Here is a 57,391-nt window from a genome sequence, read left to right on the forward strand (position 1 = left end):
GCCGTCCGCTACCTGCGCATCCTGGATGAGAGCCAGGCGCTGCGCGATTTGATCGCGCCCGGCATGCGCGTCGTCGTGATCGGCGCCGGCTTCATCGGGCTCGAATTTGCCGCCACCGCCCGGGCCAAAGGCCTCGAGGTCGACGTGGTCGAGCTCGCCTCCCGCGTGATGGCGCGGGCGGTGACCGCGGAGATTTCCGAGTTCTCGCAATCCCGCCACAGCGCGGCCGGCATCCGGATTCATCTCGGGGTGCAGGTCACGGCGATCGAGGCCGATGGCGGCAAGGTTACCGGCGTCAGCCTGAGCAACGGCACGCACATCCCGGCCGATCTCGTCGTGGTCGGCGTCGGCGTGCTGCCGAATGTCGAGCTTGCCGCGGAGGCCGGGCTGCCGGTGGCATCCGGCATCATCGTCGACGAGTATCTGTTGACCGCCGATCCGAATGTTTCCGCGATCGGCGATTGCGCGCTCTACACCAGCAAGCGCTTCGGCGGGTCGCTGCGGCTGGAGTCGGTGCAGAATGCGACCGACCATGCGCGCTGCGTGGCGTCGCGGTTGACCGGCAAGACCGAGGTCTATGACGGCCTGCCGTGGTTCTGGAGCGACCAGGGCCCCGACAAGCTGCAGATGGCCGGCCTCACCACCGGCTACGACCGCGTCGTGGTGCGCGGCGATCGCGCGCAGGGCGCGTTCTCGGCGTTCTGCTATCGCGGCGACAAACTGCTCGGCATCGAGTCGGTCAATCGCGCCGGCGATCACATGTTCGGCCGCCGGCTGCTCGGTGCCGGCGGCTCGATCACGCCGGAGCAGGCGGCGGATGCGAGCTTCGATTTGAAGAGTGCGCTGACGTAGTCGAATCGTTGTCCCGGCGAAGACCGGGACCCATACTTCGCGGCGATCATTGGCGGAGACGAACGCAGTTACTGCGCGGGTGCCCCAAACTGTAGCCGGTGGTTATGGGTCCCGGCCTTCGCCGGGACGACGCGTGGAAAGAACGGCGCTAACCTCCTGCGCCGTCGGCATCGACGGCGCGGCCCCCATCCGTTGCACGCAAATCGAGGCGGCGGCGTTGGCGTAAGCCAGTGCGTCGCCGAGCGGCTTGCCAATGGCGAGCTGTGAGGCGAGGGCGCCGACGAAGCAATCGCCAGCGCCTGTGGTGTCGACGGCCTTGACCTCGCGTCCCGGCACGAGCAGCGGTTGGTCCTCGACCAGCGCCAGCACGCCGCGCTTTCCGAGCGTGACGCAAACGATTTTGCCTTGCCCTAAGGTCCTGGCCGCCTCGGAGAAGCGCTCCGGCGTGTCGCCGTCTCGCAGCTCCGTGCCAGTCAGGTAGCCGAGTTCGGTTTCGTTCAGAACGAGGATGTCGACGAGATCGAGCAGAGCCTTGTCGGCCTTTTTCGCCGGTGCCGGATTGAGGATCGTGGTGGCGCCGGCAGCGCGGGCGCGCCGGAAGAAGGCCACGATCGCCGGCAGCGGGATCTCGAACTGGCTGACCGCGACGTCACCCCTCGCGAGGATGGGGGCCGCGACATCATCGGCATCGACCAGCCCATTGGCGCCTGGCACAACGACGATCGTGTTGTCGGCGTTCGCAAGCGTGATGATCGCCGTGCCCGAATGCGTGCCGTCCGTGTCCTTGACGAAGGCGAGATCGACACCTTGTGCGACGAGGAACGTTCTCAGCTCCTTGCCAAACGCGTCGGTGCCGAGCCGGCCGATCAGCGTGGTCGGTATGCCGAGCTTGGCCGAAGCCACCGCCTGGTTGGCGCCCTTGCCTCCGGGAAAATAGAGCACGGCCTCGCCGGCGACGGTTTCGCCGATCCGCGGATGGCGCTCGGCGGTCGCCACCACGTCCATATTGATGCTGCCGGCGACGAAGACGCGCCCCATGGCCTAGCCCCATTCACCTCTATCAGGCCTCGGCGCGAAACTCCTGCTTGACCGCCGCGATATCCGCCAGCGTCGGCAGGCCTGCCTCGTTGCCGAGCTTCTGGATCTTGAAGGTCGAGGCTGCGCGCGCGAACTTGAAATGCTCATGCCAGCCTTTGCTCGGGTTTGAAAGGTAGGAGTAGATGTAGGCGCCGTGGAAGACGTCGCCGGCGCCGTTGGTGTCGATCACGCGCGCGCGCGGGATCGGGAAAGCCGGCAGCGTGCGCACTGTGCCGGCCTCGTCATACCAGAGCAGGCCGCGCTCGCCCATGGTGACGCCGCCGACCTTGCAGCCGCGGCCCTTGAGATAGTCGAGCATCTGCTCCGGCGTCTTGTCCATCTGCTCGCACAGGCGTTCGGCGACGATCGCAATGTCGATGAATGCGAGCAGCTCGTGGGTGTTGGTGCGCAGGCCGCCGCCGTCGAGCGAGGTCAGGATGCCATCCTCGCGGCACAGCTTCGCATAATGGATCGCGGCGTCCGGCTGGTGGCCGTCGATGTGCAGCGCACGGCAGCCCTTGATGTTCAGCAGCGGAAAGGGGTGGATGTGCTGGTCGTCGCGGCAGCGGACGATGGCGCGCTTGCCGTCGTTCGGCATGATGAAGGACAGCGAGGAGGAGTTGACCTTGCGGGGGTGGAACGAGATGCCGTACCTGTCGGCCATGTCCCAGAACATCCGTCCCAGCCAGTCATTGGCCATGGTGGCGATCAGGTCCGGCGGGACGCCGAGCTTGGCGCAGCAGAATGCTGCGGTCACGGCGTTGCCGCCGAACGACACCGCATAGGCGTCGGCGACGTGCTTTTCGTCGCCGACGGGCATGTGATCCGTGATGAAGGTGACGTCGATATAGGTCTGTCCGATGAAGAGAGCCTGCATTCGCGTTCCGTCGTGGCTTGGTGTGGTCCCGGCCGGCGGTTCCAGACTAGCATTGCTGATCGGCCGATATCGCTGAAAATATTCGCAACCCTGCCTGGTTTACAGGTAGAGATGATGGCTGTGCCGGGCCCTTCTGGCATGCGGCATAACGGCTGGCGGCAGTCCGTGGTTCCGGGCTGGGTTAAGGGAGAAACACAATGACGGCAGATTCGGGGAGGTTGCGGCCATGATTATCGGTCTCGATCACGTCGTCGTCCTGACCAGCGACATCGCTGCTGCCAGCGCGGCCTACGAGACGCTGTTCGCGCGGTCGCCTTCCTGGCGCTACAGCGGCGGCGGCGCGGACCGCACGCTGTTCACGCTCGACAACACCACGCTGGAATTGGTGGCGCCGCAGGGCGACGACGATGCAGCCCAGCGCGTCCGCAGCGCGCTCGCCACCCAGGGCGAGGGGCTTGCGAGCCTGTGCTTCCGCACCAGCGATATCGCGAAGACACACCGCAGGCTCGACCGCTTGACGCTAAAGCCCGAACCCGTCGCGGAGGTCGAGAGCCGCGACGACATCAGTGGCGCCACGCTGTCGTGGAAGCGTACGCGGGCCGCGACCGATGCGACGCGCGGCGTGCGCATGTTCTTCCTGGAACGCGAGCAGGAGCGGCCGCTGTCGGTCCGCACCACGACCGCATCGATCACCGCGATGGATCACGTGGTGGTTTCGACCGCCGATCCGGAACGCGCCGCAGCGCTCTATGGTGCTCGGCTCGGGCTCGACATGGCGCTCGACCGGTCGCATCCGGAGTGGGGCCGGCTGATGTTCTTCCGCTGCGGCGACCTCGTCGTCGAGGTCACGCACCGGCCGGGCAAATCGGAGACGGACGCGCCGGACCGGCTGCGCGGCATCTGCTGGCGCGTCGCCGACATCGACGCCACGCGTGCGCGGCTGATCGCCGCTGGTGTCGACGTCTCCGAGGTTCGTACCGGCCGCAAGCCCGGCACGCGCGTGATGACGGTGCGCAACGGCACCTGCGGCGTGCCGACGCTTCTGGTGCAGCCTTCGCAAGGAAAGCCAGACTAGGCTGCGCTTTATCCGCGCGTCGTCCCGGCGGCGGGTGTCGTAGGCAACTGCAGGCTTTGAATTTCTCGTCATTCCGGGGCTCGCGAAGCGAGAACCCGGAATCCATTCACCCACGGAACACGTTGTCCGATTGATTTCGGGTTCGTGCTGCGCACGCCTTCAGGTGCGCAATTGCGCACCGGGGAATGACGAGGAGGGTGGTTGCGAGAAATATTCCCGCATGGCCGTCACGACAACATTCGTTCTCAAACGTCGTTCGTCATGCTACATTCATCAATTCAGCATCACGGGCGATCGATTTGGCCAAGGCAAAGCGAATTCAGAGATGGCAGCGCGACCCCCAGGGGATGCGGCTGCGGATTCTCGAGGCGGCCAAGCAGGAATTCGCCGCCCATGGCCTCGCCGGGGCGCGGGTCGATCGCATCGCGGCCAATGCCGGCGCCAACAAGCGCATGCTGTACTACCACGTCGGCAACAAGGAGGATCTTTATCTCGAGGTGCTGGAAGGCGCCTATGAGAAGATCCGCGCCGAGGAGCGCACCCTTGATCTCGAGCATCTCGATCCGCCCGAGGCGATCGGGCGTCTGATCGACTTCACGTGGAACTATTTTCTGCGTAACCCCGAGTTCCTGGCACTGCTGAACACCGAAAACCTCGCTAAGGCGAAACACCTGAAGCGTTCGACCAAGGTCAAGTCGATGCACTCGCCCTTTGTCGAGATGATCCGCACCGTGGTGACGCGCGGGGTCGAGAGTGGCGATTTCCGCGTCGCGGTCGATCCGGTGCAGCTTTACATCTCGATCGCCGGGCTGGCGTTCTTCTATCTCTCCAACAGCGCTACGCTGAGCGTGATCTTCGGTCGCGACCTCTTGAAGAAGGACGCCCGCGACGAGCGCCTCGAGCACATGACCGCGCTGGTGCTGGCGGCGCTGACCGGCAAATCCACGGCGGCGTTCGGCGGCGCGATGCCGGTGCTGCGCGCGGCCGAGCACCGCGTGGTGTGAGGCGCACGTTCGCGCTCATCACTGATGCCCGTAGCCCGGATGGAGCGAAGCGCAATCCGGGCTACGAAGTCTCATCCGACAAAAATTCTCGCCTGACGAAAGTCGCGTATTTCGGCGCGATTTTGCCGCGCGCTTGGGGCTGGACAGTATTTATCCAACGGGTTAATTTCTGAACGAACAGAGAGACTGCAAAGGGAGCGTGACGTGGCGGAGGCAAAGAGCCCTTCGGGCCTGTCGAAGGTGCTGAATGCGGCGTGGGTACGTCCGTTCCTGTTTTTGGTTGTCATCGTGGCGGCCTGGGACCTCGCGATCCGCCTGTTCCATATTCCCGCCTACCAAATTCCCTCGCCCGGCGACGTCGTCGCGGTGCTGTGGAGCGACTGGCCGGAGCTGTTGCGGCAGTCCTGGCCGACAACCTATGCAACGATTTGCGGCTTCCTGCTCTCGGCGCTGTTCGGCATTCCCATTGCGATGCTGATCGCGGGTTCGAAGACGGTCGAGAGCTACGTCTATCCGCTGCTGGTGTTCTCCCAGTCCGTGCCGAAGATCGCGATCGCACCGCTGTTCGTGGTGTGGTTCGGCTTCGGCATCATCCCCAAGGTAATCTCCGCGTTCCTGCTCGGCTTCTTCCCCGTGGTGGTCTCGGCGGTGCAGGGCTTCAAGTCGGTCGACCCTGATATGGTCGATCTGGCGCGCGCGATGCAGGGCAGCCGCTTCCAGGTGTTCCGCGCGGTCAACCTGCCGCACGCGATGCCCGCGATCTTTTCCGGCCTGAAAGTCTCGGTGACGCTCGCTGTGGTCGGCGCCGTCGTCGGCGAGTTCGTCGGCTCCAACTCCGGCATCGGCTATGTGATGCAGCGCTCGATCGGCACCTTCGACCTGCCGACGATGTTCGCCGCGCTGGTGATCCTCGCGCTGCTCGGCGTCATCCTGTTCTGGATCGTCGACCGCATCGAGCGGCTGGTGATCCCCTGGCACGTCAGCCAGCGCGACGACATCATCTTCGCTTCCTAGCGCAGCAAACGGACAAGCGGTCCAAGCAAGGACCGCGGACAATAAAGGGAGAACAACCATGAAGCGTTTGATTGCGGTCGCAGGCGCCGCGCTGGCCTGGACCGCGCTTGCGGTGGCCCCTGCATCCGCGGCCGACAAGGTCGTGCTGATGCTGAACTGGTACGTCTATGGCGAGCATGCGCCGTTCTATTACGGCAAGGCCAAGGGCATCTATGCCGCCGAAGGTATCGACCTCGAGATCCAGGAAGGCCGCGGCTCGGCCGCGACCACGCAGGCGGTGGCCGCCAAGACCGCCGATTTCGGCTATGTCGACGTGCCGACGATGATGCGCGCCGCGGTGAAGGGCGCGCCCGTGATCGCCACCGGCGTGCTGCTGCAGACCAGCCCGATGTCGGCGATGAGCCTTGCCGAGAAGAACATCAGGAAGCCGGAGGACATCAAGGGCAAGACGGTCGCGATCACGCCGGCAGATTCGATGACGCAGATCTGGCCGCTGTTCCTGAAGAAGACCGGCCTGAAGGAAAGCGATTTCAACACCGTCGCCGGCGACGGCCAGACCAAGCTCAACGCCGTGATCAACGGCCAGGCTGACCTGCTGCTCGGCTACGTCATGGACCAGTCGATGAAGATCAAGGACGCCACCGGCAAGGACGTCTATCCGATCAAGTTCGCCGACTACGGCATCAACATGGTGTCGTCGGGCATCATCGCGAACTCCGACTATGTGAAGGCCAATGCGGACCTAGTCCGCCGCTTCATGTCGGCGACGACAAAGGCGGTGGAAGCCGCGGAGAAGGACCCGAAGGCGGCTGCGCAGTCGATCCTCGACGCCAACCCGAAGGGCGGCAAGATCGACACGTTGACGCAAGGCTTCGAACTGACGATCCCGCTCTATCGCACGCCGGAGACCAAGACCAAGCGGCCGTTCCAGGTCACCGACCAGAACATGACCGAGTCGGTCAATTTGATGGTCGAGTATGGCGGCCTCGACGCCAAGGCCAAGGCAAATCCGAAGGCATTCTACACCAACGACTATCTGCCAAAGGGCAATTCGTGAGCCATCACCGCCGACTGTCGTCCCGGCGAAGGCCGGGACCCATAACCACCGGCTCCAGTTGTTGCGAGAGGTCTCTCCCCATGTGCCCGAATGAAAGGCCGCGGCATATGGGTCCCGGCCTTCGCCGGGACGACGGGTGGAGGGGGCTGCGATGAATCCTGCGACGAAACCAACCCCCGTCAGCCAGCCCGCCGCGCATCTGCGGCTGGTGTCGGACCGCGCGGCCGGCATCACGCTGTCGGGCGTCTCGAAGACCTACCGGTCGCGCGACGGTGATGTGCCGTCGCTGCGGCCGCTCGATTTCACCATCAATGACGGCGAGTTCTTCGTCGTGGTCGGGCCCTCCGGCTGCGGCAAGTCCACGCTGCTCAAGATGATCTCGGGCCTGCTGCCGCCGACGACGGGCGAAGTGCTGATCGCCGGCGAGCCGGTGACCAGGCCGCACGGCAATGTCGGTATCGTGTTCCAGAATGCGCTGCTGCTGCCGTGGCGCAACATCCTCTCCAACGTGATGCTGCCGATCGACATGAAGCAGCTGCCGCGGGACAAATATCTTGCCCGTGCCAGGGACCTGCTGAAACTGGTCGGCCTCGAGGGTTTCGAGAAGAAGCTGCCCTGGCAGCTCTCCGGCGGCATGCAGCAGCGCGCCTCGATCTGCCGCGCGCTGGTGCACGATCCGAAGATCATGCTGATGGACGAGCCGTTCGGCGCGCTCGACGCCATGACGCGCGAGCGGATGAATGTCGAATTGATGCGGATCCAGCGCGAGACCGGCAAGACGGTCCTGTTGATCACGCACTCGATCCCGGAAGCCGTGTTCCTCGCCGACCGCGTGCTGGTGATGACCGAGCGGCCCGGGGCGATCGCCGCGATCTACGACGTGCCGATGCCGCGGCCGCGCTCGCTCGAGACGATGTCCGATCCTGTCTTCAACGAACTGGTGCAGCGGATCCGGAAGCATTTCTTCACACAGGGGTCGCTGGACTAACACCCGAGCCTTCAATGCCGCTTCGCCTCAAGGTCAACGATATCGCGTTCTTCGAACGGCCGCTGGTGTTCGCCCGGCCGTTCCGCTTCGGCGCGGTGACGATCACCGCGTCGACGCAGATGTTCGTGCAGGTCGAGATCGAGGTGGAAGGCAAGGGGCGCGCCACCGGCGCCGGCGCCGAGATGCTGGCGCCGAAATGGTTCGACAAGCGGCCGCGTCTGACCGAAGCGCAGTCGCTTGACGGGCTTCGCCGCTCGCTTGCGATTGCACGCGAGCTCTACCTGGCGAAGGGCTTTGACACAGCATTCGGCCTCCATGCCGAACGTATCGGCCCGCAGGTTGCAGCCTGCGCTGCCGAAGACATTCCGCCGCTTGCCGCCGGCTTTGGCCCGGCCGAGATCGACAAGGCGATCCTGGATGCGCTGCTGCGCGCCGCCGGCGCGAACTTCTTCGACGGCATGGCCGGCAATATCGCCGGCATCGACGCGCGGCTGACGGCGGATCTCGAGGATGCGGCCATCGCGCGGTTCCTGTCGACGCGCAAGCGGCTTGACCGTGTCGCCGTCAGGCACACGGTCGGAATGGACGACAAGGTTGAAGGCGAGGGCGGCGTCGCCGACCGCAACGAGAACGCCGGTGCGCGCTATTTCAAGCTCAAGCTGAACGGCGATCCCGCGCATGACGCGGCGCGGCTGTCGCGGATCGGCAGCGAGCTTGCAAAGCTGCCTTACGCAACCAGGATCACGCTCGACGCCAACGAGCAATATGCCGACCTTGCCGCGCTGAACGCGCTGGTCGACCGGCTCGACCATGACGCGGCGCTGCAGCCGATCAGGGCAAACCTGCTCTATATCGAGCAGCCAATGCCGCGCGATATCACAAGAGCCTCGCCGCTCGGGAAACTGGCGGCGCACGGCTTCATCATCGACGAAGCCGACGATTCCTATGATGCATTCCCGCAGGCGCGCGCGCTCGGCTATCGAGGCATCTCCTCGAAATCGTGCAAGGGCGTCTACAAATCGATCATCAACGCCACCCGTGCGGCGGTGTGGAGCGCGGATGGCGGCCGGTATTTCGTCAGCGGCGAGGACCTGACCTGCCAGGCCGGGCTCGGCGTGCAGCAGGACCTCGCGCTCGGGGCGTTGATCGGCGTCGCCCATGCCGAGCGCAACGGGCATCATTATGTCGATGGCTTTGCCGACACCCCGGCTGACGAGGCCGACGCCTTCCTCACCGCGCATCCCGATCTCTACACGCGCGAGGGCGGTAAGGTCCGCCTCGCGATCCATGACGGCGATCTGCTGACCGGATCGATCGCCGCCGCGCCGGGCTTTGCCAGTTCGATCCATCCGAACTGGTCGACCATGCAGCCGCTCAAGCGGCCAACATCACGCGTTTCGCAGGAGCAAGCAGTATGACGACCAAACGCCTCGGCCTGATCATGAACGGCGTCACCGGCCGGATGGGGCTCAACCAGCATCTGGTCCGCTCGATCGTCGCGATCCGCGAGCAGGGCGGTGTGCAGCTCGCGAACGGCGACCGCGTCATGCCCGATCCGATCCTGGTCGGCCGCGACGCCGAGAAGGTCGGCGCGTTGGCAAAACGCTACAGCATCGAACGCCACACCACCGATCTCGATCGCGCGCTCGCGGACAAGGGCGACACCGTGTTCTTCGACGCCGCCACCACGCAGGCGCGGCCTTCGCTGCTGACCAAGGCGATCAATGCCGGCAAGCATGTCTATTGCGAGAAGCCGATCGCGACCAATCTCGAGGAGGCCGTTGCGGTCGTGAAGCTCGCCAATGCCAAGGGCGTCAAGCACGGCACCGTGCAGGACAAGCTGTTCCTGCCGGGGCTGAAGAAGCTCGCTTTCCTGCGCGACTCCGGCTTCTTCGGTCGCATGCTCTCGGTGCGCGGCGAGTTCGGCTACTGGGTGTTCGAGGGCGGCTGGCAGGAAGCGCAGCGGCCGTCGTGGAACTACCGCGCCGAGGACGGCGGCGGCATCATCCTCGACATGGTCTGCCACTGGCGCTACGTGCTCGACAATCTGTTCGGCGAGGTCGAGAGCGTGACCTGCCTCGGCACGACTGACATCCCCGAGCGCTATGACGAGACGGGCAAGAAATACCAGGCGACCGCCGACGATTCCGCCTACGCCACCTTCCGCCTGAAGGGCGGCGTCATTGCGCACATCAACATGAGCTGGGTGACGCGCGTCTACCGCGACGACCTCGTCACCTTCCAGGTCGACGGCACCCATGGCTCGGCGGTGGCGGGCCTGACCGACTGCGTGATCCAGGCGCGTCAGGCAACACCGCGCCCAGTGTGGAATCCGGACGAGAAGCGGATGCATGATTTCTATGCCGACTGGCAGAAGCTGCCCGAAAACGTCGTCTACGATAACGGCTTCAAGGAACAGTGGGAGATGTTCATCCGCCATGTCTGCGAGGACGCGCCCTACAAATACACCCTGCTCGAAGGCGCCAAGGGCGTGCAGCTCGCCGAATGCGCGCTGAAGAGCTGGAAGGAGCGGCGCTGGATCGACGTCGCCCCGATATCAGTCTGAGAAGGGACTTTGTCATGAACAAGCCTGTCCGACCGATGTCATCGCTGTCGCTGAAGCTGCCGACCGCTGGCGGCGGCCTGGAGACCTATCGCCTGGCGGCGTCGCGGACCTTTCCGGCGAAGCTCGAGGGTACGCTGAACCGCATGGCATTCTCGGCCGCGCATGTGGTGGCCGATCCGCGCGCCGACGTCGATCCCTGGCTGGCCGCGGCGATCGACTGGGACAGGACGATCGCGTTTCGTGAGCACGTCTGGGACCTCGGCCTCGGCGTCGCCGAAGCCATGGACACCGCGCAGCGCGGCATGGGGCTGGACTGGGCGACCTCGCTCGAACTGATCCAGCGCTCGGTAAAGGCGGCAAAGGCCAGGGGCAGCGCGCTGGTGTTCTCCGGCGCCGGCACCGACCATCTCGCGGTCGAGGACGCCAGGTCGATCGACGATGTGATCCGTGCCTATGAGGAGCAGATCGCTGCGGTGGAGCAGGCCGGCGGCCGCATCATCCTGATGGCCTCGCGCGCATTGGCAAAGCTCGGCAAGAGCGCGGAGGATTACGCCGGGGTCTACGACCGTGTGCTGTCGCAGGTTCGTGAACCCGTGATCATCCATTGGCTCGGCGACATGTTCGATCCGGCGCTATCAGGCTACTGGGGCACGGCCGATCTCGACAAGGCGATGGATACGGCGGTTGCCATCATCAACGCCAATGCGGCCAAGGTCGATGGCGTCAAGGTCTCGCTGCTCGACAAGCAGCGTGAGATCGACATGCGGCGCCGGCTCGATGCCCGCGTGAAGATGTACACCGGCGACGACTTCAACTATGCCGAACTGATCGCCGGCGACGACCAGGGATTTTCCCACGCGCTGCTCGGCATTTTCGATGCGATCGCACCGGCGGCTTCCTACGCGCTGTCGCGGCTCGCCGCCGGCGACGAGGCCGGCTTCCACGATGTGCTGGGACCAACGGTGCCGCTGTCGCGCCACATCTTCAAGGCGCCGACGCGCTTCTACAAGACCGGCATCGTGTTCATGGCCTATCTCAACGGGCACCAGGATCACTTCACCATGGTCGGCGGGCAGGAGAGCGCGCGCTCGACCTTGCATCTTGCCGAGCTGTTTCGGCTCGCCGACAAGGCCGGTCTGCTCGCCAATCCGGAGCTAGCTACGCGCCGGATGACGACGATCCTGACCACGCGCGGCATCGACGCCTGATGCGCGACTTTTCCAATGATCACCGCTGGCTGTCGCTGAACACAGCGACCGTCCGCAAGCAGGGCGATCTCCTCGCCATCGTCGAGGCCTGCGCGCGCCATGGCATCCGTGCCATCGATCCCTGGCGCGACCAGGTCGCAGCCGTCGGCCTCGATCGCGCCGTCCGTGCGGTCAAGGATGCCGGGCTCGATCTGTCGGGCTATTGCCGCGGCGGCATGTTCACGGCAGATGGCGCGCATCGCAGCGAAGCGCGCGACGACAATCGCCGTGCTGTCGACGAGGCGGCAGCACTCGGCGCCTCCTGCATCGTGCTGGTGGTGGGCGGCCTGCCGCAATATTCACGGCCGGGCAGCGCGGCGTCCAAGGATATCGCGTTGGCACGATCGCAGGTGCATGACGGCATCGCGGAAATGCTGGATTATGCGAAGCAGGCCAAGCTGCCGCTCGCGATCGAGCCGCTGCATCCGGCCTATGCCGCCGACCGCGCCTGCGTGAACACCACGAAGCACGCGCTCGATATCTGCGACGCACTCGATCCCGGCAGAACCGGCGCGATCGGTGTCGCGCTCGACGTCTATCACATCTGGTGGGATCCGGAACTGATGAGCCAGATCGCGCGCGCCGGCCAGGATCGCCTGCTCGCGTTCCATGTCTGCGACTGGCTGGTGCCGACCAAGGACATCCTCAACGACCGCGGCATGATGGGCGACGGCGTTATCGACATCAGATCGGTGCGCGCCGCCGTCGAGGCGCAGGGCTTTGCCGGCTATTCGGAGATCGAGATTTTCTCGAATGACTGGTGGGGCCGTCCGCTGGACGAAGTGCTGCGTACCTGCATCGAGCGGCACCGGACGGTGGTCTAGGACGCCGGCAGGTGGGCGCAGTGCTGCATGCGCGCCTCGTGCCTCATTACGACTCTTCGTTGCGGTGCTCGATCTCCAGCGTGACGAGGCGCGCCAGCAGCGTTGCCGGATAGAGCTGGCCGAAGATCGCCTCGAGATTGCACAGGCTCCGCGCGATCGGATGCAGCGGAGCGACGTCGCCATAACCTGTCGTTGTGAGCGTGGCGAAGCTGAAATAGAGGACGCGGCTCGCCAATGTCGGGCTGTCTTCCACCTTCATGCCGGGAAATGCGTCGGGCCTCAGCGTGCCGACAAAGGTGTAGAGCGCCGCGAAGATCACGGCGACCGTGAGATAGAGCAGGACCGCGCCGATCACACGGTGATAGGTGACGCGGCCTGGCGCGAACGTCGCGCGCGCCACCGTCACCGCCATGGTGAGGCCGACGAGCAGCCAGGATGCGGCGAACAGGTTGAGATCGAAAATTGAAGGTGAGCGTAGTCTCAGGATCCCGCCCGTGACGATCATGACGAGCGCGACCAGCATCGTGACGACCGCCAGCGTGCTGCCCGACATCAGGAAGACGCCGCCGACCAGGACCAGCGCGAGCAGGAGCTCAAAAATCTGGAATTCGAACAGGCCCAACGCCTGCAACGGCGCCACCACGAAAATCATGACCAGGAGCAGGACAGTGAGCACCGTCAACAAGGAATCTCCCCAGCGCTCGCGTAGCTCGCCAGTGCTCATCCAGCCGCGCTTCATTCCCGCCCCGTCATTCGGCATTGCTTCGGGATGCCGGTACCGGACATTGCTGCGCGCCGGCCGCAAAGGCAAGATGGGGGACTGGTATTCTGTGGCGCGCCCGGCGATCCGGAGCGCCGGCCGGCCGTCTCAGGGGCTCGCGACCCGCTGCAGCGTGTTGAAGCGGGCTTTCTGCTCGCTGCTCAGCATCGCATAGAACTCGTCCAGTGCAGGCTCGATCAGCTTCGCGGCCTTCTGCATGGCCTCGAGCCGGTGCTGCATCGCCTCCAGCCGGCCGACTGGCGTCAGCGGCACGTCGTTCGGGCAGGCCGCCTGCAGGTCCGCTATGGCTTTTGTGGTCGCATCGCTCAGGCGATCGAGCGCTTCCTTCTGCTTGCCAGCCGGATGAAGCGAGGCCTCGATCCGGTTGATCGGCAGGTGGGCCAGGTCGGATTTCGAATCGCCGCAATTGCCGGTTTGCGCGGTCGCCTCCTGCTGCTGCGGCGAACGCTCCCCGACGTGCGGACCAAGCGCATTGAAGCGGGCCTGTTGCTCGTCGCTGAGCGAGCTGTAGAAATTCTCCAGCGCCGGCCGCACGATCTTGATCGCCTCGAGCGTCGCGCTGATGCGGTTCTGCATCGACCGCAAACGGCCGGTGGGCGTCATGGCATAGCTGTCCGAACAGGAGTCCTTGAAGATATCGGCGGCCTTTGCCGCTGACGTCTTCAATTCGTCGAGCAGGGCGCGCTGCTGCTGGTCCGGCCGTACCGCCCGCGCGATGTCGGCAAGCGGCCAGGCCGTGACGCCCTTGTCCGGTTCGCCGCAGAGCTGCTTGATTGCCTGCGGGCTCGTGTCGGTGCGTTGACGGGACCGATCGCGGCCTGTGGTCGCCGGATAGTCGCCAGGATTGATGCTGGCATAGGCGGAGTAGGGACTGTTGGTGTCCCAGAACACGGTGTCGACGAAGTCGTCATAGGCGTAGGCCCAATAGCCGGGCTCGTAGGCATAGGACCAGAACGTGTAGTCAAAGATGTCCGAATAGGCGTAGGGCCAGAACACCGGCCCAAGCCACGCCACGAAGGCCGCGTGGCTGCCGCGGCGCCAGGCATGCCGGGGCGCCCAGCCGCCTTGGCGCGCCGCAAGCCCTGCTTGGCCTTGCGCACCTGCCTGCTCGCGGAAGCGCGCGGCAAATCGCTCGCGCTGAGCCGCCTGCGTCGCGGCCGTGGTCGCGACCGCAGCGCCAACCGTCGCTGCCGGCGCCAATCTCTGCCGGCGGGTAACGTCGGCCTGCTGCGCACGCTGCTCGCGCTGCAACAGGCGGTTCTGCGCCTGCAGGGCACGGTCATGGACGCGTTGCGCGCGTGCGCCTTGGACCTTTTGCGACTGCAATTGCTGCACGCGCTGCTGCAGGCGATCGATCCGGGTCTGCCGCTCAGTGGTCTGGCGCGAGAGCGCGTCACGCTGCCGCTGCTGCGCCGCCTGCTGGCGTTGCTGGATCATTTGCTGGTGCTGCTGCGCGCGCTGTTGAACGCGCTCCGTCGGCGACGGCCGCTCGCTCAAGCGCGAAGTTGGGCTCGGGCGTGATGGCGCCGCGATATGCGGAGCTTGACGCTGCGGTGCTCCTCGACGGAATTCGGGGCGTGGCGTTGCGACACGCGGCGCGGCGATATGGGGGGCCAGGCGCACAGACGGGGCGGCGAAATGCGGGGCCGGGCGCGGCGCCATCGCCGGTCGCTGCGGGGCGTGGAACGCGGGTGCTGCCGGCCGTGCCATCGCGGGTGGCCGAGCCATTGCAGGCGGTCTCGCCATTGCGGGCGGCCTGGCCATCGCGGGAGGGGCGGCGTGTACCATCGGCGCGGCGGGACGCGCCATTGCGGCCGGTGCAGCCGGCCTTGCCGCCGGTGGACCTTTTCCGTGTGGCTGGGCGGACGCGCCGCCGTTCGCCACGAGCATCGAGCTGCCAATCGAAAAGACAACAAACAAAGCGCGACGGGAAAGCATGAGCGTAGCTCTCCTTTCAACAGTCGCCCGCAGTGCTTCAACGCACTGACGTCGGATTCGTTCGTTGTGGCTACGGCCGGCGTTACGGTCTTCCGGCGCGGGGAACCGTCAGGAGACGTCCTGCGTGAGGGTCGCCGCGATCCGCTCCGTCGCCCAGTCGACCTGATCGCCGGTGATCACCAGCGGCGGAGCGATCCGGATGGTGTGCTCATGGGTGTCCTTGGCGAGAATGCCGCGCGCCTGCAGCGCCAGACAGTAGCGGCGGGCACCGCCGGCTTCCGGATGCAGCTCGATCGCCAGCATCAGCCCGCGCCCGCGCACCTCGCGGATGACGTTGGCGCGGATGTCCTGCAAGCCGGCGAGAAAGCGCGCGCCCTGTTGCGCCGCGTTCTCGATCATTCCCTCGTCGATCAGCACGCGCAGCGCCGCCCGCGCCACCGCGCAGGCCAGCGGATTGCCGCCGAAGGTCGAGCCGTGCTGGCCGGGCCGCAAGGTGCCGAGCACGGCGTTGTTGGAAAGCACCGCCGACACCGGATAGAAGCCGCCCGACAGCGCCTTGCCGAGCAGCGTCACGTCGGCTTCGATCCCTTCGTGCTGCTCGGCGAGCAGCTTGCCGGTGCGGCCGAGCCCGGTCTGAATCTCGTCGAACACGAGCATCACATTGTGCGCGGTGCACAGCTCGCGCACGCGGACGAAATAGCCTGGCGGAGGAATGATGACGCCGGCCTCGCCCTGGATCGGCTCGACCAGGAAGGCCGCGGTGTTCGGCGTGATCGCCTGCTCAAGCGCGGCGGCATCGCCGAACGGGATGATCTTGAAGCCCGGCGCGAACGGGCCGAAATGGTCGCGCGAGCCGGGGTCGGTCGAGAAGCCGACGATCCCGAGCGTGCGTCCGTGGAAATTATTGGCGCAGACGATGATCTCGGCCTGCCCGTCCGGCACGCCCTTGACCTCATAGGCCCATTTGCGCACCGACTTGATCGCGCTCTCCACCGCTTCGGCGCCGCTGTTCATCGGCAGCACCTTGTGCGAGCCGGTCAGTTCCGCGAGCTCGCGGTAGAAGGGAGCGAGCTGGTCGTTGTGGAAGGCACGCGAGGTCAGCGTCAGCCGATGCGCCTGCTCGATCATGGCTGCGAGGATCTTGGGATGGCAGTGGCCCTGGCTCACCGCCGAGTAGGCCGAGAGACAGTCGAGATACCGGTTGCCATCGGTATCCCAGACCCAGACGCCTTCGCCGCGGGACAGCACGACCCCGATCGGCTCATAATTGTAGGTGCCGAACTGCGCTTCGGTTGCGAGGAAATCAGTGACCGATGCATTCATCATGCGTCACTCCCGCTGCAGCGCCCGAGAGATTACATCAAATCGCGCCTGCAGTTGATTTGGGCATCAGTTCCTCCACAGGGAAGTCTGTCGCCGGCCAAATGTGTCGTCTTATGCGCTGATGCTGCAGGGCACGCTGAGGAAGCCGCGGAAGCGCACCCGCCCGCCGCGAACCGGCGCGCCGTCGAGCGCGTAGTTCGGAAAGCGTTTGAGGAACCGCGAGATCGCGATGGCGCCTTCGAGGCGCGCCAGCGCCATGCCGGCGCATTGATGCGCGCCGGTGCCGAAGGCGAGGTGGCGGTTCGGCGCGCGCGCGACGTCGAAAGCTTCGGGGTTGGGGAATTGCGCGGGGTCGCGGTTGGCCGCGCCGATGCACAGCGTGACCAGCGTGCCCGCCGGCAGCTTGATGCCGCCGAGCTCGGTCTCTTCCACGATCATGCGGTTGCCGAGCTGGTTCGAGCTTTCGTAGCGCAGCATCTCCTCGACCGCGGTCTTGATCAGCTCGGGCTGCGCGATCAGCCGTTGTTTCTGATCCGGATTTTGGGTGAGCGTCACCAGCCCGTTGCCGATCAGATTGGTCGTGGTCTCATGGCCGGCGTTGAGCAGGAAGATGCAGTTGTGCAGCAATTCCTTCGCGGTCAGCCGCTCGCCATTATCCTCACCCTGGATCAGCCTTGTCAGCACGTCGCGTTCGGGATTGCCGAGCTTGGCGCGGCGGCGTTCAACCAGCGTTTCGAGATAGGCGAGGAAATCCTTCACCGCATTGTTGCCGCGGTCGAACGTCTCCTTGCCGATCACGGGCTCCAGCGCCCCCAAAATCGCCAGCGACCAGTCGCGTAGCGGCTCGCGTTCGTCGTGCGGCACGTCGAGCAGATTGCCGATCACCTCGACCGGAATTGCCGAGGCGAAGTCGCCGATCAGCTCGAACCGGTCGCGGGTCTCGATCCGGTCGAGCAGGCCGTCGACCAGCGCGATCAGGTCAGGCTCCATGCCGGCGATCGCCCGCGGCGACAATGCGCCCATGATCAGCCGCCGCACGCGGGTATGCGCCGGCGGATCGTTGAAGACGAGGCTGGTCGTGTGATGCTCGTAGAGCAGCGAGTTGCCGTATTTCGGCAGGAACTCCTTCTTCTTGTCGGAGGAGAACGCCTTGGTGTTCTTGTAGGCGGCGATGAGGTCGTCGTAGCGGGTGAGAAAATAGCAGCCGTTCGGCAGCCGCTTGACCGGCACGTGCTCACGCAGCGCGCGATAGGTCGGGTAGGGGTCGGCGTAGAACTCCGGCGTCAGCTTCTCTAGGTCGAAGCCGTCAGCCAGTTCTCGCGCGTGTCCGTTCATGGCGCATCCAGCCCAATTAGTTTCATTTGCAACTATCGTAAGCCGCGGGCGGCGGCCGCGCAACACAATTTGCTAGGCGCCGGGAACAGCGCGCCGGGCGCCGCGTGGTGCGAGCAAATCGCAGAGCCATATGCGGTTTTGCGCTTTGATGAAGCGCGCGCGCCCCTCTACAGTCGCGACCAAACAACAAGACCGGAAACGCCAATGCATGCCCGTGCCGACACTGCGGCCTCCTGGCCCGAGGAGATCTTCTCGATATTGCAGCGCTTCGAGGTGCGTCAGGTGCCCTACGTGCCGGACGCCGGCCATTCGCAGCTGATCGAGCGGGTGCTGGGGTCGTCCTCGATGCGCGGCATCGCGCTGACCACCGAAGAGGAGGGCGTAGCGCTGCTCGCGGGCGCCTGGGCCGGCGGCCAGCGCGGCGTGCTGCTGATGCAGTCGAGCGGGGTCGGCAATTGCATCAACATGCTGTCGCTGGTGCAGATCTTCCGCCTGCCGTTCCTTACGCTGGTGACGATGCGCGGCGAATGGGGCGAGTTCAATCCCTGGCAGGTGCCGATGGGCTCGAACACGCAGGGGATTCTCGAACTGTCCGGGATCAAGGTGCTGCGCGCCTCGCACCCTGAAGAGGTCCGCGAAGTCGTCGAGGCCGGCGCAGCGCAGGCCTATAACGCCTGCACGCCCACCGCCGTCCTGCTGTCGCAGCGCCTGATCGGGGCAAAGGTCTTCACCAAATGAGCAAAGCCAATCTCCTCGACCGCCGTGCCGTCGTTTCCGAACTGCTGAAAGATCGCAAGGGCGCCTTCGCCGTCGGCGGCCTCGGCGCCTCGACCTATGACATCGCCGCCGCCGGCGACCACGACCGCAACTTCTATCTCTGGGGCGGCATGGGCGGCGCCGTGATGATCGGGCTCGGCCTCGCGCTGGCCCAGCCGACGCTGCCGGTCGTCGTGATCACCGGCGACGGCGAGATGCTGATGGGGGTGGGAAGCCTCGCTACCGTCGGCCTGCAGCAGCCCAAAAATCTCTCGATCATTGTGCTGGACAATGAGGCTTATGGCGAGACCGGCGGCCAGGCCAGCCACACCGGCGGGCCTGCCGACCTGGTCGGTGTTGCCAAAGCCTGCGGAATCGGTGATAGCCGGGCGATCAGCACGATGGCTGAGGTCGAGGCTTTTGCCTCGTCTTTGCAAGACGTTACGGCAGGGCCGCGGTTCGCCAGCGCAAAGATCGACGGGGCCAATCTGGAGCGCGTGCTGTCTAGCCGCGACGGCACCTACCTCGTGAACCGGATCAGAGGGTCGATCGGCCACACTCCTATTTAAAGTGGCTTTCGCGGTGCAATAGAACCTTGACTTTTGGTAAAGTGAGTGATTACTCACGACCCAAATGTCTACCTTACGCATGACGAGTGACTTGCGGCGTCAGTTGATCCTGAGCGCCGCAAAGCGGTGTTTCGCCCGCAACGGCTTTGCCGGCACCACGACAAAGAGCGTGGCGGCCGCGGCTGCCATTTCGGAAGGGCTGCTGTTCAAGCATTTCCCGTCCAAGGCGGCGCTCTATGCCGAGATCCTTGCCGAGGAGTGCGAGGCGGATCCCGATCTCGCGCATCTGCTCGGGCAGGAGCCCTCGACTGCGACGCTGGTCGAGCTGGTGCAAGGCATGGTCGGTCACTTCATGCAGCTGCGTGATGCGCCTGATCAGGAAGAGGCGCAGCGGATGCGGCTGATGGTGACGAGCCATCTCGACGACGGCGAGTTTGCGCGCCTGCTCTACGACAAGGTCGGCAAGCTGATCGGTCCGACCTTCGCCGCCTCGCTCGAGCGGGCGATTGCCTCCGGCGAGGCCACGAAGATCGGCGACGAGCCGCTCAACCTGTTCTGGTTTGCGCACCATACCGTGCTGATGGGTGCGCTGACCCAGCTGCCTGCGACACCGTGTCTCCCCTACGGCGATGCCGCCGCGGCCGAGCGCCAGCTTTGCCAATTCATCCTTCGCGGCATCGGACTTACCGAAGCCGCAATTTCAACTCATTTGGGCCGCCAGCCGTCGCCGATCGCAGGACCGTCGGTAACTGCAGAAAGTGCATGACATGAATATTCAGACCGAAAGCCACATCTCGGGGCAACCGATCAAGGAGAAGCAAGCCAAGCGTCCCGTCCGCATGGTGCGCTGGTTCATCATCGTAGGCCTGTTGCTGGCCCTGCTCGTCGGTGCGCTGGTCGGCTTCAACGCCTTCCGCAGCCACATGATCGCGCAGTTCTTTGCCAACAATAAGCCGCCGCCGGCGAACGTGTCGGCCGTCGAGGCGAAGACCGAGGTGATTCCGAACCTGCTGACCGCCGTCGGCGATCTCGTCGCCGTGCACCAGGTCAACGTCACGACCGACGTGCCGGGCCGCATCACCGAGATACTGTTCACCGCCGGCAGCCACGTGAAGGCCGGCACGCCGCTGGTGCAGTTGTTCGACGCACCGGAGCAGGGCGACCTCGCCAACTACAAGGCGCAGGCGACCGTGGGCGAGCTGCAGCTCGACCGCGCCAAGCAGCTCGCGTCGCGCCAGTTCGGTCCGCAATCGACCGTCGACACCGCGCAGGCGGCTTACGACCAGGCCAAGGCGGGCATTGCCAAGACCGAGGCGCTGATCTCGCAGAAGCTGGTGCGCGCACCGTTCGAAGGCGATCTCGGCGTGCGCCAGGTCGAAGTCGGCCAGTATCTGACGGCCGGCACTCAGATCGTGTCGCTGACCGATCTGTCGGTGCTGTACGCCAACCTGACCGTCACCGAGAAGCAGAGCTCGCAGATCAAGGTCGGCCAGGCCGTACGCGTCTCGGTCGACGCCTATCCGGGCCGCACCTTCGAGGGCAAGATCACGACCATCGAGCCGCAGATCGCGACCGACACCCGCAACATCCGGGTTCAGGCCACGATCCAGAATCCGGACAGCATCCTCAAGCCCGGCATGTTCGCGACCACCACGATCGTGCTGCCCGGGAAGCCGCCGGTCGTGACCATTCCGGAAACCGCAGTCGACTACACGCTGTATGGCGACTCGGTGTTCCTGATCACCGAGAAGAAGGGCGACGACGGCAAGACCACCCTGACTGCGGACCGCACCTTCGTGAAGACGGGCAACCGCGTCGAGGGCCGCGTCGAGATCCTCAAGGGTCTGAAGGCGGGGGACAAGGTCGTCGCCGTCGGCCAGATCAAGCTGCAGTCGGGCATGGCGGTTGCGATCTCGACCGATCCGCCGCCGCCGGTTCCCGCCGAACCGCCGCGCTACTGATCTTCATTCATCGAACTCGGAGGGCCATCGGCCCTCCGCCACATCTTGCCGCAAGCCGGCAGAACACGAATCGAGTTGGCGATGGCCTTCACTGATATTTTCATCAAGCGCCCGGTGCTGTCGGTCGTCGTCAGCCTGCTGATCCTGCTGATCGGCCTGCGCGCGGCGATGGTTTTGCCAATCCGGCAATATCCGAATCTTTCGAACACCGTCGTGACGATCACCACGTCATACCCCGGTGCGTCGCCCGAGCTGATCAACGGCTTCATCACCACGCCGATCGAGCAGGCCGTCGCGTCGGCCGAAGGCGTCGACTACATGACGTCGAACTCGGTGCTCGGCACTTCGACGATTCAGGTCTACGTCAAGCTCAATCACGATCCGAACCAGGCGCTGACCGAGGTGCTCGCCAAGGTCAACTCGGTCAAATACCTGATCCCGAAGGAAGCCTTCGACCCCGTCGTGACCAAGGCGACCGGTGACACCATCGCCGTGATGTATCTGGGCTTCTCCAGCGAGGAGCTGACCGGATCGTCGATCTCCGACTATCTGACCCGCGTCGTGCAGCCGGTGCTCTCGACGGTCGACGGCGTCGCGTCGGCCGACATCCTCGGCGGCCAGACCTTCGCGATGCGCGTCTGGCTCGATCCGACCCGCATGGCCGGACGCGGCGTGTCGCCCAACGACGTCGCCGCCGCGATCGCCGCCAACAACTTCCAGGCGGCCGCCGGCCAGACCAAGGGCTTCTTCATCGTCTCCAACGTCTCGGCCAATACCGACCTTCAGAACATCGATCAGTTCAAACGGATGATCGTGAAGGCGAAGGACGGCGGCTTTGTGCGCATCGAGGACATCGCGACGGTGGAGCTCGCCGCGCAGTCGACGGACGCCAGTGTTGCCTTCAACGGCGAGCATGCGATCTTCATCGGCATCAAGGCGACGCCGCAGGGCAACCCGCTGACCCTGGTGAAGGGCGTACGGGCGCTGTTTCCCGACCTCGAGCGCAACCTGCCGCCGTCGATGAAGATGAAGGTGGCCTACGACTCCACCAAGTTCATTCAATCGTCGATCGACGAGGTCGAGAAGACGCTCACCGAAGCGGTCCTGATCGTCGTCGTCGTCATCTTCCTGTTCCTGGCCTCGCTGCGGTCGGTGATCATTCCCGTCGTCACCATCCCGCTGTCGCTGATCGGCGTCTGCATCCTGATGCTGGCTGCCGGCTTCAGCTTCAACCTGCTGACGCTGCTGGCGATGGTGCTGGCGATCGGCCTCGTGGTCGACGACGCGATCGTTGTCGTGGAGAACATCCATCGACATCTCGAGGAGGGCCTGCCACCGGTGCAGGCATCGCTGAAGGGTGCCCGCGAGATTGTCGGTCCCGTCATCTCGATGACGATCACGCTGGCGGCGGTGTACGCGCCGATCGGCTTCCTTGGCGGCGTGACCGGCACGCTGTTCCGCGAATTCGCCTTCACGCTGGCCGGCTCGGTGATCGTGTCGGGCGTGATCGCGCTGACGCTGTCGCCGATGATGTGCTCGGTGTTCCTCAAGAGCGCGGAGGAGGGCCGGTTCGCCAGGCTGGTCAATCGCGTGTTCGGCGCGTTGACGCGCGCCTATGGCCGTCAGCTCGACCGTTCGCTCGACTACCGCCCGATCACGGCGCTGTTCGCCGTGACCATCCTCGGTCTGGTCGGCTTCCTCTATATGCACATCCAGAAGGAGCTGGCGCCGCAGGAGGACCAGGGCATCGTGTTCGCGGTGACCAAGGCGCCGAAATACGCCAACATCGACTACATCGATTTCTACGGCGACAAGATGGACAAGGAGTTCCAGAAGTTTCCCGAGACCGACCTGCGGTTCATCCTGAACGGCATCACCGGTCCGCAGGGCGGCTTCGCGGGCATGCTGCTCAAGCCGTGGGATGAGCGCAAGCGCAGCGCGCAGGCGCTGCAGCCGCTGGTTCAGGCGGAGCTGTCCAAGATCGAGGGCATCAGCGCGTTCGCGTTCAGCCTGCCGCCGCTGCCCGGCGGCCCCGGCGGTCTGCCGGTGCAGATGGTGATCTCGTCGACGGCCGGATTCCAGCAGGTGTTCGACCAGATGAACAAGCTGAAGGATGCGGCGCGCAAGAGCGGCCTGTTCATCGTCACCGACAGCGACCTCGACTTCAACCAGCCGGTGGTCCGGGTGAAGGTCGATCGCTCCAAGGCGAGCGACCTCGGCATCACCATGCAGTCGATCGGCGGCGCCCTGGCGACGTTGCTCGGCGGCAACTATGTCAACCGCTTCAATCTGGAGGGACGCTCCTACCAGGTGATCCCGCAGGTGCCGCGCGCCAGCCGGCTCGCGCCCGAGGCATTCAACGATTACTACGTTCCCACCGCGACCGGGCAGCTGGTGCGGCTGTCGACCGTGGTTTCGGTCGAGACCGGCGTCGATCCGAACGCGCTGACCCACTACAACCAGCTCAACTCGTCGACCTTCCAGGCGGTGCCGATGCCCGGCGTCTCGATGGGCCAGGCGGTGGAGTTCCTGCAGGGTGAAGCCAAGAAGCTGCCGTCCGGCTTCAGCTACGACTTTCTGGCCGACTCCCGGCAATACGTCCACGAAGGCAATCAGCTGCTGGTCACCTTCGCGTTCGCCATCATCATCATCTTCCTGGTGCTGGCGGCGCAGTTCGAGAGCCTGCGCGACCCGTTCGTGATCATGATCTCGGTGCCGATGGCAATCGTCGGCGCCTTGATCCCGCTGTTCTTCGGCGTCGCCACTATGAACATCTACACCCAGGTGGGCCTGCTGACGCTGGTCGGACTGATCACCAAGCACGGCATCCTGATGGTGGAGTTCGCCAACGAGCTGCAGCTCAACGAGGGACTGGACCGCCGAGCGGCGATCGAGATGGCTGCCCGGATCCGCTTGCGTCCGATCCTGATGACGACGGCGGCCATGGTCACCGGCCTGCTGCCGCTGCTCACGGCCTCGGGCGCCGGCGCTGCCAGCCGCTTCTCGATCGGGCTCGTGGTCGTGGCCGGTATGACGATCGGCACGCTGTTCACGCTGTTCGTGCTGCCGATGGTCTACACGGTGATCGCGACCGACCACCAGGCCGCGGCCCATTCCGATCGCGCCAAGCAGATCGCCGACTACGAGCTCGACCGTCGCGGCGGCGCGCTGAAACCGACCTGAGCCCTCCAAGCTCATGCTCGCAGGGAAGGCGGCGCTGGCGAAAGCCACTGCCGCCTTTTCTTTGTCCCGTGATAGCCTTTGCCGAGGGCGGGCAGAAAGTAACTCGCCTCAGGAAATCCGGAGGAAACAGGCATGGCGAGCGAGTTTGCGGCGGGCAATTACCGGTTCATTCCGGCCGTGTTCCAATATTCAAGCGGCGCGCAGGCGAACGCGGGTTTTGAGATCGAGCGGGTGCGCTTCGATCGCCTGCTGCCGCTCGCGGAAGGTTTTGCGCGGATCGCGGCCTACATCAAGGATGCCGGCCGGCCGCTGACCGCGTTCTGCGCCTGCGAGTTGCGTTCGCCGGCCGCCTTCACCGAGGACGGCTTCCGCGCCTTCAACCAGCACTACGTCAAGACGCTCACCGAATGGGGGCTGTTCGACGGCACCATCAATCCGGTGGCGCGCAGCAATGTCTGTCCCGAGATCGATCCGCCGGCCGAGCCGTCGTTCCATGCGTTCTCGATCACGCGGCCGAGCACGACGACGTCGCCCTCCTTCGTGATCGCCGGCGGCGCGGAGGCACGCGGCGGCACCGCCAGCTATCCCGACCGCATCGTTTGCTATCGCGATCTCAGTCCCGGCGCGTGGCGGGAGAAGGTCCGCTTCACCGCCGGCGAGATGGAGCGCCGTCTGGCGGAGTTCAGCTTCGGCTGGCAGGGGACGACGGCGGTGCAGGCCTACACCGTGCACGACATCCATCCCGTGCTCGTCGACGAGCTGGTCCGCCGCGGCGCCACCCGCTCCGGCCTGACCTGGCACTTCTGCCGCCCGCCGGTGGTCGATCTCGAATACGAGATGGATTGCCGCAGGGTGCTAAGGGAAGTGGTGATCTAAAGCATGATCCGGAAAAGTGCGAAGCGGTTTTCCGAAAAGATCATGCTCAAACAAAGAGCTAAGGCGCGATGACGATTCAACCTAATCTCATCGCGCTTTAGCTTTCGTCGTCATTGCGAGAAGCGAAGCGACGAAGCAATCCATAGCTCCGCACGCTCGGTGATGGTGGATTGCTTCGCTTCGCTCGCAATGACGCGAACTTGGTGTCACGCAACTCTCCCCGTCATCCCGCGAAGGCGAAGCCTTTGCGCGGGGATGACGGAGAGGGATGGGCGCGCTCAGTTTGCAGTCACCGCGCCTTCGGGTCCAGCGCGTCGCGCAGGCCGTCGCCGACCAGATTGAACGACAACACGACCAGGAAGATCGCAAGCCCCGGCCAGACCGCCATCCATGGCGCGCTTGTCAGGAAGCGTTGCGCGGCGTTGAGCATGCTGCCCCAGGACGGCGCCGGCGGCTGCTGGCCGAGGCCGAGGAACGACAGCGCGGCCTCGGCGATGATCGCGGCCGCGATCGACAGCGTCGCCTGCACCAAAAGTGCCGGCAGGATGTTGGGCAGGATGTGGACCAGCGCGATCCGCCAGCGCGGATTGCCCATCGCGCGCGCCGCCTCGACATAGTCCTCGACTTTGACGCTCATCACCTGGCCGCGGGTCAGGCGGATGAAGATCGGGGTCGCCGAGACGCCGATCGCGATCATCGCGTTGCCGAGGCTCGGGCCGAGGAACGCCGCGAGCGCGATCGCCAGGATCAGGAACGGGCAGGCCAGCATCGCATCGGTGATGCGGCTGATCAGCGCGTCGATGAAGCCGCCGCGATAGCCGGCGACGAGGCCGAGCGGTACGCCGATCGCAAGCGCGATGCCGACCGAGATGACGCCGGCAAGCAGCGAGGCGCGGGCGCCGAACACGACGCGGGCCAGCACATCGCGGCCGAGCTCGTCGGTGCCGAACCAGTGCTGCGCCGACGGCGCCTTGCGCACCAGCGACCAGCTCGTCGCAATGGGATCATAGGGAACGATCAGCGGCGCGAACACGGCGAGCAGGATGAAGATCGCGATCACGGCGAGGCCGAGCACGGCGCCCTTGCGCCGGATCAGCCGCCGCCAGGCGCGCCGCGCCGGGCTTTCCAGCGTTTCGGCGACGGCAAGCGAAGCGGCAGTGGTGAGTGTCGCGTCCGTCATCTGGTCAGCCCCTCAGCCGCGGGTTGACGAGGATGTAGGCTATGTCGGCGATCAGGTTGAGCGTGATGTAGATCGTCGCCGTGGTCAGCACCACGCCCTGCACGACGGCATAGTCGCGATTGAACACGGCATCGACGATCAGCTTGCCGAAGCCCGGGATCGAGAAGATCTGCTCGGTGAGGACCGCGCCTGACAGCAGCGTGCCGAGCTCGAGTGCGCCGAGCGTGATGATCGGCGTCAGCGCGTTGCGCATCGCATGCTTGAGGATCACCGTCCGCTCGGACAGGCCCTTGGCGCGCGCGGTGCGGACATAGTCGCTCTCCAGCACCTGCAGCATGGCGCTTCGTGTGTGCCGCATCAGGATCGCCGCGATCGCATTGCCGAGCACGAAGGCCGGCATGATTGACGCGGCGATGCTGGCGCGCCAGTTCTCGGTCAGCGGCACGTAGCCGGACGCCGGCAGCCAGCCGAGTTCGATGGAGAACAGGAAGATCAGCATGATGCCGAGCCAGAAGTTCGGCGTCGAGATGCCCCACAGCGCGAACAGATTGGCGCCGTAGTCCCAGGCCGTGCCCTTCTTCACCGCCGAGACGATGCCGGCGGGAATGCCGATCAGGAAGGCTATCACGATCGCCATGCCTGCAAGCTGCAGCGTCACCGGCAGCTTCTGCGCGATCAGCTCCAGCACCGGCATCTTGTTGCGCAAGGACTCGCCGAAGTCACCCGACAGCACGCCCTTGATCCAGTAGACATATTGCACAGGGATCGGCTGATCGAGATGGTACTGCGCGCGGATCTGCGCGATCACCGCAGGATCGCGTTCCTCGCCGGCCATCACCAGCGCCGGATCACCCGGCAGCAGATGCTGCAGCGAGAAGATCAAGACCGAAACGAAGAACAGCGTCGGGACGATCTGAGCCAGCCGCTTGGCAAGGAAGTTCAGCATGGCGATGCTCGTGTCCCGGACACCGGCGTGATCATTTCAGCTTCAGCCCGACCACGCGCACCAGCCCATCGGGCATCTGCTTGTAGCCGTCGAGTTTGGTGGCGTGCGCGATGATGATGCGGCGATGGTAGATGTAGAGGAGCGGCTCGTCCTCCTGTTCCAGCTTGGTCAGCTTGGCGTAGATCGCCTTGCGCTGCGCCATGTCGGTGGTGAGGCGGGCGTCGTCGAGCGCCTTGTCGGCCTCGGGACTGGCCCAGGCGCTGTAGTTCTGCGGCGCATCCTTGTGCAGGAAGACATAGGAGTTGCCGTCCGGATCGATGCGGCCGCTCCACGCCAGCATATAGGCCTGGTATTCCCCGGCCTCGGCCTGCTTCAGCGAGGTCGCGAATTCGGTGACCCGGATTTTCAAGTCGAAGCCGGCCTCCGCCGCCATCGATTGAATGACCTGCGCGGTGGCTTCGGTCTCGGGGCCCTTCGGCACCATGAAATCGACGCTGACCGGCGGCGTCACGCCGGCCTCCTTCAACAGCGCCTTGGCCTTTGCGACATCGCGCGGGCGGATCGGAAAGTCCTTCTGGTAGTAAGGATGATCCGGGCTCAGCCACTGGTTTCCAGGCTTGAACTCGCCGTTGAACACGACCTGGTTGATCGCCTCGCGGTCGATCGACAGATCAAGCGCTTGCCGGACCTTGGCGGACTGGCTGAGGGCACCCTTGGCCTTGTCCTTGCCGATGTTGAGCGTGATGCCCTGATAGCCGAGCTCGATCGCGCTCGAGACCTTCAGCCGCGAATCCGCTCGCACGTCCTTCAGGTCGGTCGCCAGCACGCGTTCGATCAGGTCGAGCCCGCCGGATTTGAGATTGGCAAGCCGCACCGTGGCGTCCACGATCGGCAGATAGACGATGCGGTCGATGAAGACATTGTCCTTGTTCCAGTAGTCGGCAAATTTCTCCAGCACGATGCGGTCCTGCTGCACGCGCTCGACGAATCTGTAGGGACCGGCGCAGACCGGATGCAGGCCGAACTTGTCGCCGGCAGCCTTGGCGGCCTTCGGCGACACCATCATGCCGGCGCGGTCGGTGAGCTGCGCGATCAGGGGCGAGAACGGTGCCTTGAGCACCAGCTTGATGGTTAGGGGATCGACGACATCGATGTGATCGATGCTGGCAAGCTCCGGCTTGCGGAACGAGCCGGGGAAGGTCAGATGCCGCTCCAGCGAGAATTTGGCTGCCTCCGCATCGAGCGGCTCGCCATCCTGGAACTTGACGCCAGGCCTGAGCTTGATCGTGACCTCCTTGCCGTCGGCGGAGGTCTCGTGCGACAGCGCGAGCTGTGGCACGATGTTGAGCTTCTCGTCGATGTCGAACAGCTTGTCGCACAGCGCGGCAAACACGATGCGACCGACATAGGTGCGTGCCATGGTCGGGTCGAGCACGTCGGGGTCCTCGGCAAGACCGATCCGCAGCGTGGTCTGTGCCTGGGCGCCAGCCGCCAGCGATAGCAGCAGGGCGGCAACGGTTGCCGCCAAACCAAACATCCTCATCACACAGCTCCCCATTTTCATGCCTGCGGCACCGTCCCGAAATGACCAACCCCGCCGCGCCCGGTCCCTTCCGCGGCTCCGCTGAAGGCCGCCACCAATTTGTCCAGCGACGGCGAGAAGCCACCGTCAGAGGGGACGATACTCTCGGCGGGCGGCAGGTCCGCGATGCGGTGACAGGCCGTGGCGTGGCCCGTGTCATCCGCCAGCAATAGCGGAACCTCGCTGCGGCAGCGCGCGATCGCATAGGGACAGCGGGTATGGAAGCGGCAGCCGGAGGGCGGATTGAGCGCGCTCGGCAGCTCGCCCTCCAGCACGATGCGGCTGCGCTTCGCACGCGGCTTCGGCACCGGGATCGCCGACAACAGCGCGCGGCTGTAGGGATGGCGCGGGGCCGCGAACAGCGCCTGTGCATCGGCGGTCTCGACGATGGTGCCGAGGTTCATCACGGCGACGCGGTCGGCGATGTGCTTCACGACGGCCAGATCGTGCGAGACGAAGATATAGGCGAGCTTCAGGCCGTCCTGCAGGTCGCGCAGCAAATTCAGGATCTGCGAGCGGATCGAGACGTCGAGCGCCGACACCGGCTCGTCGCAGATGATCAGCTTCGGCTCGACCGCGAGCGCGCGGGCAATCGCGATGCGCTGGCGCTGGCCGCCGGAGAATTCATGCGGATAGCGCCGCGCGAAGCGCGGCTCGAGCCCGACCAGGCGCAACAGCTGCTCGACGCGCTCGCGGCGAGCCGGCGGCGGCACAAGATTGTGCAGCGCCAGCGGCTCGGTCAGGATCTGGCTCACCGTCATGCGCGGGTTGAGCGAGGCGTAGGGGTCCTGGAAGATCAGCTGCGCGTCGCGGCGGAATGCGCGGAGCTGCTCGGCATTGAGCGTGCCAAGGTCGCGGCCCTCGAAGCGGATACGTCCGGCATCCGGCTCGATCAGCCGCAGCACCAGCCGGCTGACGGTGGATTTGCCGCAGCCGGATTCGCCGACCAGCGCCAGCGTCTTGCCGGCCTCGACCGTGAAGCTGACGCCGTCGACCGCCTTCACATGGGCGGTCGGCCGGCCGAACAGCGAGCGTTCGGCGACGAAATGCTTCACCAGCCCTTCGACCTCGAGCAGCGCAGTCATGACACCAGCCGCTCCAGCGGCGCGCGGATGCAGCGCGAGGCGTGGGTCGGGCTCAGCAGCGCGAGCGGCGGCGGCGATTTGGTGCAGGCATCCTCGACGAACGGGCAGCGCGCGGCAAAGCGGCAGCCGGCGGGCGGGTTCGCCATGTTCGGCACCATGCCCTCGATGGTGGCGAGACGGCTGGTGCGGCGGTCGAGCCGCGGGATCGAGCCGAGCAGGCCGACCGTGTAGGGATGCTGCGGATTGGCAAACAGCTCGTCGACCGGCGCGCGCTCGACGATCTCGCCGGCATACATCACCGCGACCTCGTCGCAGACTTCGGCGACGACGCCGAGATCGTGGGTGATCAGGATGATCGCGGCGCCGCTCGCGGCCTTCAGCTCCCGCATCAGATCGAGGATCTGCGCCTGCAAGGTGACGTCGAGCGCGGTGGTCGGCTCGTCGGCGATCAGAAGCTGCGGATCGCAGGCCAGCGCCATCGCGATCATCACGCGCTGGCGCATGCCGCCGGAAAGCTTGTGCGGAAATTCGTCGACGCGTTTCTCGGGCGAGGGAATATGCACGCGGCGCAGCAGCTCGATGCTGCGTTCGCGCGCCGCGCGCCGGGAGCCGCCGCGGTGGCGCAGAATCGTCTCGGTGATCTGGTCGCCGATGGTGAAGCTCGGGTTGAGCGAGGTCATCGGCTCCTGGAAGATCATCGCGAGGCGATTGCCGCGCAGGTCGCGCAGCGTCGCATCAGGCACGTCGAGCAGGTCGAAGCCGTCGAAGCGGATCGTGCCGGAGACGGCGGCGGATTGCTTCGGCAACAGCCCCATGATCGCAAGCGAGGTCACGCTCTTGCCGCAGCCGGACTCGCCGACCAGGCCGAGCGTGGCGCCGTTGGCGACGGAAAGATCGACGCTGTCGACGGCATGCGTCACGCGGCCGTCGTCGCCCTGGAAGGCGACGCGCAGGCCCTCGATCTCGATCAGCGGGCCTGCCGTCATTCGCGACTCGTGGTTGTCGCCGCGATGCCGGCGTCGATCGTGGCGCGATCGCTGGTTCCGGCCGGGTTGTCGCGGGTCGGCATGAAGCTCCGGAACGGAACCCAGTGCTCTCGGCTGACGGCTTCCAGCCGCTCCAGCTCGCGCAAGGGATCGGTGTGGTCGTCGACGCGCAGATCGAGCGCCGGCCATTCCTCTGCGCCGTGGATCAGAAGAGCCGCCGATTGCTTGCCGCGCTTGTCGCCACCGGCCGCTTCGCCGGCGAACATCGCCTTGATCAGCCGTTCCGCGAACGGCAGCTTCTCGTTCGCGGCATAAACGCGCGCGGTCTCGTCGAGCACCGCGGGTCCGGCCAGCATGTTGCCGGCGATCGAGAACCCGTCGCCGGCGATATGGCCGAACCAGTCGATGCAGTCCTTGCCGGAATGCGCTGCGATGCGGCCCCTGGCGTCCATGACATGGACCTGCCGGCTCTCGCGGCCGCTGTCGGGCGCAATCAGCGCCGCGATCACCTCATGCGGGCTGTTGCCGCCGCGCAGCAGCGCGAGGCCGTCGATGCCGTAATAGGGATTGACCAGCGCCTGCGTCGCCACCGCGCCGATCCCGGGTGCGATGTGCGGCACCAGCGCGCCGACCGCGAAGAACCGCGTCGCGACGGCGATGCCAAGCTGGCCGGTGGCGCTGTCGCGGGCGATGATCGACCAGGTCATCTCGCGTCTCTTCTCCCTCTCCCCGCTCTTCGCGGGGAGAGGGCTGGGGTGAGGGGCTTGTTCCGCGAAGATGGTACAAATCGAGTTCGCGGAGACTCCCCCTCACCCGGATCGCATCTTCGATGCGATCCGACCTCTCCCCGCAAGCGGGGCAAGGTGGAGTTTGGGGCTCGCTCCGCGATCCGACCGGACGTCATCATGCTGTGGCGATCACCTTGTGTTAGCGGCCTGCGGCGTAACCCTGCATGCCGCGCGGATTGGCGGCGGCGCGGCGGCGGGCGCCGACCTTCGAGGCCGCGGTGAGGCGGCCTTCCGACCAATCGGGACCAATCTCAACCACATGGCCGCGGCGTTTCAATTCGTCGATGGTCGATTTCGGCACGCGGTTTTCCAGCACCAGCACACCGGGCCGCGACGTGCGAGGCCAGAACGAGATCGGGAAATGCTCGGAGTGCCAGGCCGGGGCGTCGATCGCCTCCTGCAGATTGAGACCGGCGTGGACATGGCGCAGGAAGAACTGCGTGATCCACTGATCCTGCTGGTCGCCGCCCGGCGAGCCCCAGGAGAGATACGGCTCGCCGTCGCACAGCGCCATGGTCGGCGAGAGTGTGGTGCGCGGCCGCTTGCCCGGCGCGAGCGAGGCAGGGTGGTTCTCCTCGAGCCAGAACATCTGGGCGCGGCTGCCGAGGCAGAAGCCGATCTCGGGAATCACCGGCGAGGACTGCAGCCAGCCGCCGGACGGCGTCGCCGAGATCATGTTGCCGGCCTTGTCGATGATGTCGAAATGCACGGTATCGCCGCGCACCTCGCCGAACCGGCCGACGGTCGGCTCGCCCGCGCCCATGGCGCCGACCGCCTCGCGATGCCCTTCGGCGTGTCGCAACTTCACGACGCCGCCGAAGCCCTCGAGCGAGCCGGGGCGGAAGTCGAGCGAAGCCTTGTCTTTCGAGATCAGCTTGCGCCGTTCGTTGTTATAGGCATCGGACAGCAGCGTCTCGATCGGGATGTCGGTGAATTTCGGGTCGCCGTAGAACGTCTCGCGATCGGCATAGGCAAGCTTGGCGGCTTCGATCTGCAGATGGATGAAGTCGGGGCCTGCGGGATCGAGCCCGTCGAGCTCGAAACCCTTCAGCAGCGCGAGTTGCTGCAGCATCACCGGACCCTGGCTCCAGACCCCGGCCTTCTGCACGGTGTAGCGACCGTAATCATAGGTGAGCGGCGCCTCGATGGTCGGCTGCCAACGCGCCATGTCGTCGGCCGACAGCACGCCGCGGTGCGGCGAGCCGGAGACGTCCATCACCTCCTGGGTGCGGCAGAACTTATCGATCGCCTCGGCGACGAAGCCCTTCGACCAGGCCTGCCGCGCGCGCTCGATCTGCGCCACGCGATCGCCGCCGGCGCTCTCTGCCTCATCGAGGATGCGTGCGTAAGTTTCCGCGAGCTTCTTGTTGGTGAAGATGGTGCCGGGCTTCGGCACCTCGCCGTTGGGCAGATAGACGTCGGCCGATGTAGTCCAGTATTTCCGGAACAGTTGCTCGACGGTCTTGATGGTGGCCGATGCACGCTCGACCAGCGGATAGCCGTCGCGTGCGTAGGCGATCGCGGGCTCCAGCACGTCGCGCAGCTTCATGGTGCCGTAGTCGCGCAGCAGCAGCATCCAGGATTCGAATGTGCCGGGCACGCAGGCCGCAAGCAGGCCGGTGCCGGGCACCATCTCGAGACCCTCGCTGCGATAATGCGCGATGGTTGCCTTCGCCGGCGCCGGGCCCTGGCCGCAGATCACCTCGCTTTTGGCGCGCTTGACGTCGTGCACGATGATCGGAACGTCGCCGCCGGGGCCGTTCAGATGCGGCTCGACCACCTGTAGCGTGAAGGCGGTGGCCACTCCGGCGTCAAAGGCGTTGCCGCCTTTCTCCAGCGTTGCCATGCCGACCGCGGTGGCGATCCAGTGCGTCGAGGTGACGACGCCGAAAGTGCCTTCGATCTCGGGCCGGGTTGTGAACGGATCGGGGTTGATGTTGCTCATGGCGATTGACCGTTCGTCGGTTTGTTGTTGGGCCTCTTTGGCGGGCGCACTTGATCACAGGCCGGCTGGTATGCCAACCGCTTGGTGGACATGGCCGCTCCCATCCGCGTGATCATGCCGGAACGGCGGCGGGACTGTTGACGGCATGGCAGGCGACGCCGTCGATCAGTTCCGGTGTCTTCTGGCGGCAGAGATCGAAGGCGAGGGGACAGCGCGGGTTGAAGGAGCAGCCTGACGGCGGATCGATCGGATTCGGAATCTCGCCCTTCACCGGGATGCGCTGGCGGCCGGACATCGCAAGGTCCGGAACCGCGCCGAGCAGCATCTTCGTGTAGGGCATCCGCGGGTTCTCAAACAATTCTCTGCCCTCGGCGATCTCGACGATGCGGCCGAGATACATCACGCCGATCCGGCTCGCCATGTGGCGGACCACTGCGAGATTGTGGCTGATGAAGAGATAGGTGAGGCCGAACTTGTCCTGCAGATCGCGCATCAGGTTGAGGATCTGCGCCTGCACGGAGACGTCGAGCGCCGAGGTCGGCTCGTCGCAGACGATGAACTCGGCCTCCGATGCCAGCGCGCGGGCGATCGCGATGCGCTGGCGCTGGCCGCCGGAAAATTCATGCGGGAATTTTTGACCGTCGTCGGGGTGCAGGCCGACCAGCGAGAGCAATTCGCCGACTCGAGCCTTGACGTCGCGCTCGCCCTGGATCAGGTCGAAGGCGCGGATCGGCTCGGCGACGATGGCGGCGACCCGGTAGCGCGGATTGAGGCTCGCATAGGGATCCTGGAAAACCATCTGGATGCGCCGGCGCAAGCGGCGGCGCGCCTGGCCCTGCCGCGGGTCGGTCATCGAGACGCCGTCGATGACGACCTCGCCCGAGCTCGGCGGCAGCAGGCCGACCACCATCCGCGCGACCGTGGTCTTGCCGGAACCGGATTCGCCGACCAGCGCGAAGGTCTCGCCGCGCTTGATGTCGAAAGAGACGCCGTCGACGGCTTTCAGGAATTCGAGATGGCCGCCCTCGATCACGCGGTTGAGCCACGGTTTGGAGACGTCGAAGACGCGGCGCAGGTTCCTGACCTCGATCAACGTCCCGCTCATGCCGCCGTCTCCTTCGCCGGCTCAAACAGGTGGCAGGCGACGGATTGCGTGCCCTGCCGGATCGGCTCGGGGCGTTCGACGTGGCAGCGATCGAAGGCAAACGCGCAGCGCGGATTGAACGGGCAGCCCGGCGGAATCGCCGACAGCCGCGGCATCGAGCCGGGGATCTGCACCAGGCGCTTGTCCTCGCCGGCGAGGGTCGGGATCGCGCCCATCAGGCCCTTGGCATAGGGATGCAGCGGGTTGCGCACCACCTCCTGCACCGGGCCGATCTCGGCGATGCGGCCGGAATACATCACCGCAACGCGGTCACAGGTTTCGGCGATCACGCCCATGTCGTGGGTCACCAGCATCACGGCGGTGCCGTGGTCGCGGCCGAGCCGCTTGATCAGCGCGATGATCTGCGCCTGCACGGAGACGTCGAGCGCGGTGGTCGGCTCGTCGGCGATGATCAGTTCGGGCTCGGCGCAGATCGCAAGCGCGATCACGACGCGCTGGCGCATGCCGCCGGAGAATTCGTGCGGGTAGCCGTCTATGCGCTTTTCCGGCGCGGGAATGCCGACCTCGGCCAACAGATCGATAGCGCGCCTGCGCGCGGCGCTCTCGCTCAGATTGCTGTGGGTGCGAATGGTCTCGATGATCTGGTCGCCGATCCGGTAGAGCGGATTGAGGCTGGTCAGCGGATCCTGGAAGATCATGCCGATCCGCTTGCCCCTGATGCGGCGGATCTCCTCCGGCGGAAGATGGTCGATCCGCGTGCCCGAGAGTTCGATCTCGCCGCCGGAAATGCGGCCGGGCGGATCGATCAGTCCGATCACAGCAAGGCCGGTGACCGATTTGCCGGCGCCGGACTCGCCGACCACGCCGAGTACCTCGCCCTTGGCGATGTCGAACGACACGCCGTTGATGGCGCGCAAGGTCGCACGGCGGGTGACGAATTCCACCACGAGATTGCGCACGGAAAGAACAGGCTTGGTCATCGGAGCTTCGGATTGAGTGCGTCGCGCAGCCAGTCGCCGAGCAGGTTGATGGAGAGGATCAGGCCGGCCAGCGCAATGCCGGGGAAGGCGACGATCCACCATTCGCCGGCGAACAGATAGTTGTTGCCGATCCGGATCAGGGTGCCGAGCGAGGGCATGGTGTCGGGCATGCCGGCGCCAAGGAACGACAACGTCGCCTCGGTGATGATCGCGAGCGCGAGGTTGATGGTGGCAATGACGAGGATCGGGCCCATCGTGTTCGGCAGCACGTGCCGCAGCATGATCTTCGGCGCCGGCAGGCCGATCAGCTGCGCCGCGGCCACGTAATCCTTGTTCTTCTCGACCATCACCGAACCGCGCACGGTGCGGGCATATTGCACCCAGAAACTGAGGCCGATCGCGATGATGAGGACGCCGAGCGTGCTCATCTCGTCGAGCCGGTTGCCGAGCAGCGATTTGGCGACGCCGTTGACCAGCAGTGCGATCAGGATCGCGGGGAAGGTGAGCTGCACGTCGGCGATCCGCATGATCACGGTGTCGACCACACCGCCGAAATAGCCCGCGATCAGCCCGAGGGCGATGCCGAGCGCGCCGGCGAAGACCACGCCGGCCAGGCCGACTGCAAGGGAGATGCGCAGGCCGTAGAGGATCGCCGAGAGCACATCGCGGCCCTGCTCGTCGGTGCCGAGCAGGAACGGGCTTTGGCCGTCGGCGGTCCACAGCGGCGCGATCCGCGAGTTGATCAGCTGCAGCTGCGCCGGATCGAACGGGTTCTGCACCGCGAGCCACGACGCGAAGATTGCGAGCAGAAAGAACAGCAGCGTGATCACGGCGGCGACCATCGTCAGCCTGGAGCGACGGAACGAATAGAAGACGTCGCTGTCGAGCGCGCGCCTGAACCAGCCGGCAGGGGCCTGGTGGTCCTGGGAGGGATGGGGGACGACGGCATCGGACATCGGTCAGCCTCTCATGCCGCGCGGCCGACGGTCGAGCGCAAGCGCGGATCGACCACGGTGTAGAGGATGTCGACCACGAGATTGATGGTGACGAAGATCAGCGAGACCATCAACAGATACGCGGCCATGATCGGGATATCGACATTCTGCACGGCCTGCACGAACAGAAGTCCCATGCCCGGCCATTGGAACACGGTTTCGGTGATGATCGAGAAAGCAATAACCGAGCCAAACTGCAGGCCGGCCACCGTGATGACCGGAACCAGGGTGTTCTTCAGCGCATGGCCGAAATGGATCGCGCGCGTGGTCAGCCCGCGGGCGCGGGCGAAGCGGATATAGTCGGTCCGCAACACTTCCAGCATTTCGGCGCGCACCAGCCGCATGATCAGGGTCATCTGGAACAGCCCGAGCGTGATCGCCGGCATGATCAGCGCCTTCAGGCCCGAGACGGTCAGCAGTCCGGTGGTCCACCAGCCGAGCTTCACCACCTCGCCGCGGCCGAAGGAGGGCAGCCAGCCCAGCGTCACCGCGAACAGATAGATCAGCAGGATGCCGATCAGGAAGGTCGGCAGCGAAATGCCGATCAGCGATACCGCCTGGAATAATTTGGCGAGCACGGTGTCGCGGCGCAGCGCCGAATAGACCCCCATCAGGATGCCGGTCACCATCGCGAACAGCGTGGCGCAGATCGAAAGCTCCAGCGTCGCCGGCAGCCGCTCCGCCAGCAGCGAGGAGACCGGCAGGCGGAACTGGTAGGACACGCCGAACTTGAACTGCAGCGCATTGATGAAGTAGCGGCCGAACTGCACCAGCACCGGATCGTCAAGGCCGAGCGAGTGCCGGATTTCAGCGCGCTGCGCGGCCGACGTGTCGATCGAGACGATCTGGTTCACCGGGTCGCCGGCGAAACGGAACATCGCGAACGCAATCACGCCCACGGCGAGCATCACGCCGATCGCCTGCAGGAAGCGGCGAAGAGTGAAAGCCAGCATCTCTACCTTTCACTGCTTTTGACATTCGGCGCGCGGCTTTGCGCGGCCGGAAAGCGCGAGGTCCCGGAAGCCTGCGCTTCCGGGACCCAATTCGCCAAAACCACTATTCACCCTGTTTGGTCGCCCAGTAGAGCAGCACCTGGTTGTCCGCGCGCTGGGTCAATTTGACCTTTTTCGACACGCCCCACACCAGCGGTTGCTGATGCAGCGGAATGTAGCCGTAATCCTTGATGACGATCTCGTAGGCCTGCTTGATCAACTGGTCGCGCTTGGCGGTGTCGCCCTCGATCAGCACCTTGTCGGTGAGCGCGTCGACTTCCTTGTTGCAATAGCCGCCGAGATTGGCCTCGCCCCTTGTGGCATCCTTCGGATCGTCGCGGCAGCCGAGGATGTCGTGCAGCACGTTGTGCGAGTCGGACGTCGCGGGCGTCCAGCCCAGCATGAAGAACGAGGTCTGGTAGCCGCCGGGCTTCAGCACCTTGGCGAAATACTGCGCCTTCGGCTGCGCCAGCAGGTTCACCTTGACGCCGATGCGGGCCAGCATGCCGACCACCGCCTGGCAGATCGCGGCGTCGTTGACATAGCGGTCGTTCGGGCAGTCCATCGTGACTTCGAAGCCGTTCGGATAGCCGGCGTCGGCCAGCAGCTTCTTGGCACCATCGGGATCGAGCTTCGGCCGGGTGAATTCCTTCGACAGCGGATAGAGCTCGGGTGCGATCATCAGCGTCGAGGGGGTCGACATGCCGCGCATGACGCGGGTCTTGATCAGATCGACGTCGATCGTCTTGTAGAAAGCTTCGCGGACGCGGATGTCCTTGAACGGATTCTTGCCCTTGATGTTGGAATACAGCAGCTCGTCGCGCGCCGTATCCATGCCGATGAAGATGGTGCGAATTTCCGGCGCGGTCATGACGGTCGCGACGCCGCTGGAATTGACGCGCTGGATGTCCTGGAGCGGAACCGGTTCGATGACGTCGACTTCGCCGGAGAGCAGCGCGGCAACGCGGGTGGCGTCGGAGCCGATCGGGGTGAAGATGATCTCCTTGAGATTATGCTCGGGCTTGCGCCAATAGCCTGGAAACGCCTTGAACACGGTCTTCACGCCGGGCTGGTGGCTCTCGATCGTGAAGGGGCCTGTGCCGTTCTCGTGCAGCGCCGCGTAACTCGGCGTGGTTGCGGAGGCCGGCGTCGGTGCGACCGAGTTGTTCTCCTCGCACCACTTCTTGTCCATGATGTACCAGCTATCCCATTGCGAGATCAGGATGGGATTGGGCGAGTCCAGCGTTACGTCGACGGTGTAGTCGTCGACCTTGCTGAACTTGGCGTCGGCCGGGACGTTGCTGAGGAAGTTGGAGCCCTTGGCGCGGACGCGCTCGGCCGAGAACAGCACGTCGTCGGCGGTGAAGGGATCGCCATTGTGGAATTTCACGCCCTTGCGCAGATGGAAGCGCCATTTGGTCGGGCTCAGCGTCTCCCAGCTTTCCGCCAGGGCGGGAATGATCTTGAGGTCCTTGTCGCGCGCGGTGAGGCCTTCGTAGACGTGGGCGTGGTGCGCGATCGTCGTGGTTTCCTTCAGCGTGTAGGGATCCAGCGACTTCAGCTCGCCCTGGTTGGCATACTTCAACGTCTGGGCCGATGCCGGCAAAGCAAAGGCGACGAGTGCGGCGATAGTCGCCGCAAACAAGCTCCAACGTACCGACATGTAATCCCGCGTCCCCGTTTTTGTCCGCCGGCTGCTTTGTCCGGCTGGTATTATTGATCCATGTTGCCAGAGTTTACCGGCCGCGCAAGCGCGATTTGCCAAAGGGTTAACCCGTCCGCGCGGGTGCAGCGCAATGAACCGGATTGGAGAGTAGGCTGTTGGCGCGAACGCGTGACATTCGACTTTCGGAGTGCCGCTTGTCGGTCACGGGAATGATCACCGGCGCGCCCTGCTTATGCCGGCCGCTCCAACCAGTTTGGGAGCAAGGGCTCCAAACGGTTTGGAGCAGGGGCTCCAAGCGGATTGGAGCAACCGCTCCAAACGGTTTGGTTGACCATAACGGATGATTGAGGCCGACTGCCCCCCGGGGCAGGTACGGCTCGCTTGCGCAACTCGCCCCGTCCCGGCGATACTATGGCGGGCCAAGGCGCATTTGAGGAGGCGGATATGAAGGTCAACGTCGAGATAGATTGTACGCCCCTCGAAGCGCGGCAATTCTTCGGCCTGCCGGATGTGGCGCCGATGCAGGCCGCGGTGATGGACAAGCTGCAGCAGCAGATGACGTCGAACATCGAGAAGATTTCGCCGGAATCGCTGATGCAGAGCTGGTTCACCTTCGATCCCAAGCTCGCCGAGCGCTTCCAGGACATGTTCGTGGCGATGGCCGGCTTCGGCGGCTCGAGCAAGAAGAAATAGTGACTGACATGGACAGGAGCGTTGATGGGACCGAACGCCGGTTGCGCCCGCCGAGCCTGTTCCTGATGTTGGCGGAGGCGCGCGGCGTGCTCGAACTCAATTCGAGCCTGCTGCTGTCGCCCCTCCTGATGCAGGCGCCGAAGGGCGATGGTCATCCGGTGCTGGCGCTGCCGGGCTTCCTCGCCAGCGACCTTTCGATGGCGCCGATGCGGCGCTATCTGAAGGAGCTCGGCTACGACGCCTATGCCTGGAACATGGGCCGCAATTTCGGTGGGATTTCCAGCAGGCGGGCTGCGCTGCGCGATCTGCTGAAGCGGGTCCATGAGGCGACGGGGCGCAAGGTCTCGATCATCGGCTGGAGCCTCGGCGGCGTCTATGCGCGCGACCTGGCGTTGCAGATGCCGGAGCTGGTGCGCTCCATCATCACGCTGGGCAGTCCGTTCGCCGACGACATCCGCGCCACCAATGCGACGCGGCTCTATGAGCTGCTGTCCGGCGAAGGTGTCGACGACATCCCGGAGATCCGCACCGCGATCGCCGGCGACATGCCGGTGCCGACGACCTCGATCTATTCCCGCACCGATGGCATCGTGAACTGGCGGACCTCGCGCGTGCGGCCGTCGGCCACCGCCGAGAACATCGAGGTGCATTTCGCCAGCCATATCGGCCTCGGCGTCAATCCCGCGGCGCTGTGGGCGATTGCGGACCGGCTGGCCCAGCCGGAAGGGGAATTCCGGCATTTTGACCGCTCGGGCCCCTTTGCCATTGCCTACGGGCCGCCAGAACAGGCACTATCCTGACCAAACGACGAGAAGCGCCGCCCAAGGCGCCCGCGTAAGTAGGCTCTCGGGAGGAGATCATGAGCGACGCCAAGAAGCTGTCCTCGCTGGACGCATCGTTTCTCTATCTGGAAACGCCGGAAATGCCGATGCATGTCGGCAGCATGGCGATCTTCCGGCTGCCCGACGGCTACAAGGGCGACTTCTTCGAGGAGTTCAAGGCGATGATCGCCTCGCGGCTGCACATCGCACCGATCCTCAAGGCACGCCTGCAGAAGGCGCCGCTCGACATCGATCATCCTTCCTGGGTCGAGGACGACCAGTTCGACATCGACCGTCACATCTTCCGCGCCAGCCTGCCGGCGCCGCGCGATCGCGCCACGCTGGAGCGTATCGTCGGCTGGATGCACGCCAAGCTGTTGAACCGCGCCCGCCCGCTCTGGGAGTTCTACGTCTTCGAGGGCATGAAGGACAACGAGATCGGGCTCTATTCCAAGATGCACCATGCCTGCATCGACGGTGGCGCCGGTGCGGCGCTGACCAGCATGATCTACGACCTGACGCCGGTGCCGCGCGAGATCGAGCCGCCGAGCGCGAAGAAGGTCGCGCAGGAGCCGCGCGACATCGCGGCCAATCTGATCGATGCCTATCAGCAACTCTGGACCCAGCCGTTCGAGGCGGCCGCCGCCGCGCAGAAGAGCCTGGAGCTGCCGCGTTCCGGCAAGAGCGACCTCGGCTCGATCCTGTTCGACAACGCCATGTTCCAGATCGAGAGCGCGGTGAAGTTCGCCGGCTCCATGCCGACGGTCATCAAAAGCCTGTCCGACGTCGTCGCCAAGGTCGCCGATCCGAGATCGCGCGAGAGCCTGCAGGCGATGTCCTCGCCGCCGACCATCCTCAACAAGGCGATCTCGTCGGAGCGCAGCTTTGCCGGCACCTCGATCTCGCTGTCGCGTGCCAAGGCCCTCGCGAAGGCGTCCGGCGGCAAGCTCAACGACGTTGTGCTGGCGCTCGCCTCCGGCGTGGTGCGGCGCTATCTGATCAGCCAGGGCGCGCTGCCGAACAAGTCGCTGACGGCAGGTGTTCCGATCTCGCTGCGCGAGGAGGGCAATGCCGAATCCAACAACCAGGTGTTCGGCATGATCTGCTCGATCGCGACCGACATCGAAAACCCCAGGAAGCGGCTGGAAACCATCATCGCGCAGTCGACCAAGTCCAAGGAGATGTCGCATCCGCTGCGCGCCTTGGTGCCGCAGGTCACCAACATCTCGCTGCTGGGCGCGCCGATCCTGGTGCAGATCCTGGCGCTGCTCTACAGCCGCTCCGACCTCTCCAACGTGCTGCCGCCGGCCACCAACATCACGGTCTCGAACGTGCCGGGGCCGCGGCAGACGTTGTATGCGGCGGGCGCCGAGCTGCTGCACATCTTCCCGGTTTCGATCTCGACCCACGGCGTGGCGCTCAACATCACCGTGCAGAGCTACCGCGATCAGCTCGATTTCGGCTTCATCGTGGGTGCCAACATCATTCCCCACGTGCAGGTGATGTGCGACATGCTGCCGCTCGAGTTCGATGTACTCGAGGCGGCGTTCGCTCCCCCGCCTGCGGACATCAAGGGCGCAGCCGAATAAGGATGCCTGTCGATGATTGAAATGCCACCGCTGCAGTTCGCCGAGACGAACGGCATCCGCATGGGGTTTTATGAAGCAGGCCCCAAGACCGACACGCCGCCGGTGGTGCTGTGCCACGGCTGGCCCGAACTGGCGTTCTCCTGGCGCCACCAGATCAAGGCGCTGGGCGAGGCCGGCATCCGGGTGATTGTGCCGGATCAACGCGGCTATGGCGCGACCGACCGGCCGGAGCCGGTCGAGGCCTACGACATGGAGCACCTGACCGGCGATCTCGTCGGCCTGCTCGACCATCTCAAGATCGACAAGGCGATCTTCGTCGGTCACGACTGGGGCGGCTTTGTCGTCTGGCAGATGCCGCTCAGGCATCCTGCGCGGGTCGCCGGCGTCGTCGGCGTCAACACGCCGCATTGGGACCGCGCGCCGATGGATCCGATCGCGCTGTTCCGCCAGCGCTTCGGCGATCACATGTACATCGTCCAGTTCCAGGATCCGGCGCGCGAGCCCGACCGCATCTTCGGCGGCCGCGTCGAGCAGACCTTCGACGCCTTCATGCGCAAGCCGGTGCCGCGTCCGGCGGATGCGCCACCCGAACAGCCGATCGCCGGCGTCGGCGCCTCGGCGCGGCTCAACCTGGCGTTTCCGCAGATGATCGCGAATTACGACGCCAAGCATGATCCGCGCACGCCGATCTTGTCGGCCGACGAGAAGAAGGTGTTCGTGGACACCTTCACCAAGACCGGCTTCACCGGCGGCATCAACTGGTATCGCAATTTCACCCGCAACTGGGAGCGCTCGGCCGGACTGGACCATCACGTCCGGGTGCCGTCGCTGATGATCATGGCCGAGAACGACGCGGTGCTGCCGCCCTCGGCCGCCGACGGAATGGAGCGGTTGGTGCCGGACCTCGAGAAGTATCTGGTCAAGGACAGCGGCCATTGGACGCAGCAGGAAAAGCCTGACGAAGTTAGCGCGAAGCTGATCGAATGGCGCAGAAAGCGATTTGGCTGACGACGACGTCGTCATTCCGGGGCGATGCGCAGCATCGAACCCCAATGCGCAATTGCGCATTGTGGAATCTCGAGATTCCGGGTCTGGTCCTTCGGACCATCCCGGAATGACTGAGGTTAGAGGGGGCACTTCGAAGATGGCGTCCGGCAACAGACTGAGTCCGATTCCGCATCCGCCGACGAAGCCGGTGGTCGGCAATATGCTGTCGCTGGACTCGACCGCGCCGGTGCAGCATCTCGTCAAGCTCTCCAGGGAGCTGGGACCGATCTTCTGGCTCGACATGATGGGCGCGCCGCTCGTCATCGTGTCCGGCCACGATCTCGTTGACGAGCTCTCCGATGAAAAACGCTTCGACAAGGCCGTGCGCGGCTCGCTGCGCCGGGTGCGCGCGGTCGGCGGCGACGGCCTGTTCACCGCGGACACCAAGGAGCCGAACTGGAGCAAGGCGCACAACATCCTGATGCAGCCGTTCGGCAACCGCGCCATGCAGTCGTACCACTCGAGCATGGTCGATATTGCCGAGCAGCTGGTCAAGAAATGGGAGCGCCTCAACGCGGACGAGGAGATCGAGGTCGTCCACGACATGACGGCGCTCACCCTCGACACCATCGGCCTCTGCGGCTTCGACTACCGCTTCAACTCGTTCTACCGCCGCGACTACCACCCGTTCGTGGAATCGCTGGTGCGCTCGCTCGAAACCATCATGATGACCCGCGGCCTGCCGCTCGAGGGTCTGTGGATGCAGAAGCGGCGCAAGACGCTGGCCGACGACGTCGCCTTCATGAACAAGATGGTCGACGAGATCATCGCCGAGCGGCGCGGCAACACCGCAGCGACCGACGACAAGAAGGACATGCTGGCGGCGATGATGACCGGCGTCGACCGCGCCACCGGCGAGCAGCTCGACGACGTCAACATCCGCTACCAGATCAACACCTTCCTGATCGCCGGCCACGAGACCACCAGCGGCCTGCTGTCGTGCACGATCTATGCGCTGCTGAAGCACCCGGAGGTGTTGAAGAAGGCCTATGAGGAGGTCGATCGCGTCCTCGGGCCCGACGTCAACGCGCGGCCGACCTATCAGCAGGTGACGCAGCTCACCTACATCACCCAATGCCTGAAGGAGGCGCTGCGGCTGTGGCCGCCGGCGCCGGCCTACGGCATCGCGCCGCTGAACGATGAGACGATCGGCGGCAAGTACAAGCTGAAGAAGAACACCTTCATCACCATCCTGGTGATGGCGCTGCATCGTGATCCCAGCGTCTGGGGTCCGAACCCCGACGTGTTCGATCCCGAGAATTTCAGCCGCGAGGCTGAGGCCAAGCGCCCGATCAATGCCTGGAAGCCGTTCGGCAACGGCCAGCGCGCCTGCATCGGCCGCGGCTTTGCCATGCACGAGGCGGCGCTGGCGATCGGGATGATCCTGCAACGCTTCAAGCTGATCGACGTGCATCGCTACCAGATGCATCTGAAGGAGACGCTGACCGTCAAGCCGGATGGCTTCAGGATCAAGGTGCGGCCGCGCGACGACAAGGACCGCGGCGCGTTCGCCGGCAGCACCGGCGCGGTTGCGACCGCGCCGAAGGCGCCGCGCGCGCCGACCACGCGTCCCGGCCACAACACGCCGATGCTGGTGCTCTACGGCTCCAATCTCGGCTCCGCCGAGGAACTGGCAACCCGCATGGCGGATCTGTCCGAGATCAATGGCTTCGCGACGCGGCTGGGTCCGCTGGACGATTATGTCGGCAAGCTGCCGGAGGAGGGCGGCGTGCTGATCATTTGCGCCTCCTATAATGGCGCGGCGCCCGACAACGCGACGCAGTTCGTCAAATGGCTCGATAGCGACCTGCCGAAGGATGCCTTCGCCAACGTCCGCTACGCGGTGTTCGGTTGCGGCAACAGCGATTGGGCGGCGACCTACCAGTCGGTGCCGCGCTTCATTGACGAGCAGCTCACCAAGCATGGCGCGCGCGCCGTCTATCCGCGCGGCGAGGGCGACGCGCGCAGCGATCTCGACGGCCAGTTCCAGAAATGGTTCCCGGAGGCGGCCAAGGTCGCGACCAAGGAATTCGGCATCGACTGGAATTTCACCCGCACCGCCGAGGACGAGCCGCTCTACGCGATCGAGCCGGTGGCGCAGGGTGCGGTCAACACCATCGTGACGCAAGGCGGCGCGGTGCCGATGAAGGTGCTCGCCAATAACGAGCTGCAGACCAAGGCAGGCGCTCATCCGTCGGAGCGTTCGACCCGGCATATCGAGGTCGAGCTGCCGGCCAGTCTGAAATACCGCGTCGGCGATCATCTCAGCGTGGTGCCGCGCAACGATCCGACGTTGGTCGATTCCGTTGCGCGCCGCTTCGGCTTCCTGCCGGCCGACCAGATCCGTCTGCAGGTCTCGGAAGGCCGCCGCGCCCAATTGCCGGTCGGCAACGCCGTGTCGGTCGGACGGCTGCTCACCGAGTTCGTCGAGCTGCAGCAGGTCGCGACCCGCAAGCAGATCCAGATCATGGCCGAGCACACCCGCTGCCCGGTGACCAAGCCGAAGCTGATGGCCTATGTCGGCGACGACGAGGCGTCGGCCGTGCGTTATCGCTCCGAGGTGCTGGCCAAGCGCAAATCGGTGTTCGACCTGCTCGAGGAACATCCGGCCTGCGAGCTGCCGTTCCACCTCTATCTTGAAATGCTGTCGCTGCTGGCGCCGCGCTATTATTCGATCTCGTCGTCTCCGGCCGGCGAGGCGCAGCGCTGCAGTGTCACCGTGGGCGTGGTGGAGGCGCCGGCAAGTTCCGGGCGCGGCATCTACAAGGGGGTCTGCTCGAACTACCTGGCGCGCCGCCGCGCCGGCGATACCGTCCACGCCACCATCAAGGAGACCAAGGCCGGCTTCCGCCTGCCCGATGACAATGCCGTGCCGATCATCATGATCGGGCCGGGGACCGGGCTCGCACCGTTCCGGGGCTTCCTGCAGGAGCGTGCCGCGCGCAAGGCGCAGGGCGCGACGCTGGGGCTGGCGATGCTGTTCTTCGGCTGCCGGCATCCCGAGCAGGACTTCATCTATGCGGATGAACTGAAGGCGTTCGCAGCCGACGGCATCAGTGAACTCCACACCGCCTTCTCGCGCGCCGATGGCCCGAAGACCTATGTGCAGCACCTCGTCGCCGCGCAGAAGGACCGTGTGTGGGAGCTGATCCAGCAGGGTGCGATCGTCTATGTCTGCGGCGACGGCGGCAGGATGGAGCCCGACGTCAAGGCGACCCTGATGTCGATCTATCGCGAGCGCACCGGTGTCGACACTGACGCCGCCGCGCGCTGGATCGAGGAAATGGGCACCAGGAACCGCTACGTGCTCGACGTCTGGGCAGGTGGCTAGCCCGTGCCTTCGTAGCCCGGATGAAGCGAAGCGTAATCCGGGACAGCGTCAGATGCGGACCGACCGGCTCCCGGATTTCGCGGAGCCTGTCATCGGGCGCGCGTTCGCGCGACCCGTTGGCTCCATCCGGGCTACGCATGGGTGATTTGGGAGCACCGGCCATGATACAAGCCGCCGCATGATTCCATGGGAAAAGATCGACACCGCGCGCATTCCCGGTACCGAAGGTGAATTGCGTCTGATGCGGCGAGGCCGCGAATTCTCGATCATGCTCGGCACCAACGAGCTGATGAACAGCCGCTTGTCGGGCTCGGAAGAGGCGTTGGCGACGCTTGCCGCGAAGAAGATCGAGAAGGTCGCACGGCCGCATTTTCTGATCGGCGGGCTCGGCATGGGCTTTACGCTGCGGGCCGCGCTCGCCGTGCTCGGGCCCGAGGCGAGAATCGTGGTGGCCGAACTGGTGCCGGCGGTCGTTGCCTGGGCGCGAGGTCCGATGGCGGAGATCTTCGGCGACAGCCTGAACGATCCGCGCGTGAGCATCCGGGAGGAGGATGTTGCCAGCGTGATCGAACGCCAACCGCTCAGCTTCGATGCCATCCTGCTCGACGTCGATAACGGGCCTGAAGGTCTCACCCGCAAGGCCAATGACGCGCTGTATGATGTCTCCGGGCTCAAGATCGCACACACGGCTTTGCGGCGCGGCGGCGTGCTCGCCGTCTGGTCGTCCGGTCCGAATGCCAGGTTCCCGAAATCCTTGTCCCGGGCCGGGTTCGCGGTCAACGAAATTGCCGTCCGCGCCACCGGCCGAGGCCGCGGTGTCCGCCATGTGATCTGGATCGCGGTCAAGGACTAAAGCGCGATGAGATTGGGTTGAATCGTCATCGCGCTTTAGCTCTTTGTTTGAGCATGATTTTTCGGAAAACCGCTTCACACTTTTCCGAATCATGCTCTAGCCGGCATCCCGGCGCGCTCGCCAGCCTGATCATGCCAGTGGCCGAGCACAAGCCATCACGATGCCTCAGAACATCGTGTTGTTGTTGGCGGGATTCTCCGGAACGGGCTGCGCCACGTCCCAGTGCTCGACGATCTTGCCGTCCTCGAGCTTGAAGATGTCGACGATCGCATTGCCGCGGGTGCCGGGCTCGCGCACGGCGTGGACGTGCAGGATCACGTAGTCGCCGTCGACGAATGAGCGCTTGATCTCGCTGTGCGAGTTCGGAAACTTCTCGCGCAGGAAGCCGATGAACTTGCGGAAGCCTTCCGGGCCGTCGGCCGCGCCGGGATTGTGCTGCACATAGCGGTTGCCGACATAGGCGAGCGCCGCGTCAGCGTCCTTCTGGTTCAGCCCCTTCTCGTAGAAGGCGAGCACCGCCTTGCGGTTGGCCTCCTGGTGCGCTTCGTTGGCGGCCGCGATTGCCGATGAAGACGCGAGCGCGAGGAGGAGAGCGGCGACGGCTGTCTGTGGCCGGAGAGGGGTCTTCATCTGGTTGCTCCCGGTGGCTGAACGCTGGATAGCGCTCTCTACAGCGTCCATGCCGCGCCCGGAAGAACGCACTCCTGGCTCACATGGTTACCGGAAGATACCGGAGCCCCGTTCCGATTGAATCGGGACGGGCTCTCGATTCTGGCTTTGAGGCGTTTTCTTCACGCGAACCGGTATCCACTTCGCTCGAAAACGCTCAGGCCTTACGCCGCCTTCGCCGCCGCGCCATGCGCGTGCTTGTCGATGGCGTCGATGATCTGCGGCCACATCGGAATCGGCAGGGCGTGGCCCATGCCCTCGATCATCACGAGCTTCGCGCCCGGGATCGAGACCGCGGTGTCCTTGCCGCCTTCGGGATGCACCAGCGGATCGATGGTGCCGTGGATCACCAGCGTCGGCGCCTTGACGCCGCGCAGGCGCTCCTTGCGGCTGCCGGAGGCGAGGATGGCGCGGAGCTGGCGGCCGACGCCCTCGGGATTGAGGCCGCGCTCATAGGTGCGCCGCGCGCGTTCGGGATCGAGCGCCTCGTCCTCGGGAAACGAGCCGTTGCGCAACACCTTCCAGGTCTGCCCGAAGCGGACGAAATACTCTTCCTTGCTCTTCGGTGGCGGCGCCATCAGCACCGCGGTCGCCTCGCGGGTCGGCCCCGGGATCTTTGGATTGCCCGTGGTCGACATGATCGAGGTCAGCGAGCGCACGCGCTCGGGAAAGGTGATCGCAACCTCCTGCGCGATCATGCCGCCCATCGAGGCACCGACCAGATGCGCAGTGCGGATGCCGAGCGCATCCATCAGCCCGATCGTGTCCCTCGCCATGTCGGCCAGCTTGTAGGGTGCTGCGACCGGGATCTTCAGGAAGCGGAGCTTGAGCAGTTCGAGCGCGGTCAGCCGCTTGCCGCCGCTCAGGCGGGAGGATTTGCCGATATCCCTGTTGTCGAATCGGATGACGTGAAAACCGCGGGCGGCGAGCTGGCGGCAGAACTCGTCGTCCCAATGGATCATCTGGGCGCCGAGGCCCATGATCAGGAGCAGCGGCTCGGCATTCGCATCGCCAAAAATCTCGTAGCAGATGTCGATGCCATTGGCGCGGATGATCTGCGGCGGCTGATGGGCGAGCGTGGTCACGGGCGTCCCCTGCTGGTGTCGCGGTCAGGAACCTCTATGCCACGGATTGACGCAGCGCAGAAGAGCCTCGGCGTCGCTGGTCGCGCCGCGCAGTTGACCGATCAGCAGCAACAGTGTCGTATGGCAGAAACAAATGGAAGCGCGGCAAGCGCTCGAAATTGGTGTGGAGGAGCGCCGCATGGCCGACAAGGGCAACGACCCTGCCGTGATCTGGCAGACGATGATTGGCGAGATGGAGAAGGGGTTCAACTCCTTCGGCAACCAGCTCATGAGCTCGCCGGAATTTTCCAAGGTGATGAACCAGGCCGGCGGCGCCGCGGCCGGCGCACAGAAGCAGCTCGGCGAGCTGATGGAGAAATATCTGCTGGCGATGAACCTGCCGAGCCGCGCCCAACTCGTCGGTATGGCCGAGCGCCTGCAGTCGATGGAGAACCAGCTCAACGAGATCAAGACGCTGCTGCAGCAGGTGCACCACAATTCGCTGGCGCCGGACGACAGCCACGGCGCAACGCCGCGGCCACCGCGCACCAAGCAGCCGCCGGCGGAGGGAGGCAGCAAATGAATGCTCCCACCCCCTTTGATTTCGCCTCGATCTCCGAGCGGGTCCAGTCCGAGGTGCAGCGCGCGATCCAGCGCAGCATCAAGGGCGTCGAGTATTTCTCGAGCTCCGGCCCGTCGCTCGGCTCGACGCCGAAAGACGTGCTGTATTCGCGCGGTACCATGAACCTCTATCACTACCGGCCGCAGGCCAGCGAAGTCTATCGCGTGCCGGTGCTGATCGTGATGGCGACCACCAACCGCGGCTACATCCTCGACCTGGTGCCGGGGCAGAGCTTCATCGAGTTTCTGCTCAAGCGCGGCTTCGACGTCTACATGCTGGACTGGACCGCGCCGAAGCCGGAGGAAAAATCGCTGCGCATGGAGGATTACGTCCTCGACTTCATTCCGGAATCGGTCCGCCGCGTGCAGCAGGATTCCGGCGAAAAGGACGTCTCGGTGATCGGCTATTGCTTCGGCGGCGTGCTGTCGCTGCTCTACGGCTCGATCTTCAACGACGGGCCGATGAAGAACCTGATCTGCTTCACCACGCCGATCGATTTCCGTGAGATGAAGCTGTTCTCGAATTTCGCCGACCGCCGCTATTTCGACGTCGACCGGCTGATCGACAGCACCGGCAACATGCCGCCCGAACTGATCCTGCAATCGTTCGACATGTTGCGGCCGGCCGCGCGTGTCGTCGGCCAGATCCAACTCTGGGACAACATCTGGAACGACGAGTTCGTCAAGTCGTACCGGATGTTCGATCGCTGGGCGACCGACACGCTGCCGCTCGCGGGCGAATATTTCCGCGCCATCACCAAGGACCTGATGTGGGACAACAAGCTCTACAACGACACCATGACGGTCGGCGGCCGCGAGGCGAGGCTTGCCGACATCAAGGTGCCGATCCTGCACGCGGTCGCCGAGCACGACCACATCGTGCCGTATGATGCGGCAAAACATCTCATCACCAAGATCGGCTCCGAGGACAAGGAGGAGGTGATGCTCAAAGGCGGTCACGTCTCGCTGGTCGCCGGCGCCAACGCAATCAAGCGGCTGTGGCCGAAACTGGACTCCTGGCTGGGCAAAAGATCGACCTAAGAAGGGTCGACTTGAGAGAGATCGACATGACCGAACAACGTTCCTATCCGCGCCGCGTCAAAACCGAAGCGGGCGACATCGAGTTTCGCCTGATGATTCGGGACCACGAGGCCGCGGTGCTGGCCTTCGCGCAAAAGCTGCCGACGCATGATCTCTTGTTCTTGCCGCGCAACATCAGCCAGCCGAAGGTGCTGTCGGCCTGGATCAACGAGATCGAGCGCGGCGACATCACCAGCTTGCTCGCGATCAAGGACGGCAAGGTGGTCGGCTGCGGCACCCTGGTGCGCGATCCGCATTCCTGGTCGCCGCATGTCGGCGAGATCCGGATGGTGGTGTCGCTCGACGTGCGCGGGCAGGGCGTCGGCCGGGCATTGTCGCAGGAGACCTTCGCCATCGCGCTCGGTGCCGGGCTGGAGAAGTTCTCGGTGCAGATGACCGTCGACCAGCAGGCGGCGATCGCGCTGTTCGAAAGCCTCGGCTTCAAGGCGGAGGCCCTGCTGCGCGACCATGTCCGCGACGTCGAGGGCAAGACCCACGACATCGTCGTGCTGGGGCACAACGTGGCGCAGGTCCGGGCCCAAATGGAGGCGTACGGGGTGTCCGACGCGGTTGGTGGTGGTGGTGGCTAGATACCTCTAACTGCCGGTTCCGCAGGCAATCTGCGGGATCTTGGGCACGGAAAAGGGGAAGGAGACCAAGACCCCGGCAATATGGCGCGAGATCAAAGCGATTGACGGCCTGGTGACATGGTCATCTCGAAAGACCTGATGAACGGCAAACGCACCCATCACGTGCCGCTCTCGCCGGCCGCTGTGTCGTTACTCAGCAAGCGCGGCGCTGCCGACGCGCCACTGTTCAGCGTAATCAACCAGAATGCCATGCTCGAAGCGTTGCAGAGCGACGAGGGCTTCCGCTTTTCGTTCTCCGATTGGGTGATCGACGCGACTAGCTACGGTGCGGATCTCGCCGACATGAGCATTGCGCATCTGACGCGCGGCAAGGTCCGAGCGGCCTATCAGCGGTCGCCACAACTGGAGAAGCGGCGCGAGACAATGGCTGCATGGTCAGATTTCGTCCTTTCCCCACGGACACTGACGGGCGCACGGAAGTCGGCCTAGCCTTTCTTCTCAATCGTCACGAGGAGGGATACACGGTATAGCTTAATCAGCGGCGCATTGCTAACATAGATTGATTGGGCTCAGGGGGCTATTTTGGACATTGAAAGGTTGCGGCGGATCGCCGCCAAAAAAGAACGCTATCAAACACAACTGTCCCGCCTTCTCGCCGCAAAGAAGCAAAGCTCTTGTATTGAGGCGGCCGTTTCAAGTGCAATGGGCACGCTGGAGAGCGGCACTCGCTCCTTCGTCATCTACGGTGAACCGCAAAGCGGGAAGACCGAAATGATGATCTGCCTCACGGCCAAGCTGCTCGACGAGGGCCACCGAATAATCATCCATCTCCTGAACGACAGCGTTCAGCTTTTGCAACAAAATCTAGATCGGTTTCAACGATCTAATCTTTCGCCGTCAGCGAAGAACTTTTCTGACGTGATCGATCCGGACTACTCTCTGAAATCGGGATATCACGTCATCTTTTGTAAGAAGAACGCCAGCGACCTTGCTAAGCTAAACTTGAAGACTGAAAAGATTAGGAACAAGGTCGTCATTGACGATGAAGCGGACTTCGCCACCCCCAACGCCTTAATCAACAAAGGCGACGTAACAAAGATCAACCACTTGATACAACGGCTGATCGGCGATGACGGAATTTATATCGGTGTAACCGCGACACCCGCGCGTTTGGACCTAAATAACACCTTCGACAACGACAACGAAAAGTGGGTGAACTTTCCACCTCACGATGCCTACACAGGTCAGGACTCATTCTTTCCGCTTGCGGGTGAAGCGCAATTCTCTCTTCGGACTCTGCCCGATACCGACGACAGTCCGAAATACCTCAGAGAAGCAATCTTCCGCTTTCTTGTCCGCGTCGCTTCGCTAAACCTCAATAATAGCGCCGACGACAATTACTCGATGCTAATTCACACAAGCGGCAAAAAGCTCGACCATAAGTCAGACAAGAAGCCGATTGATGATGTGATGAATGCGCTGTCTGATGTGCATTCGAAGAAATTTGAAGACTACACTCATCAAATCGGAAAAATCGCTGCCACTCTTTATGGTGACATGCAAGCGGAGCGCATTCTTGCCTACATCGCAAAGAACAGCGATCAAACCACCACGATCATAATGAACAGCGAGCGTGACAAGAACGTAGACTTTAAGTCTGCCACTTCGCCTGCCGCCATTTTCACTTTTGTAATTGGTGGCAATATCGTCTCACGCGGCGTTACGTTCGATAATCTGCTGTCGATGTTCTTCACTCGTGACTCTAAGCACAAAATTCAGCAAGACACCTACATACAGAGAGCACGCATGTTCGGGTCTCGAAGAAAGACCCTGCCCCACTTCGAGCTCACCATCCCGAAGCAACTGTATCTCGACTGGCATCGGTGCTTTGTTTTTCACCGCCTTGCGCTGGAAGCCATCAAAACCAAGAAGGGCTCTCCGGTCTGGCTTGCGGACCAACGCATCTCTGCGGTCGCTTCGACAAGTATTGATAAAGCCAATGTTCTGCTCGACCGAGGCGAGATGTCGTTCCCAATATTCGATTATTCGACTGACCTCGAAACTATAATGCAATCAAACGATCCTCTGACGGGCCTGCAAAATCTCCAAGAACGCGTCGGCGCCGACTCACTGCCGAACTATCTTCTCGAGTACGTCAAACATTTCTTGCCGCTCGGCTCGGGATCGGTGGCTCTGCATCCATCGTCATCCGTCGAAGGCATGAAGGATGCCGACTGGGACAAAATAGAAAGAAGCAAAGGTCTGTTCGGTCAAGTCACACGCAACAATCCGGATGCCGTTCACCACTTCAAGATGTTTTTCAATTCGAAGAAGCGAGCACGGCTTATCTACAAGTTCACCGGCAACATCACCTTCATCAAGAATGTAAAGAATGCTTGACGAGTACGAATTTTATCAGGGCGCTGTCCTGCGACAACTAGTCGTGGCAAGCGACCTATCGCTTTCCTTTCGGCCCTTTGAGAGAGAAGGCAGAATTGCCGCCTTTGTCATGAACGGCAGGATAGGAATTTACGTGAAGCATTCGTCAAAGAGGATGTCTCCTTGGCGCTTCACATTCACAATTGAACAAGCTGCGGACCTGCTGGACCTCGAAGCGAGGTATCCCGGCTCATTCTTGGTATTTGTTTGTGAGAGTGATGGAGCCGTCGCGCTTTCATTTGCTGATTTACACACCTTGGTGGACTTCACGCAGAGCGACAATGCTTGGATATCGATCTCGCGTCCTCCCCGCGCACAATATCAAATCGCTGGAAATCGGGGCGAACTTGATCGGAAAGTGCCGCGCGGAGTTGGCGTCATCCTGGAAGAAACAATGGCGCGAGTACGAGATAGATATGCCGCGTCCCGCTAGCCGCACGCTTATTGATGCCTTGGGAAGGCATCCAGTTCATCCCTTTCCGGCTAGGATGGCTCCTGAAATCGTCTGCTCTATCGTTAGAAAGACGAAGCGACCGCTAAAGATCTTGGACCCGATGATGGGCTCCGGGACAGTAGTAGCGCTTGCGCAGTCGCGTCATCATCACGCTGTCGGAATTGACATCGATCCGCTTGCCAGTCTGATCGCGACGGTGTGGACAAAGCCCGTTAGCGCGAAGCGAGTACAGGCTGCGGTCACCCGTGTCATGCAAAGGGCGAAAGAAAAGGCTGGCAACACTCCGGCAAGCAAATCTTTTCCGACAAACGACCGCGAAACAATGCAGTTTATCCGCTACTGGTTTGACTGCCGCGCTCGTCGGCAGTTGTTGGGACTTGCCTCAGCAATCAAGCGAGAGAAGCATGAGGCCGTTCGAAACCTGCTCTGGTGCGCATTTTCTCGTCTAATAATTGCAAAGCAGGGGGCGTCGCGGGCATTGGATTTGGTCCATAGTCGGCCGCATCGATTTTTTCAGAAGGCACCCGTGTTGCCATTCGAGAAGTTCGCAGCAGCCGCAGATCAGGTGCTTGCCAATGTTGCCAAACGGCGCAGTCCTAAAACTAACGTTCGCATGGGCGATGCTCGAAGAACTCGCCTTCCCAGCGCCTCGATTGATCTAGTCTTGACGTCGCCCCCATATCTGAACGCCATCGACTACATGCGGTGCTCAAAGTTCACCTTGGTTTGGATGGGCTACTCGATCGAAGAGATTAGAGCACTTCGCTCCATAAGTGTTGGCAGCGAAGTCGGCCTTTCCGATGATAGCGAGGTCAGCCATTACTTGGAGGAACTTCGTCTGGCGGCACTACCTAAACGTCAACGCGCGTTAGTGGCTGCCTACGTTCAAGATATGTACGCTGCCGTTAAGGAGGTCGAGCGGGTCCTAGTTCCGGGCGGACGTGCGATATATGTCGTGGGCGAAAATACAGTTCGAGGAGTGTATATTCGCAACTCTAAGATCGTGCGGCTCGTGGCCGAGAGTTGCAAACTAAAGTTCGAGAAATCGTTTCGTCGTCGTCTACCGCCAAACAAGCGCTACCTACCTCCTCCGACGAGTGGCAGTCAAAGCTTTGACTCAAGAATGCGGTCAGAGATCGTGCTTCAGTTTAGAAAGCGATCGCAATAGCGGAAGCGGTTCTCCGGCGTTGTGAGCGTCGACATCCGTCTGATCCATGTGGCTGGTTCGAAGGTGGCGGCAGGGGTATTGTTCGGGCACCTTTTCATCGCATGATCTACGTCATGGACGCCGGGGGTTGTTCACAGGTTCGTGATGTCGCGCCGCAACATTTATGTTGCGACGCACCATGGGATGTGTCATAACACCGTTGCCCCGGGCCAAACCGGACGGGGTGAGCCCATAGCTCAAACCTGAGGATGGAGAGACCCCCAATGACCACCGAAACCAATTCCGTGCTGAACAGCGTCAAGGAAGCCTTCGCGCCCGTCACCGAGGCGTTCACCAAGCTTCAGAACCTGGAAGTTCCGGAAGCCGCCCGTGAGTTCGTGAAGAAGCAGGCCGAGGCCGCCAAGACCCGCGCTGCCGATGCCTATGCCGGCTCGGAGAAGGTGACCAACGTGATCGAGTCCGCTGTTGCCGGTTCGGTGACCGAAGCCGCCAAGATCAGCCGCAACATCCAGCAGGCGATCTACCAGGACGCCGAGGCGTTCTTCGCAGGTATCGACAAGCTCGCGTCCGCCAAGTCGCTGAGCGAAGCCGCCCAGATCCAGTCGGAGCTGGCCCGTGCGCGTGGCGAACTGTTCGTCTCGCGGGCGAAGGCCACCACCGAGTATCTCGGCAAGCTCGTCACCGACGGTGCGAAGACCGCGCAGGACAACTTCGCCAAGGTCTACGGCAAGACCGCCTGATCGCGGCCGCGCTGACCAACTGCCCTTTTCGAAGGCCCGCCATTTTGCGGGCCTTCTTTTTTGGCGGTGTCCTTCATAACTCAAGTATCCATCGTCATTCCGGACGACGCGAAGCGGCGATCCGAAATCTCGAGATTCCGGGTTCATGCTTCGCACGCCCCGGAATGACGGCGGTGGGGCCATGCTATGCTTCGTTCGTCACCCCTGCGAAACCCCATGACCCTTCCCGCCGCCCTCATTGCAACGCCAGTCGACGTCGAACGCGCGGCCGAGCTGCGGCGCGTCAAGTGGCTGGCGACCGGCGTGCTGGCGGCAACCTTCATCATCTTCATCGCAGCGAAGGCGCTGCTGCCGGTGCATCCGGTGTTCGGTTTCATCGCCGCGTTTGCCGAGGCCGCAACCATCGGTGGCCTCGCCGACTGGTATGCCGTCGTCGCCTTGTTCAAGCGGCCGCTCGGCCTGCCGATCCCGCACACCGCGATTATTCAGAGCAATCAGGCGCGCATCGCCGAGAAGCTCGGCGAGTTCATCGAGAACAATTTTCTGGAATCCGGGCCGGTCGAGGCCAAGCTGCGCGAGATCGATTTCGGTTCGTTCATCGCCGACTGGCTGCGCGACCGCAAACGTTCCGAGGATCTCGCCCGCTTCGTGCTGCGGATGCTGCCCGAGGCATTCGCGG

52 protein-coding genes (2 of these 52 running past the window's edge) are annotated in these 57,391 nt (G+C 64.2%); 32 read left to right on the forward strand and 20 right to left on the reverse strand.

What is annotated here, in order from left to right:
- Positions 1–852: the 3' portion of an NAD(P)/FAD-dependent oxidoreductase gene (locus tag QA639_RS14680; protein WP_283090116.1), read on the forward strand. It extends 366 nt beyond the left edge of the window; the window shows 852 of its 1,218 coding nt (coding positions 367–1,218); its start codon lies beyond the left edge, outside the window; its stop codon occupies positions 850–852.
- Between the two features lie 102 nt (positions 853–954).
- On the opposite strand, the gene rbsK is transcribed toward QA639_RS14680, so the two are convergent.
- Positions 955–1,890 carry a ribokinase gene (gene rbsK / locus QA639_RS14685; RefSeq protein ID WP_283090117.1) on the reverse strand — a complete coding sequence of 312 codons (936 nt, stop codon included), beginning with the start codon at positions 1,888–1,890 and terminating at the stop codon, positions 955–957.
- 22 nt (positions 1,891–1,912) lie between these two features.
- Positions 1,913–2,806 carry a sugar kinase gene (locus tag QA639_RS14690; protein WP_028331857.1) on the reverse strand — a complete coding sequence of 298 codons (894 nt, stop codon included), beginning with the start codon at positions 2,804–2,806 and terminating at the stop codon, positions 1,913–1,915.
- Between the two features lie 226 nt (positions 2,807–3,032).
- Here QA639_RS14690 and QA639_RS14695 point away from each other — a divergent pair, with 226 nt between their 5' ends.
- The 9 genes from QA639_RS14695 (at position 3,033) to QA639_RS14735 (ending at position 12,581) form a co-directional block, all read left to right on the forward strand.
- Positions 3,033–3,881, forward strand: a complete 849-nt coding sequence (locus QA639_RS14695) for a VOC family protein (protein ID WP_028331856.1) — start codon at positions 3,033–3,035, stop codon at positions 3,879–3,881.
- 347 nt (positions 3,882–4,228) lie between these two features.
- Entirely contained in the window at positions 4,229–4,885 is a 657-nt protein-coding gene (locus QA639_RS14700) for a TetR/AcrR family transcriptional regulator (protein WP_038377107.1), read from the forward strand.
- A gap of 204 nt (positions 4,886–5,089) precedes the next feature.
- Complete coding sequence (locus tag QA639_RS14705; protein ID WP_028331854.1) at positions 5,090–5,899, forward strand: ABC transporter permease; 810 nt, start codon at positions 5,090–5,092, stop codon at positions 5,897–5,899.
- Between the two features lie 58 nt (positions 5,900–5,957).
- Entirely contained in the window at positions 5,958–6,956 is a 999-nt protein-coding gene (locus tag QA639_RS14710; protein ID WP_050384735.1) for an ABC transporter substrate-binding protein, read from the forward strand.
- Between the two features lie 151 nt (positions 6,957–7,107).
- Positions 7,108–7,944 carry an ABC transporter ATP-binding protein gene (locus QA639_RS14715; RefSeq protein ID WP_283090118.1) on the forward strand — a complete coding sequence of 279 codons (837 nt, stop codon included), beginning with the start codon at positions 7,108–7,110 and terminating at the stop codon, positions 7,942–7,944.
- 14 nt (positions 7,945–7,958) lie between these two features.
- Complete coding sequence (locus QA639_RS14720) at positions 7,959–9,362, forward strand: hypothetical protein (protein ID WP_283090119.1); 1,404 nt, start codon at positions 7,959–7,961, stop codon at positions 9,360–9,362.
- The gene (locus QA639_RS14725) at positions 9,359–10,510 is read left to right on the forward strand and encodes a Gfo/Idh/MocA family protein (RefSeq protein ID WP_157348263.1); all 1,152 of its coding nucleotides are present in this window, start codon (positions 9,359–9,361) and stop codon (positions 10,508–10,510) included. The genes QA639_RS14720 and QA639_RS14725 overlap by 4 nt, the downstream gene beginning before the upstream one ends.
- Positions 10,511–10,524: 14 nt before the next feature.
- Complete coding sequence (locus QA639_RS14730; protein WP_157348262.1) at positions 10,525–11,718, forward strand: dihydrodipicolinate synthase family protein; 1,194 nt, start codon at positions 10,525–10,527, stop codon at positions 11,716–11,718.
- On the forward strand, positions 11,718–12,581 hold the full coding sequence (locus QA639_RS14735) for a sugar phosphate isomerase/epimerase family protein (protein WP_050386008.1): 864 nt from the start codon (positions 11,718–11,720) through the stop codon (positions 12,579–12,581). Before QA639_RS14730 ends, QA639_RS14735 begins: the two co-directional genes overlap by 1 nt.
- A gap of 46 nt (positions 12,582–12,627) precedes the next feature.
- On the opposite strand, the gene QA639_RS14740 is transcribed toward QA639_RS14735, so the two are convergent.
- Positions 12,628–13,257 (reverse strand): potassium channel family protein, encoded by a 630-nt coding sequence (locus QA639_RS14740; RefSeq protein ID WP_283090584.1) that lies wholly within the window; start codon positions 13,255–13,257, stop codon positions 12,628–12,630.
- 192 nt (positions 13,258–13,449) lie between these two features.
- Complete coding sequence (locus tag QA639_RS14745) at positions 13,450–14,376, reverse strand: Spy/CpxP family protein refolding chaperone (protein WP_244482387.1); 927 nt, start codon at positions 14,374–14,376, stop codon at positions 13,450–13,452.
- Between the two features lie 72 nt (positions 14,377–14,448).
- Here QA639_RS14745 and QA639_RS14750 point away from each other — a divergent pair, with 72 nt between their 5' ends.
- On the forward strand, positions 14,449–14,883 hold the full coding sequence (locus tag QA639_RS14750; protein ID WP_244978810.1) for a hypothetical protein: 435 nt from the start codon (positions 14,449–14,451) through the stop codon (positions 14,881–14,883).
- A 525-nt stretch (positions 14,884–15,408) separates the two neighbouring features.
- Here the strand turns inward: QA639_RS14750 and rocD are convergent.
- Positions 15,409–16,623: an ornithine--oxo-acid transaminase gene (gene rocD / locus QA639_RS14755; RefSeq protein ID WP_050386060.1), complete on the reverse strand. Its 1,215-nt coding sequence runs from the start codon at positions 16,621–16,623 to the stop codon at positions 15,409–15,411.
- A gap of 111 nt (positions 16,624–16,734) precedes the next feature.
- Positions 16,735–17,958, reverse strand: a complete 1,224-nt coding sequence (locus tag QA639_RS14760) for a cytochrome P450 (protein WP_157348260.1) — start codon at positions 17,956–17,958, stop codon at positions 16,735–16,737.
- A 204-nt stretch (positions 17,959–18,162) separates the two neighbouring features.
- On the opposite strand from QA639_RS14760, the gene QA639_RS14765 reads away from it, so the two are divergent.
- The 6 genes from QA639_RS14765 (at position 18,163) to cnbZ (ending at position 25,303) form a co-directional block, all read left to right on the forward strand.
- A complete protein-coding gene (locus QA639_RS14765; protein ID WP_028331843.1) occupies positions 18,163–18,696 on the forward strand; it encodes a thiamine pyrophosphate-binding protein in 534 nt (177 codons plus the stop codon).
- Positions 18,693–19,283 carry a thiamine pyrophosphate-dependent enzyme gene (locus QA639_RS14770; RefSeq protein ID WP_157348259.1) on the forward strand — a complete coding sequence of 197 codons (591 nt, stop codon included), beginning with the start codon at positions 18,693–18,695 and terminating at the stop codon, positions 19,281–19,283. The genes QA639_RS14765 and QA639_RS14770 overlap by 4 nt, the downstream gene beginning before the upstream one ends.
- Positions 19,284–19,347: 64 nt before the next feature.
- The gene (locus QA639_RS14775; RefSeq protein ID WP_028331841.1) at positions 19,348–20,049 is read left to right on the forward strand and encodes a TetR/AcrR family transcriptional regulator; all 702 of its coding nucleotides are present in this window, start codon (positions 19,348–19,350) and stop codon (positions 20,047–20,049) included.
- 1 nt (position 20,050) lies between these two features.
- Positions 20,051–21,244, forward strand: a complete 1,194-nt coding sequence (locus QA639_RS14780; protein ID WP_016842923.1) for an efflux RND transporter periplasmic adaptor subunit — start codon at positions 20,051–20,053, stop codon at positions 21,242–21,244.
- Between the two features lie 81 nt (positions 21,245–21,325).
- On the forward strand, positions 21,326–24,427 hold the full coding sequence (locus tag QA639_RS14785; protein ID WP_028331840.1) for a multidrug efflux RND transporter permease subunit: 3,102 nt from the start codon (positions 21,326–21,328) through the stop codon (positions 24,425–24,427).
- 132 nt (positions 24,428–24,559) lie between these two features.
- Complete coding sequence (gene cnbZ / locus QA639_RS14790) at positions 24,560–25,303, forward strand: 2-amino-5-chloromuconate deaminase CnbZ (protein ID WP_157348257.1); 744 nt, start codon at positions 24,560–24,562, stop codon at positions 25,301–25,303.
- A gap of 289 nt (positions 25,304–25,592) precedes the next feature.
- Here the strand turns inward: cnbZ and QA639_RS14795 are convergent, their stop codons facing one another.
- The 12 genes from QA639_RS14795 to QA639_RS14850 all read right to left on the reverse strand — a co-directional run bounded on the left by QA639_RS14795 (position 25,593) and on the right by QA639_RS14850 (position 39,550).
- Positions 25,593–26,483 carry an ABC transporter permease gene (locus tag QA639_RS14795; protein ID WP_028331838.1) on the reverse strand — a complete coding sequence of 297 codons (891 nt, stop codon included), beginning with the start codon at positions 26,481–26,483 and terminating at the stop codon, positions 25,593–25,595.
- A 4-nt stretch (positions 26,484–26,487) separates the two neighbouring features.
- The gene (locus QA639_RS14800) at positions 26,488–27,429 is read right to left on the reverse strand and encodes an ABC transporter permease (protein WP_028331837.1); all 942 of its coding nucleotides are present in this window, start codon (positions 27,427–27,429) and stop codon (positions 26,488–26,490) included.
- Between the two features lie 31 nt (positions 27,430–27,460).
- Positions 27,461–28,972 carry an ABC transporter substrate-binding protein gene (locus tag QA639_RS14805; protein WP_283090120.1) on the reverse strand — a complete coding sequence of 504 codons (1,512 nt, stop codon included), beginning with the start codon at positions 28,970–28,972 and terminating at the stop codon, positions 27,461–27,463.
- Between the two features lie 17 nt (positions 28,973–28,989).
- Positions 28,990–30,096 carry an ABC transporter ATP-binding protein gene (locus tag QA639_RS14810; RefSeq protein WP_283090121.1) on the reverse strand — a complete coding sequence of 369 codons (1,107 nt, stop codon included), beginning with the start codon at positions 30,094–30,096 and terminating at the stop codon, positions 28,990–28,992.
- Positions 30,093–31,082 (reverse strand): ABC transporter ATP-binding protein, encoded by a 990-nt coding sequence (locus QA639_RS14815; RefSeq protein ID WP_283090122.1) that lies wholly within the window; start codon positions 31,080–31,082, stop codon positions 30,093–30,095. Before QA639_RS14815 ends, QA639_RS14810 begins: the two co-directional genes overlap by 4 nt.
- Entirely contained in the window at positions 31,079–31,789 is a 711-nt protein-coding gene (locus QA639_RS14820; protein WP_028331833.1) for a DUF1028 domain-containing protein, read from the reverse strand. The genes QA639_RS14815 and QA639_RS14820 overlap by 4 nt, the downstream gene beginning before the upstream one ends.
- Positions 31,790–32,009: 220 nt before the next feature.
- A complete protein-coding gene (locus tag QA639_RS14825) occupies positions 32,010–33,815 on the reverse strand; it encodes a gamma-glutamyltransferase family protein (RefSeq protein WP_028331832.1) in 1,806 nt (601 codons plus the stop codon).
- 112 nt (positions 33,816–33,927) lie between these two features.
- Positions 33,928–34,920 carry an ABC transporter ATP-binding protein gene (locus QA639_RS14830; protein WP_028331831.1) on the reverse strand — a complete coding sequence of 331 codons (993 nt, stop codon included), beginning with the start codon at positions 34,918–34,920 and terminating at the stop codon, positions 33,928–33,930.
- Complete coding sequence (locus QA639_RS14835) at positions 34,917–35,900, reverse strand: ABC transporter ATP-binding protein (RefSeq protein WP_028331830.1); 984 nt, start codon at positions 35,898–35,900, stop codon at positions 34,917–34,919. The genes QA639_RS14830 and QA639_RS14835 overlap by 4 nt, the downstream gene beginning before the upstream one ends.
- Positions 35,897–36,856 (reverse strand): ABC transporter permease, encoded by a 960-nt coding sequence (locus QA639_RS14840; RefSeq protein ID WP_028331829.1) that lies wholly within the window; start codon positions 36,854–36,856, stop codon positions 35,897–35,899. The genes QA639_RS14835 and QA639_RS14840 overlap by 4 nt, the downstream gene beginning before the upstream one ends.
- An 11-nt stretch (positions 36,857–36,867) precedes the next feature.
- Positions 36,868–37,848, reverse strand: a complete 981-nt coding sequence (locus QA639_RS14845) for an ABC transporter permease (RefSeq protein ID WP_283090123.1) — start codon at positions 37,846–37,848, stop codon at positions 36,868–36,870.
- Positions 37,849–37,951: 103 nt separating this feature from the next.
- Positions 37,952–39,550, reverse strand: coding sequence for an ABC transporter substrate-binding protein (locus QA639_RS14850; protein WP_157348253.1), 1,599 nt, complete (start codon positions 39,548–39,550; stop codon positions 37,952–37,954).
- Positions 39,551–39,997: 447 nt separating this feature from the next.
- On the opposite strand from QA639_RS14850, the gene QA639_RS14855 reads away from it, so the two are divergent.
- The 6 genes from QA639_RS14855 (at position 39,998) to QA639_RS14880 (ending at position 47,887) form a co-directional block, all read left to right on the forward strand.
- Positions 39,998–40,246 carry a DUF6489 family protein gene (locus tag QA639_RS14855; RefSeq protein WP_028331826.1) on the forward strand — a complete coding sequence of 83 codons (249 nt, stop codon included), beginning with the start codon at positions 39,998–40,000 and terminating at the stop codon, positions 40,244–40,246.
- Between the two features lie 8 nt (positions 40,247–40,254).
- A complete protein-coding gene (locus QA639_RS14860) occupies positions 40,255–41,046 on the forward strand; it encodes an alpha/beta hydrolase (protein WP_157348252.1) in 792 nt (263 codons plus the stop codon).
- A gap of 59 nt (positions 41,047–41,105) precedes the next feature.
- A complete protein-coding gene (locus tag QA639_RS14865) occupies positions 41,106–42,656 on the forward strand; it encodes a WS/DGAT/MGAT family O-acyltransferase (RefSeq protein WP_050386016.1) in 1,551 nt (516 codons plus the stop codon).
- A 12-nt stretch (positions 42,657–42,668) separates the two neighbouring features.
- On the forward strand, positions 42,669–43,664 hold the full coding sequence (locus QA639_RS14870; protein WP_157348250.1) for an alpha/beta fold hydrolase: 996 nt from the start codon (positions 42,669–42,671) through the stop codon (positions 43,662–43,664).
- A gap of 136 nt (positions 43,665–43,800) precedes the next feature.
- Complete coding sequence (locus QA639_RS14875) at positions 43,801–47,034, forward strand: bifunctional cytochrome P450/NADPH--P450 reductase (protein WP_283090585.1); 3,234 nt, start codon at positions 43,801–43,803, stop codon at positions 47,032–47,034.
- A 178-nt stretch (positions 47,035–47,212) separates the two neighbouring features.
- A complete protein-coding gene (locus QA639_RS14880) occupies positions 47,213–47,887 on the forward strand; it encodes a spermidine synthase (protein WP_028331821.1) in 675 nt (224 codons plus the stop codon).
- A 165-nt stretch (positions 47,888–48,052) separates the two neighbouring features.
- Here QA639_RS14880 and QA639_RS14885 read toward each other — a convergent pair whose 3' ends face one another.
- Together QA639_RS14885 and QA639_RS14890 are read right to left on the reverse strand one after the other, a co-directional pair.
- On the reverse strand, positions 48,053–48,517 hold the full coding sequence (locus QA639_RS14885; RefSeq protein WP_283090124.1) for a nuclear transport factor 2 family protein: 465 nt from the start codon (positions 48,515–48,517) through the stop codon (positions 48,053–48,055).
- Positions 48,518–48,720: 203 nt separating this feature from the next.
- On the reverse strand, positions 48,721–49,641 hold the full coding sequence (locus QA639_RS14890) for an alpha/beta fold hydrolase (protein WP_283090125.1): 921 nt from the start codon (positions 49,639–49,641) through the stop codon (positions 48,721–48,723).
- Between the two features lie 178 nt (positions 49,642–49,819).
- Here QA639_RS14890 and QA639_RS14895 point away from each other — a divergent pair, with 178 nt between their 5' ends.
- From QA639_RS14895 to QA639_RS14935, 9 genes are all read left to right on the forward strand, one after another.
- Positions 49,820–50,203: a hypothetical protein gene (locus QA639_RS14895; protein WP_283090126.1), complete on the forward strand. Its 384-nt coding sequence runs from the start codon at positions 49,820–49,822 to the stop codon at positions 50,201–50,203.
- A complete protein-coding gene (locus QA639_RS14900; RefSeq protein ID WP_283090127.1) occupies positions 50,200–51,282 on the forward strand; it encodes a PHA/PHB synthase family protein in 1,083 nt (360 codons plus the stop codon). The genes QA639_RS14895 and QA639_RS14900 overlap by 4 nt, the downstream gene beginning before the upstream one ends.
- 26 nt (positions 51,283–51,308) lie before the next feature.
- Positions 51,309–51,911, forward strand: coding sequence for a GNAT family N-acetyltransferase (locus tag QA639_RS14905; protein ID WP_283090128.1), 603 nt, complete (start codon positions 51,309–51,311; stop codon positions 51,909–51,911).
- Between the two features lie 117 nt (positions 51,912–52,028).
- Positions 52,029–52,400, forward strand: a complete 372-nt coding sequence (locus QA639_RS14910) for a site-specific integrase (RefSeq protein ID WP_283090130.1) — start codon at positions 52,029–52,031, stop codon at positions 52,398–52,400.
- Between the two features lie 93 nt (positions 52,401–52,493).
- Positions 52,494–54,311, forward strand: coding sequence for a Z1 domain-containing protein (locus tag QA639_RS14915; protein WP_283090131.1), 1,818 nt, complete (start codon positions 52,494–52,496; stop codon positions 54,309–54,311).
- Positions 54,304–54,783 (forward strand): hypothetical protein, encoded by a 480-nt coding sequence (locus QA639_RS14920; protein ID WP_283090132.1) that lies wholly within the window; start codon positions 54,304–54,306, stop codon positions 54,781–54,783. The genes QA639_RS14915 and QA639_RS14920 overlap by 8 nt, the downstream gene beginning before the upstream one ends.
- Positions 54,767–55,972 carry a class I SAM-dependent methyltransferase gene (locus QA639_RS14925; RefSeq protein ID WP_283090133.1) on the forward strand — a complete coding sequence of 402 codons (1,206 nt, stop codon included), beginning with the start codon at positions 54,767–54,769 and terminating at the stop codon, positions 55,970–55,972. The genes QA639_RS14920 and QA639_RS14925 overlap by 17 nt, the downstream gene beginning before the upstream one ends.
- Before the next feature lie 263 nt (positions 55,973–56,235).
- Positions 56,236–56,712: a phasin gene (locus tag QA639_RS14930; protein ID WP_028331816.1), complete on the forward strand. Its 477-nt coding sequence runs from the start codon at positions 56,236–56,238 to the stop codon at positions 56,710–56,712.
- Positions 56,713–56,928: 216 nt separating this feature from the next.
- Positions 56,929–57,391 carry the 5' end (the start) of a DUF445 domain-containing protein gene (locus tag QA639_RS14935; protein WP_028331815.1) on the forward strand. Its footprint extends 821 nt past the window's final position, so the window shows 463 of its 1,284 coding nt (coding positions 1–463); its start codon is at positions 56,929–56,931; its stop codon lies beyond the right edge, outside the window.

The sequence above is a fragment of the Bradyrhizobium pachyrhizi genome (assembly GCF_029714545.1).
Classification (GTDB): domain Bacteria; phylum Pseudomonadota; class Alphaproteobacteria; order Rhizobiales; family Xanthobacteraceae; genus Bradyrhizobium; species Bradyrhizobium pachyrhizi.

What these genes read in the sequence shown, in the direction of transcription:
- QA639_RS14830 (WP_028331831.1), bottom strand. Translation starts at nt 34,920, where the DNA reads ATGAGCGGGACGTTGATCGAGGTCAGGAACCTGCGCCGCGTCTTCGAC.
- QA639_RS14855 (WP_028331826.1), top strand. Translation starts at nt 39,998, where the DNA reads ATGAAGGTCAACGTCGAGATAGATTGTACGCCCCTCGAAGCGCGGCAA.
- QA639_RS14695 (WP_028331856.1), top strand. Translation starts at nt 3,033, where the DNA reads ATGATTATCGGTCTCGATCACGTCGTCGTCCTGACCAGCGACATCGCT.
- QA639_RS14905 (WP_283090128.1), top strand. Translation starts at nt 51,309, where the DNA reads ATGACCGAACAACGTTCCTATCCGCGCCGCGTCAAAACCGAAGCGGGC.
- QA639_RS14800 (WP_028331837.1), bottom strand. Translation starts at nt 27,429, where the DNA reads ATGCTGAACTTCCTTGCCAAGCGGCTGGCTCAGATCGTCCCGACGCTG.
- QA639_RS14810 (WP_283090121.1), bottom strand. Translation starts at nt 30,096, where the DNA reads ATGACTGCGCTGCTCGAGGTCGAAGGGCTGGTGAAGCATTTCGTCGCC.
- QA639_RS14870 (WP_157348250.1), top strand. Translation starts at nt 42,669, where the DNA reads ATGATTGAAATGCCACCGCTGCAGTTCGCCGAGACGAACGGCATCCGC.
- QA639_RS14835 (WP_028331830.1), bottom strand. Translation starts at nt 35,900, where the DNA reads ATGACCAAGCCTGTTCTTTCCGTGCGCAATCTCGTGGTGGAATTCGTC.
- QA639_RS14795 (WP_028331838.1), bottom strand. Translation starts at nt 26,483, where the DNA reads ATGACGGACGCGACACTCACCACTGCCGCTTCGCTTGCCGTCGCCGAA.
- QA639_RS14715 (WP_283090118.1), top strand. Translation starts at nt 7,108, where the DNA reads ATGAATCCTGCGACGAAACCAACCCCCGTCAGCCAGCCCGCCGCGCAT.
- QA639_RS14850 (WP_157348253.1), bottom strand. Translation starts at nt 39,550, where the DNA reads ATGTCGGTACGTTGGAGCTTGTTTGCGGCGACTATCGCCGCACTCGTC.
- QA639_RS14925 (WP_283090133.1), top strand. Translation starts at nt 54,767, where the DNA reads ATGCCGCGTCCCGCTAGCCGCACGCTTATTGATGCCTTGGGAAGGCAT.
- QA639_RS14775 (WP_028331841.1), top strand. Translation starts at nt 19,348, where the DNA reads ATGTCTACCTTACGCATGACGAGTGACTTGCGGCGTCAGTTGATCCTG.
- QA639_RS14700 (WP_038377107.1), top strand. Translation starts at nt 4,229, where the DNA reads ATGCGGCTGCGGATTCTCGAGGCGGCCAAGCAGGAATTCGCCGCCCAT.
- QA639_RS14805 (WP_283090120.1), bottom strand. Translation starts at nt 28,972, where the DNA reads ATGAGGATGTTTGGTTTGGCGGCAACCGTTGCCGCCCTGCTGCTATCG.
- QA639_RS14735 (WP_050386008.1), top strand. Translation starts at nt 11,718, where the DNA reads ATGCGCGACTTTTCCAATGATCACCGCTGGCTGTCGCTGAACACAGCG.
- QA639_RS14725 (WP_157348263.1), top strand. Translation starts at nt 9,359, where the DNA reads ATGACGACCAAACGCCTCGGCCTGATCATGAACGGCGTCACCGGCCGG.
- QA639_RS14690 (WP_028331857.1), bottom strand. Translation starts at nt 2,806, where the DNA reads ATGCAGGCTCTCTTCATCGGACAGACCTATATCGACGTCACCTTCATC.
- QA639_RS14875 (WP_283090585.1), top strand. Translation starts at nt 43,801, where the DNA reads ATGGCGTCCGGCAACAGACTGAGTCCGATTCCGCATCCGCCGACGAAG.
- QA639_RS14710 (WP_050384735.1), top strand. Translation starts at nt 5,958, where the DNA reads ATGAAGCGTTTGATTGCGGTCGCAGGCGCCGCGCTGGCCTGGACCGCG.
- QA639_RS14860 (WP_157348252.1), top strand. Translation starts at nt 40,255, where the DNA reads ATGGACAGGAGCGTTGATGGGACCGAACGCCGGTTGCGCCCGCCGAGC.
- QA639_RS14765 (WP_028331843.1), top strand. Translation starts at nt 18,163, where the DNA reads ATGCATGCCCGTGCCGACACTGCGGCCTCCTGGCCCGAGGAGATCTTC.
- QA639_RS14785 (WP_028331840.1), top strand. Translation starts at nt 21,326, where the DNA reads ATGGCCTTCACTGATATTTTCATCAAGCGCCCGGTGCTGTCGGTCGTC.
- QA639_RS14910 (WP_283090130.1), top strand. Translation starts at nt 52,029, where the DNA reads ATGGTCATCTCGAAAGACCTGATGAACGGCAAACGCACCCATCACGTG.
- QA639_RS14885 (WP_283090124.1), bottom strand. Translation starts at nt 48,517, where the DNA reads ATGAAGACCCCTCTCCGGCCACAGACAGCCGTCGCCGCTCTCCTCCTC.
- cnbZ (WP_157348257.1), top strand. Translation starts at nt 24,560, where the DNA reads ATGGCGAGCGAGTTTGCGGCGGGCAATTACCGGTTCATTCCGGCCGTG.
- QA639_RS14895 (WP_283090126.1), top strand. Translation starts at nt 49,820, where the DNA reads ATGGCCGACAAGGGCAACGACCCTGCCGTGATCTGGCAGACGATGATT.
- QA639_RS14815 (WP_283090122.1), bottom strand. Translation starts at nt 31,082, where the DNA reads ATGACGGCAGGCCCGCTGATCGAGATCGAGGGCCTGCGCGTCGCCTTC.
- QA639_RS14780 (WP_016842923.1), top strand. Translation starts at nt 20,051, where the DNA reads ATGAATATTCAGACCGAAAGCCACATCTCGGGGCAACCGATCAAGGAG.
- QA639_RS14760 (WP_157348260.1), bottom strand. Translation starts at nt 17,958, where the DNA reads ATGAACGGACACGCGCGAGAACTGGCTGACGGCTTCGACCTAGAGAAG.
- QA639_RS14880 (WP_028331821.1), top strand. Translation starts at nt 47,213, where the DNA reads ATGATTCCATGGGAAAAGATCGACACCGCGCGCATTCCCGGTACCGAA.
- rocD (WP_050386060.1), bottom strand. Translation starts at nt 16,623, where the DNA reads ATGAATGCATCGGTCACTGATTTCCTCGCAACCGAAGCGCAGTTCGGC.
- QA639_RS14845 (WP_283090123.1), bottom strand. Translation starts at nt 37,848, where the DNA reads ATGCTGGCTTTCACTCTTCGCCGCTTCCTGCAGGCGATCGGCGTGATG.
- QA639_RS14820 (WP_028331833.1), bottom strand. Translation starts at nt 31,789, where the DNA reads ATGACCTGGTCGATCATCGCCCGCGACAGCGCCACCGGCCAGCTTGGC.
- QA639_RS14730 (WP_157348262.1), top strand. Translation starts at nt 10,525, where the DNA reads ATGAACAAGCCTGTCCGACCGATGTCATCGCTGTCGCTGAAGCTGCCG.
- QA639_RS14930 (WP_028331816.1), top strand. Translation starts at nt 56,236, where the DNA reads ATGACCACCGAAACCAATTCCGTGCTGAACAGCGTCAAGGAAGCCTTC.
- QA639_RS14770 (WP_157348259.1), top strand. Translation starts at nt 18,693, where the DNA reads ATGAGCAAAGCCAATCTCCTCGACCGCCGTGCCGTCGTTTCCGAACTG.
- rbsK (WP_283090117.1), bottom strand. Translation starts at nt 1,890, where the DNA reads ATGGGGCGCGTCTTCGTCGCCGGCAGCATCAATATGGACGTGGTGGCG.
- QA639_RS14840 (WP_028331829.1), bottom strand. Translation starts at nt 36,856, where the DNA reads ATGTCCGATGCCGTCGTCCCCCATCCCTCCCAGGACCACCAGGCCCCT.
- QA639_RS14865 (WP_050386016.1), top strand. Translation starts at nt 41,106, where the DNA reads ATGAGCGACGCCAAGAAGCTGTCCTCGCTGGACGCATCGTTTCTCTAT.
- QA639_RS14900 (WP_283090127.1), top strand. Translation starts at nt 50,200, where the DNA reads ATGAATGCTCCCACCCCCTTTGATTTCGCCTCGATCTCCGAGCGGGTC.
- QA639_RS14825 (WP_028331832.1), bottom strand. Translation starts at nt 33,815, where the DNA reads ATGAGCAACATCAACCCCGATCCGTTCACAACCCGGCCCGAGATCGAA.
- QA639_RS14720 (WP_283090119.1), top strand. Translation starts at nt 7,959, where the DNA reads ATGCCGCTTCGCCTCAAGGTCAACGATATCGCGTTCTTCGAACGGCCG.
- QA639_RS14920 (WP_283090132.1), top strand. Translation starts at nt 54,304, where the DNA reads ATGCTTGACGAGTACGAATTTTATCAGGGCGCTGTCCTGCGACAACTA.